Here is a 57671-nt window from a genome sequence, read left to right on the forward strand (position 1 = left end):
TCGGCCACCGTTACGGTGCCCGCATCCGCTGATGTATCGACCGTTGCGCTGTCGCTGCCTTCTACTGACGTGTTGCCATACTGATCGCTTAACGTCGCCGTCACCTCGATTTCATTGCCTTCGCCTGGGCTTGGGAACGTCGTCGTCACATTGCCTGCACTGATATCTTCTGCCTCCAACACGATTAACGTGCTGGTGGTTCCGTTGCTTACGGTGATCGTGTCACCCGCCACCGCGCCCGCTGGTAACGTCACTTTCACATCAATGTCACCACTTAACTCTGCGTTATTGATCACACCATCATCGTTACTATCTCCGATGATTTCAACCACAGGCGCCGCGTTGTTCTCGCCCGCTAACGTATCGACTTCAAAGCTTGATTTATTAGATTGTGGACCCAAATCCCCATTTTGATCTTCAATGTCAGCACTAAGCTCATACTTGCCATCAATTGGTCTCGGTATCGTTATTTCAACTTTTCCGTCCGTGATATCATTTTCTGTAATTAAATGTTTGCCAACGACAGTATTTTTATCATCGCGTAATTCAAGAAAGTCACCCACACTAGTACCGGCAGGAAGCATAATTTCTACTTGAATACCATCAGCAGCATTTGTTTCATTAATTACTCCATTTTCATCAACTTCTCTAATAGAAATACTTGGAGCTATTTTTCTTACGCTATTAAATTCAGGAAACTCAAAACCACCAGTGTCTTTAAAAGTTTTATATTGTTCTAGCAGAGTTAAACTTTGTGTTCTTGATAAACCAATAGCCTCTAATGAAGAGGTATCAAAATCAGTTTCTGCAATCGTACTTTTACCGATACGCTCAATCTCAGTAGAAGCAGTTAAACTTGAACCAGATTCTTCCCCTGCAGCTGGAGCTTCTGAAATCAAACTAGGGTCTTCACCATTAGATATAGCTTCAAGAATTTCATTAATATTGTTTTTTTCAGGCAGATCAGAAAGCTCTACGGAAATGGCACCAGATTCATTTTCTACAATTATTTCACCAGGTAATACCTTTTCACCTTCATTAATCAATTTTAGGTTACCGTTTCTATCGATAATAATTATTTTTTCTGATGCAATTAAAGCCATGACATTGATTCCCAAATCCATTTATAAACAAATATTATTTATTGAAGCCACATTAGACATTATAGTTATTAATTTATCATATACGCAACAAATCAGCCACATAACAAAAGACAAAAATAACGAAAGAAAAGTGTCTATACTTATAACTTATAACTTATAACTTATATAAAAAGTTTATACTGAATCACAAAAAGTAACGATTACCTCTATGATGTTCAGTGTAACAATTTGAATAATTAGGAATAAATCAAATAAACCGAATAAAAAGCCACAAAAATCTTATATCTAAGACCTTTTATCCTATTATTGATACAGAAGTTTAAAAACTTGGCCAAATTAATGATTTATCATTAAATAAACTGCTAACTGCTCAATGTTTCAATAAGTTAAACTTTGCTTTTTAAATTAATATCACGTAGCATTTATTCTATAAATGCCGTACAAAAAAAACACATAATAATGACATTTCACTCATTACTAACTAGATAATATTAATACCATGCTCATTTTATCGCTGAAGGTACGATGATTTAGGAGAAACACTTTGAAATGGATGAAACTTGCAACTTACAGCAGCTTGCTAGTTTTGAGCGTATCAACTCAAGCTCAAACATTAGAGCAAGCAATATCACAAACACTAACAACAAACCCAGAAGTAAAAAAAGCATATAACTCATACTTGAGTTTTGTTGCTGATAGCGATAGCATTTCAGGGAATTATCTACCATCAATAGATTTAGATGCAGGTATTGGCTATGAACAAATCAATCCTGTCAGTGGTAACGATACGGATTTAACACGTAAAGATGCAACTCTATCTTTAACCCAGTTAATTTGGGATGGTTCAAATACAATTAATGATATGGATAGAACGGATGCAGAAGCCGAATCCGCTCGATTACAATTAATATCTTTATCAGAAAATAAAGCACTAGATGTGTCACAAGTTTACTTAGATGCAGTCAAAGCAACTGAAGTTCTTGCACTTTCAGAAAGTAATCTTGCGATACACAAGAAAATTTATAAAGACATAAAAAGAAGGGCTGACTCAGGTGTCGGTTCAACTGCTGACGTATCTCAAATAGAAGCACGTATCGCTAGAGCTCATGGTAATTTACTTGCGGCTCAAAACAACTTATTTGATACACATACAGTGTTTACACAAATTGTAGGTTCTCCTCCTCAAGCTCTCATTTATCCTCGCGCTGATGCCAATACTCTTCCTTTAAGTTTACAAGAAGGTATCGAAAGGGCTTATGAACACCACCCTGTGATTTTAACTGCTCAATCAGACATACAAGCAGCGAAATACCAATATGCACAATCCAAAAGCACAAACTACCCCACTTTTTCTTTTGAAGCAGCACAAACATGGCGAGATGATGCTGGTGGTATAGAAGGAAACAGTGATGAATTTTCTGCAATGGTACGTATGCGTTACAATCTATATAACGGTGGTAGTGATAGTGCACTATCAGACAAAAGTGCGTATCAATTAAATATGGCCAAAGATTTACGCGATAGCGCTTATCGTAACGTTGAAGAAGGATTTCGCCTTTCTTGGAGTGCGCTAGATTTAACATTACAACAAAAAGAGTTTTTAGCTGATCACGTAGATGCAGCTTCAGACACTGTTATTGCGTATGAAAAACAATATCGTATAGGGAAACGTACTTTACTTGATTTATTAAACACTGAAAATGAATTATTTGAAGCCCGTAAATCTTATCTAGACGCTCATTATTCTGAACAATTTGCAAAATACCGAGTACTACATGCTACTGGTACATTAATTCCATCACTACTCATTGATACCCCAAAAGAATGGGATTCAAAAAAATCTAAAGAAGAGGAGAAATAAGTATGAAAAAGTCTATTTACCCCGTTCTTATGATCACTCTTTTTTTAACTGCTTGTGTTTCTGGTGATAGAGACTACATTGAGACACCTAAATCAGATCAAATTGCAAACTTAAAGGATGCTGATTACGATGGTGTTATTAATGCTAGAGATATTTGCCCAGGAACACCACGTGGTGCAGAAATAGATAATGATGGTTGCGCTGAATATGTAGAACATTCAGATAAAAAGGAATTAAAAATTCTTTTTGCTAATGACTCTTCTGAAATCTCTCCTATTTTTAAATCAGAAATCAGAACGATGGCTGAATTTCTTATTGAATATAAAGAAGCATCAATTCAATTACAAGGTTTTGCAAGTCAACAAGGTAACGCTGAATATAATATTCGCTTATCGGAATTACGAGCATCTTCCGTTCGTGTGGCTTTAATCGAATATGGTGTTGAACCAAATAGAATTGAAACGGTAGGATTTGGGGATACATTATTAACTGCAAAGGGAGATTCTGCAGTGAGTCACGCTTTAAACCGTCGAGTTGTTGCGACAGTAGTAGGTTTCAGAGGTGACGTTGTAAACGAGTGGAATATTTTTACACGTAAAAAGAAATAATGACTATCTGAAAATATAAAAATAGGCCGTTAATTAACGGCCTATTTTTTTATCTAAGTAAAGTTAACTAACTGCCCTTACCTTTCCCGTCTTCAACTCATCTAATACTTGACGCTTAGGACCATCTGCTATGATATGCCCTTTTTCCATTACAATAATACGGTCAACAACATCAAGCATAGATGTCTTATGCGTAATAAGGATTAATGTCTCTGATGGTTTTAAATGAGATAACTGATTCTTAAACAACATCTCTGAGCGATTATCCATACTACTGGTAGGTTCATCTAACAATAAAACAGGAGGGCGACCAATCAGAGCTCGAGCAATAGCAACAGATTGACGTTGGCCTCCTGAAAGTAATAAGCCCCCTTCACCGACTTGACGCTCAAGGCCAGCAGGATCCTGCTGTGTAAATGCAGTTACGCCAGCGCGATTAGCTGCGTCCATCATTTCAGCATCATCGGAGAGTTCTCGACCTAAGATAATGTTCTCTCTAATTGAACCATAAAACAGCGTAATATCTTGTGGGACACAGCCTATATTACGTCGTACGTCAACATGATGAAGCTGGGATATGTCAGTATCATCTATTCTAACAGAGCCCTCTGTCGCTTGATAAAGCCCCATAATTAGGCGTTCTAATGTCGTTTTACCCGAACCAATTCGACCAATAATTGCTACTTTTTCTCCAGGATTAATCGTAAGACTAATATCTCGAACTGCGGAAACTTGGGATTCAGGATAATTAAAATTAACTTTATCTAATTCAATTTTTCCTTGAAGAATAGGCCTGTGAATATAACGTTTACCTTCTTCTTGTTCATCAGGCATCTCCATTAATTTTTCAATGATCGTCATTGACGATTTGGCCTGATTGTAACGTGTCGACAATAGCGATATTTGAACTAATGGGCCAATGGCTTTACCGCTTAACATAGTAGATGCAATTAAGGCTCCCATCGTTAAATCACCATTTGCTATTAAATAAACACCAACAATGATCATTCCAATATTAACGGCCTGTTGTACAAACCCAGCCATATTCTGAATTGAGTCAGTAATGCGCCGACTTTTAATACTCCAATTCGAAATATGGGTAACGGCTTCTTCCCATTTATATTGAAATTGGCTCTGGGCATTAAAGATCTTTAATGTTTCTAACCCAACTAAGCTTTCAATCAAATTCGCATATTTCTGTGAAGCCAGACGAGAACCTTCTTCTATCGTTTTCTTTAAAGGCCCTTGAATAATAGCGGCATGTATCAATAACAAGATGATCCCTACGATAGGAACAAGAACAATTGGCCCTCCAATAAGATAAATTACAAATAAGAAAAGCAAAGCAAATGGCAAATCAATTAGTGCAGCAATCGTTGCTGAAGTAAAAAACTCTCTAATTGATTCAAATTCTTGAAGATGTCGAGCAAAAGCACCAACCGAAGGGGGTTTGGCTTCCATTCTAATCCCTAAGACTTTCTGAAATAACTTAGATGAAATTAATACATCTGACTTTTTACCTGCAACATCAATAAAATACCCTCGAATATATTTCAAAATAAAGTCGAAAATAAAGACAACAAAAATACCAGAGGCTAATACCCATAAAGATTCAAAGGCTAAATTTGGTACTACTTTATCGTACACTAATCGAGTAAACATAGGTGTAGCAATGGCAAAAATATTAATTAAAATAGAAGCAATCAAAACATCTCGATAAATATGTTTTGATTCAAATAAAGTACTCCAAAACCAATGACCTTCACGTTTCTTCAATATCTCAGGAGAGCGGTCATCATATCTAAATTGTTTTTTTAATAAAAAATATCGTCCTGTATATTGTGAAGATAGTTCATCTATAGAGATCGATATTGGCATCATCCCTGAACTAGCAGTAATAATTTCTGCGTGTTCATTATCAGCGTCAAATCCAATTAATACGCACGACTCCCCGCCTTTTAGTAAAAGAACGGCAGGTAATACTAATTGAGGTATTGTTAATAACTCCCCTTGGTTTTCTTTGGCTACTAATCCACCTCTCTCTGCGGCTCGAGAAAAGAGAAAAGGCGTTAACTTACCATCCTGTAAAGGCAGCCCATTAATAAGTGCCTCAGGCGAATTCACTTGTCCGTAATAACGCCCTACATAACATAGTGAATGTAATAATGAATCTTTCATTTTATTCACCTTTTATTTTTTCATTTATAAAAAAACCTTGGAACACATCAATATTATGTTCTGATAATAATTCAAGTTGTTCTTTATTTTCTACTCGTGATGCGATGGTAATAATCCCTAAGTTTTTCGCCGTTCTTGAAATAGACGCTAAAATGTAGCGTTGTTTTTCATCATCTAATTGATGAGTAAACAGATAGTCTAATTTTACATATTTAGGCCTAAAGGTTTCTATATATTCTAATGATTCAAAATTTCGACCAAAATTATCTACACCAAATTCAGCACCAAATGCACGGATTACATTACATAATAAGGCAGCATGATCTTCATTTTCAATAAATGACGTTTCTTGGATCTCAAAATGCAGGAATGACGTTATCGATTTATTTTTCTTTAATACTTTAGTTAGCCAGCGTACAAAACTTGGATCTTCTATGCTTCCGTTCGCTAAGTTAATCGCCACTGGTTGAAGTATCTCTTTTGAAAGAATACGTTCAATCATGGTATTAATAACAAATCGATCAAACGATGAGGTTTCATTCAATTGCTCAAGAGCAAATAAATATTGATTTGCAGAATAACGTTGATTATCTTTCTCTATCGCAGAAAAGACTTCTTGATGAAAAACAGCCCCCGAGTTTGTTGTGGCTAGTTGTAATGTAAAGTCAAATAAGTGTTCATTTATTGCCTCATCAACAAACTGCTTCCACTCCTGCTTACCCATCAGTTCATGTTCACTTTCATCTGCAATATAACCAAACAATAATTCTGGGCTTGCATGAGCTTGTGTTAATGCATTATCTGCTAAAGATAATATCTCTGTCGTTGTTTTTCTTGATTCATTAAATACAACACCAAGATTCACATCAATAGGCGCCGTTGCTGTAGGATCCCCCTTGATATCTTGGGTATAGGCTATAATATTTTCAGCCGCTAATTTAAGTTCATTTTCTTCAAAATTTGGAAAGATAAAACCAAATTCATACGAATTTAATCGAGTTAAAATTACATTTGTTGATGGCAATGTAATTTTCAGTAAATCAGCAAGCTCTTTAACTTTTGCATCACCAGCGTCATACCCTTCTTCTTCATATACTTTATTTATAAAATTAACTTTAAATAGAGCAACCCCACCTTTACCTGATTCAGATAACCATGTATTTAATTGAGCCATAAAAAAAGCACGGTTGCCAAGCCCAGAAATAGGGTCAAGGTAAACCTTATCTCTTAACTTCTCAGCTTCTTTAGCTTGTGACTTAAAACTTTGTGCTATTTGTGATGACATAGAGTTTATCCCGATGATCACAGCTTCTAAATCTTTTGTCTTAGGCTTTGCTAATTCACGACTAAAATTATTCTCTGACACTTCCTTCATTTTCACAATAATTAACTGTAACGGAGATAATGCACGTCGAACAACAAAAGCGATAATTATAATGCCCAGTACTATAACAATGAAAAAAGTGGTCAATAGTTGCGTTAATGCATTCCATAACTGCAGATAAGCATATCCAGGATGGGTAACAATCTCGACTTCCGCTAGTTGTAACCAACCACTAGTAATAATTCGACTCTCTGAAATAGTCCTAAATAGATTCAGATCAGAAAACCACTTTGGTACTGCTTCTATTTTCAATGGATAAACACGAACAATTTCATCATTAGTACTAAACAACGTTAATCGTACGGCTGAATAATAACTGCCATCAAATAACGCGTTAATGACAGATTCTGCTGCCACTTTATCTTCATTTTCAAGATATGGGGCGAGAGCTAAACCAACCGTATTTATACTATTGTTTACTTCTGAGTGTTGTTGGTTCTCTAAAAATTTTTGAGTGTTCAAGAACTCAATGGAGAAGACAGAGATCATTAATATTAAAAAGACGGCTGTCATCCATGATACTAGCTGTTTATATAATGTCATTTCACTACTCATCATAATTTATAATTGGGTGATTCAATCTCAGGTCTTTATTTCTTGCTCGTAAATCATTCCATAAGCTTAACCTGGAAGATTGACCTGCCTGTTGTCCGTTTCCGTTACCTTTCATTAACCATAGATGTTGACCATTAAAACTATAAATAGGCAATAAATCGGTTCGCTCTGTAGCGGGTTTTATTTCTTTATCTATATTGTCCAAAATCAGTGGAACTGAAGATGGGGTTGGATAATATGCTAATACCATGTGGAACTGATTCAGCTCCAATGCTTTTAGATAAATTAATCTTAATTTTTTATCTGGCACACCAAGCTCTAATAAAGAAAAATACTTTGCAATTGTAAAATCCTCACAATCACCAGCATTACTTCCTAAGAATTCTAATGGTGTAGCCCAATAATCTTTTTTACCCCAAAGTTTAATATCATCAACAAAGTACAACTGGTTAAAAAATTGGTTAATGTTATCTAGTTTTTCTCTTTCTGTTTTATTGTTTAATTCAACAATTAACTCACGCCAAGTATTAACTCTTCTTGCCGCTCTTTCCCCGTACTCTTCTTTTACCGCTTTAATCAAAAAACTGTCTTGCTGAGTCAAAGCTGCCGTTGTTAAAGAGAGTATTATCAAGGGAATAATGAATAACCACTTAGTTCTCATTACTGATTCTCCTTATTTATACTCACTCCTTAAGCGCAGAGCCTTTAACTTGCATAATAGGTTTCAGTAAATAATCTAAAATACTTCTTTTCCCTGTAATTATATCTACTGATGTTGTCATACCTGGAATAATATAAAATTGTGTTTTCTCGATTAAATCATCTTGTGAAGTTCTAACTCTAACTAAATAAAAGCTATTCCCTTCTTCATCCTGAATAGTATCAGCACTGATATGCTCTAAAGTCCCTTGCAAACCACCATAACGTGTAAAATCATAAGCACTAAATTTAATAATTGCAGGAAGGCCCGGTCTTAAAAAAGCAATGTCTTGTGGCGCAATTTTAGCTTCAATCAATAACGTATCTTCTGTTGGAACAATCTCTATTAAATCCATACCAGGCTGAATAACACCACCGACGGTATTAATATAAATTTTCTTGATTGTTCCGGTTACTGGTGAAAGAACAATGGTTCGATTTACTTTATCTTTCAAGCCAACTTGTGACTCTGTTAATGCTGATAATTTATCTTGTATGCTGTTCAATTTTTCTTGTTGTTCAGATCGGAATTTAAGTGCTGCATCGATACGATTTAATATAGCTTCTTGAATGGTGGAAGTAAGTACTGGAATTTTCAATTCTGTGGAGGTTAACTCCCGCTTCGTATCATTAACTTGACGTTGTAATTTAAGTAATTCAATTCTAGGAACAACGCCTTCATCAGCTAAGGGCTTTGTTATATCAAATTCTTTTTTGGCTAATCTATAACTTGATTTTAAACTTCTCACCCGAGATTTTATTTCAATTAGATCTTGTTGCTTTTGTTTTACCTGTTGGTCAAATACATTAATTCGGTTTTTTAGATTATTCATATCCGCTTTGTATTCTGCCATTTGTCTTCTAACAACAACTGGATTTTCTTTAATAAAGTCTTCTTCAAATTTTAATTTATCTGTAGATAAGATTACCGACTCTTTCCAACGTTTCTTATTATTAATATCTTGAATTAAAATACTGTCCATTGATGCGGAGAGTTGCATTCCACTGGCAGTTAGATTAACCAACTGTTTTTTTCGTTCTCTAAAATCTGAACGGAAACGAGTATCATCAATCAATAATAATTGTTGCCCTTTAATTACTTGGTCACCTTCTTTAACTAGCATCTCTTTTACTAATCCTCCCTCAAGGTTTTGAACAACCTGTAATTGAGAGGAAGGAATAACCTTTCCTTGTCCAACGGTTACTTTATCTATTTCAGCCCAAGATGCCCAAGCAATAGCGATACAAAAGAAAAGAACTATAATCCATAAAAGGATTTTAGCGTTAGTTGGTGTATTAAGAAGTAAGGCTGCGGTTCGGTCATCAACAAAATCCAACTCTTCTTTTTTTAGATTATTAAACCCATTTTCATTCATTTCAATATCCCTAAACAACAGTCCAAATGAATAACATTCCTATTACATTAATATATAGCATTTTTGAATAACTCACTAGATTAATTGTTTTTTTTTAGGACCTTGATAACAATATGAGAAAAGGGGTTACGATTGGATTTACAGTGTAAATTGACTTAGGGGAGATCGATTTACACTGTAAATTGAGAGGGGTATTTTAGATACGATACATTACGATTTACACTGTAAATTGTGCATCAACACTTTGATTGATTCTCGAAGTTTCTTTTCCGCATTTTTACGACCTACTAAATTACATTTAGATATGACTTCCTGCCAACTTCGCACTTGAATAACCTTTGTAACAATTACACTCTTCTGCTCAAGAGATAACAATTTAACCGCAACAATGTTAGCTAATACAAACTTTCGTAGCTCGTATTGAATTAACTCAAAACCTAAACCACCGTGAATAAAAATAGTAAGACGTTTCAGCATCAGTGCGTTAATAGGCTCAATATTAGAAATGCCACCTAATAAACTTAATACTTCATTCACGTTCAAATCAGAGAAGGTTGACATTAATTGCTCAGGAAAAGATGCGCTGAAATAATCAGTGGCTACAGGTAACCAATTCTCGCTTATCTTTTTCAATGGTTTGATTGCTAACAATGAGTGGGTTCCACTTGCTTTATCTTTGCTTATTCCCAAGCGTACAAATGTGAAACCTAATGAATTCCAAAAATTATTTAGTTCAGTGACGGAGCCAAAGCTAGTACTAAGGTAGTCTACTGATGTTTTTAAATAACGGCTCTCAATAAATTTCATAAATTGAGTTCCAATACCATAATGCTGATAACCAACAGCAACAGCAATTCTCATTATTCGAATACTGCATTGAGCAGCAGGTTCATCAATGCATAATGTTTGAGTTAACGACACTGGAGCTAAATGCCCTTTAGGTCTTCTTTTTCCATATTGAATATCATGTATCAAACTGAAATCTAACCCGCCCTCTTTTGATACTAAAGAACAACAAAGTAAACGCTTTGAGTTTTTATCAATGCCTATCCAACAAGAAAGAGTCGGATCTGATAATAATGAAAACCAATCATTTGGCGATGTTTGATAATGAGCCGACACTAATAAGGAGAATAATGATTGAGCAAGAAGCGCATCACCCAATAACTCAATAATAGATAACTGACGATAATCTATTGATAATGACGGAGCCATGTCTATGTCTAATGCGCTATCAGAGACATCATTGGTATGATTTAATAAAAATACAGAAGATAACCACGATTCAAGTGGATCATTTATATTCCATCGGATCGGTTGTTTCATTTCAATAGAACGGTAATTAGGTCGTAATAACTGAAGTTGTTTCTTAAATTTAATTTCAAAACCACGCCCTGTACCTTCATAACCATTAATCGTTGTAGAAAAAAGTATCCGTGTGTATTTTTCAGATAAGGCCATTAACATTGAAGCTGGTATTGCAGCGGCCTCATCGACACACAATAAATCAAAAGAATGATCTCCTTTTAGTAGTTCATCTGGTGCTATATAAATAATATTAGAATCGTTCATTGTTAAGCTATTTTTATGACTATTCACGTGAATCTTATTCAGTATCGCAGTAGACGCCGCTCGTGAAAATATTTCATCTACACTAGCTCGTTGCGGAGCAGTTATACCAATAGTCAATGTTCTCGATTTCGTTAATTCAGCGATAGCAATTCCGATCGCTGATGATTTACCTCTTCCACGATCGGCCGTCATTACCAGTGGCCTTTTCGTATGACCAGTGACTACTTTCTTTATCGCTTGTACTGCTAACTCTTGATCTTGTGAGCGATAAATTAATGAATCAACCGTTGAATTAGCAGATTTAAGTTCTGGTTTATCAGGTAAAGCATATAGATACTCATCTTCGCTGATACACACCATTTTCTTTTTAAAAAGTGATAACCACTCATAAACATGAGAAGGAAGTGTTGAATTTGATGATTGAATAAAAAAGACGATCCCTCCTCCCACTAACGTTCCACAAATTGCATTGATGGCATTAGCATTAAATTCATTAGATATATCGATAATTAAACAATCTGTTTCTTGCCCTAATTTTTTTAATGCTGATTTAATAGGATATGCTGATAATCCTTCAATATTCAAATCACCATACAACTCAATACGCTTTAACTCTGAAAATGGGTTTTGAAGATAAGACTCAATGAATTTTTCACACCACGATATTGAACCTTCAACAAGTACAGGATAACGGACATAACCATTAACAGCATAAGAAGAGATAGTGTTTAATACTGACAGCGCAGAATGCATTGCAAGATGTCCATTAAAAATAATAAAGATGAGAGGTAAATTGTAGCATGAGATAGATATTTACTGTCTATTCAGAAAGAAAGTATGACGCAACAAATAGGGAAAAGGTATAATAGCTATTACATTTAAGATTTCATCATTTAGGAAAAAAAATGCATTTAAGTCAACTAACACAACCTATCTACGAAAAGTTATATAAAGATATATCTCAATTTAGAACCACATTTGACTTAGCAGTTGAAGCTCCTGAATCACTAGATGAAAAAAATGACCTACTGCATACTTCTTTAGCGATTGAAGAATTAACAGAGTTAGCGGAAGCTGACAGTAAGATAGAGCAGGCTGATGCTATCATCGATACCGTTTATGTATTAATGGGACGTGCTGTCCATCTAGGCACTGTGAATTTAGAAGATAATTTAAGTATCTCTTACTTAGTAGATTTACTATTAAACGTTGCTAAAAATCTAAATATCGATTTTTTACCATGCTGGGATGAAGTACATTCAAGTAACATGAGTAAAGTATGTAAAACAATAGAAGAATATCAAGCAACTTACGACTTCTATGCAGAGCAAGGCATTGAATTAATGTCTACAGAAAAAGGCGGATTCATTATCGCTAAATGTGCTAAGAACGTAGAATTAGAAAATAAAGTAATTAAACAAGGCAAAGTATTAAAGTCTGTAAACTATCGCCCAGCGGATCTTGCACCATTAGTTTAATATTCATTAATTAAACTGCATTACGAATACATAAAAAAAGAGCCTGATTTAGTTTATTAAATCAGGCTCTTTTTTATTAAAGAATAAAAGTATTAAGACACTCTTTGACTTATATACGCCAAAATATCTTCCATTAACGCGTCATCTACTTTCTTTAAGCTGACTGTTAATGCTGAACCTTTACGTTTATAAGATGCTCGACCTTTCACTAGTTCCGTACTTAACGGTTTTGTTGGTTCTGCTTTTGGTAATAAATCTTCAATCCAAACTTCAATAAGTTCAGTTACTTCTTTTGTCATTCGGCTAACGCCAAGTGCAGTAGAACGCATCCAAAGAGCACCTTGATCTCCAGCACACTGATTAAGCAATACGGTTTGTTCCTCTTTAGATAACGTATTATAGAGCTTATGAAGCTTAACGACGGTAGGACGGCCTATTTCACTCACACTTGGGTAAGCTTGAAGTAATTCTAAAGGCAACGTTGCGGCTTTTAGAGCCCCGCTCACTAAAGCTTCACTACACTGACATACTTTTGCTAATTCTTTTTGGTCAGCCACATCACCACGAGCCAACATTGCATGCATTTCTTTACCACGTTCATATAAAGAAAGCGGCTTATGTGCGTTAGCGACATCAGAAAGAAACTTAGCGTGTTTCGTATTAATGCCTTCAGCTACATAAATTAAGAAATCTTGCTCAGCTAAAATACACGACATACGACGGCGACTACCGTCGAGAACTTCAATCTTTCCACCTTCAACAATACGACCAACCGCAGGGTATTGCTGACCACGATCACGCAGTGTTGAAAGAATATCAGATAAGGCATGTTCAGTTAAAAAAGACTGTTCGCGTGCATTTTCAGCAAAAACAACGGTAGCGTTACTTACCTCTTTTGCCGGAATTTTACGTAATTCAAACGTCACCATGTCTTCACCAGCAACCGCTAGTTCAATAACTTGAGCTTGAGATTTTGCTGCTTTTTGAGCTTCAACAGGGGTTGTAGCTCTGCGCTTATTCGTTTTACCAAACAATTTTGCATTTAAGTCTGATGTTTTAATTGCCATCGGTTAGTACTCCCCTTTATTTAACGAATTCCAGTGGCTATGTAAAACACGTTCAAACTCTAAAGCGCACTTTTTCACTGCATCTTGAGCTACTGCCAATGTTTTTTTACCACCTTCAAAATCAGCTGCCGTTAAATCAAAAACAGTACTGTAGGTATCAGCACAAATTTCAAATGCTCGACTTCTTGGGATCGTAGCCATCATCACTTGGTCAGCCAATAAATAATTCATTTCAGTAAGTACTGACACTTGTTTTTTATTGTCATCTTCAAACATAGTTGGCATAAGACGAACAAATTCTAAACCATGCCAATCTTCAGGGAACATTTCATACACGGTTGGTAAATGTTGGAAAAAGTTTACAGTTGATGCCCAATCTAAACGCTTAGCTGCACATGGAATTAATAATGAGTTAGACGCATACATGGCATTCCATACCAATGGATCAACGTGCGGACCCGTATCGATCATGATCACATCAAATTGATCAGCAATTGGGTCTATAACCTTTTCTTTCAATAGCTTAACAATATCTAAAGAACCATTTGTTGATAAATCCTGCCATGCTTCTGCGTTAAACATTGCATCTTCAGGGAAAGCTGAAATAGTTTTCAAATTCGGATATTGCGTGTTCAACAACACATTTTTAGCCATAAACTGACCATCAATAACTTCATTTTCTGGCACGTTATCAAGCATGATATCAACAGCAGAATAGATAGTATCTTGCTCTGAAACACTGATTTGAGGGTTTAAAAATAAACGAAGAGACCCTTGTGGATCTAAATCGATTAAGCAAATACGGTAACGTTTTTCTAAATTTAGAGCCAGACAAGCAGCAAGGTGAACAGCACTCATTGACTTACCTGTTCCCCCTTTTTGGTTCTGAACATTTACAACCCAAGGCTTATTATTTACATTTTTTTTCTGTTCATGAAAAGAAAGCATACCCGCCGCTTCCATTAACATATGAGCTTCTGTTAATGAAATAGAATAATGGTTAGCGTTATTTTTTGTAAATTGATGACCTTCAGATTCTAAACGAGTAATTGCTTCATCTAACTTTCTTCTCGTTAAACCAGAACGAGTTTCCATCATTGCTTTAGACATTGGAGGAAAATGCTCATCATTTCTTTCTTCAAGAACCAATTCAATACGATCAGATTGAACTTGTTGGGTCTGCTCTGCCAATGCAGCTAAATTAGCAATGGTTTTTTCTCTATTCATAATATCCGCCAGTAATGTAACTATGAAAAGAATTGTACAGCAATAATAGTTAATTTCAACTAATTGCTGAACGTCAAATATAATTCTGTGATGTACATTAAAATTTAAAAAAACTAACAAAGCTGTAATTTAGCTAAATAAAGAACATTATTTAGCTTGATAATACGAGGTAAAACTCACAAAAGTAAAAGTGTTACACTGTCACTAATTGGGATTTACAGTGTAAATTTTACCGGAAGCGTGTAATTAGGTCTATATTTTACGGCTATTGTATTTTCAATAAAAAAATCAAAAAATAATAATTAATAACGCGTAATTAGACCCTATCATAGTTGGGGCTCAAAGCTATTGAACGAAGCATGATCAAGGGGAAAATTATCTAAAATTAAGACGATATACACTGTAAATTGAATGAGTATTAAAGGAAGCATGATCAAGTAGATATACTTCACGGAAGCATGATGTCCATCTCATAAATTACAGAGAATGTATATTCCAAAAGGCTTTCTAGAAGATCTAGCATCAAACAACTAGATTCGAAAATTTAGAATACCACTTGATCATTCTTTCTAGATCTACATAAAGTCTGAAAATAAGATCTCAAGGGATATATAAAAACAAAAACGAACGTATTTGCAGAAATAATCACATAAGCATACAGCAGTGACTTCTAAAATATAATTCACAGATGGAAAAGCACTAAAAACCACATAATAATGATCCTTTCTGTGGATAACTTGTGTTTAAACCATGATCATTCTTCAGTTAGATACCTGATCATCGGTTCTTATTGATGATGATCATGCTTTTGAATATTAGTGATCATAGATCCGGCTTGTTATTGATCATGCTTTCTAGGAACTCTTGATCATGCTTTCATTGCGCAAAAAAATAAGATGTTTATATACAATGACTTACAAGTAAAAAACCAACCAGATCATAGATCAATATAATCATATAGATCAGTATTAATCATAAAGATCAGTTTAAAAGAATAATAATTTTTTTCTTTATTTAAAGATCCAATTCCATTAACCTATACGAAAGAATGATTAAAATACAATGAATGTCAGTTGAAAATGAATCATATAAAAACAGCAGATAACGAAAAGATCTACATTCCTTTCCCAAGAGATCACAAGGGAGGACACTTATTTGAAATACCAACAAATTTAGTTGATTGGATTACTCAATATCAACATTTTAAAGGTGTGACAAAAAGTATTTTAGAATTAATGAATTTAATTTCATTAAAAGGATTTTCATCAACTGATGGCTTAGTTTCAACAACTGAGATTATAGAAACAACAGATGGACATCTTACTAGAGCAGCTATTCAGCAACGTTTACGTACTGCTGTGAGTATCGGTTTATTCGAGCAATATCCAGTTCGATTCGAACATGGATTAGCAGGTAAAACCATGCTGCATAAATTTATTAATCCATCTCAATTGATTTCAACGTTAGGTATTACAAGTTTAAAATCAGAGCAAAGTCATGAACAAGAAAAACAAAAACGTTCTAAAGCACTCGCTCAAACTCAAGTAAACCGCCAATTTTTAACTGAACATGGTTTAAGCATTCCTCCAAGTATGCGAGATGAAGCAGATCAATTCGTTGTATCTCCAACAAATTGGGCTGGTATTATAGATCAAGCATTAGCACCACCACGTACACGTAAAAATTATCAAAAAGCCATGGTTGCGATCTCTGGAACTAAAGCGATCATAGAAACAAGATCATCAAAAAACATCATGACTGTTGATGATCTTATGACTCTTTTTGCTCTGTTTACGTTAACTGTTCAATATCATGATCACAATCAAGATGATTACCATATTCAAACCAAAACAATGGGAAACAAAACACCCATTTATATCACTGATATTTTAACTTTACGTGGAAAAAAAGACTCTGGACCAGCTCGAGATTCAATTCGTGAAAGTATTGATCGTATTGAATTTACTGATTTTCAATTACATGAACTTACAGGTCGCTGGTTAAGTGAAAATATGCCAAAAGGCTTTAAAAGTGATCGTTTCCGTTTTTTAGCTCGAACGATTACCGCATCAGATGAAGCACCAAAGGAAGGCAAAGACGGTGAAATAAAAATTAAGCCTAATTTGTATATCTTAGTATGGGAGCCTTCCTTTTATGATGAATTGTTAACCAAAGATTACTTCTTTTTGTTTCCACCAGAGATCTTAAAGCAACATACGTTGGTATTTCAGCTCTATAGCTTCTTCAGAAGCCGCCTAGCACGTCGAATGACAGATAACCTACTCCTGAGTGAGATAAATCAAAAACTCGCTCGTAACGTTGATTGGAGACGATTTTCTTTAGATCTCATTCGAGAATTAAAAAAATTAGCAAAAGATAAAGTGACCGATGAATTATTTATTGTAAATCTTTGGGGCTATCATCTAACGATCTCAATGATTGATAAGAATGATAAATTACCAGATTATCAAGTTGATATTCGTTGTGATCCAGAAGAAGTGATCCGCTATTCTCGAGCTAGAACCACGAATGCAGGGAAGCGTAACATGGCACCAACAATGCCAAACCCATTACGTAATGAGATCATGCCTAAGCAGCAACTTGATCAGCTTTCCACGATCATTGATGGTGAATTTGAACCGATTAAACGAAATACCATCAATAAATCAGGTCGTTTAGGTCGTCGTGTAAAACTTCGCAAACATTCAGCTGAAATTAATGCTGATGAATTGACGATAACATTAACCAAATATACCTCAGAGCAAGCGTTAGAACGAAGTATAATGGCGTTGTCAGCGATGACAGGGCACAGTTCATCATCTATCTCTGAAGAGTGTAAAGAACTGCAAGAAAAATTAGATTATTTAAAAGTCGGTGGAGAGATCTTACCTTACGAAACACTAAGTAAAACGATTGAATTTTATAATAGTCAAGATCATGGTAAACACTTGTCGATTGAGAATTTGATCGCAGGTCTTGCGGTACGAAGAAAGATCAGTAAATTGGTTTTTCTCCAGAACTATGATCAAGACGTTTTACGCGCTTTGGATGAAATGGCGGGTTAGTGACATCGTTGACATATTTATGGCTGTACTCTGACATGTTGATGACAAAAGAATAAGGTTGAAAGCTATCATTACAAATGAATAGACAACCTTTGTCCTTTACCAATCGAAAGATTGGCTCATATTGTTACACATCTTACGCTTATTAATTTAATAATCGTATTGGCGAGCCTAGTGCTCGCCGTTTTTTTATCTATCTATAAATCCCTCTTGCACTCCCCGTATCCTATGACTCCATGATCATTCTTCCATTATGAAATAAGGCTTTAACGCGAAGAGTCCTCGTATTTCCTTTCATTTTTTATTACTCTAGCACTCTAAATTACACCTTAATATTTTAGAAGTAGGTAAGCATGATTGAACGTCAAGAAACAAAGCAGCGTATGAGCCGTATCGTTAAACATAACGGAACGATTTATCTATGTGGTCAAGTTTGTGCAGATGCAACCAAAGATATAGCAGAACAGACGCAAACCATGCTTGATAAAGTTGATCTACTGTTAGATCAAGCAGGCAGCTCTCGTGAGCATATGTTATCAGCCACGATCTACATTAAAGATATGAAAGATTTTGCTGAAATGAATGCGGTTTGGGATGCATGGGTGCCAGAAGGTCACGCTCCAGCGCGTGCATGTGTTGAAGCGAGCATGGCTCGTGAAGCGCTTCTTGTTGAAATATCAGTAGTAGCTGCTGAAAAATAATAAAAAATAGATAACTAAAATAATAACTTACTTAGTTTATCTTTGGGTAGCTAAGTAAGCTTGATATAAGGAAATGTCATGCTCAATCATTCAGAACCCGCGTTTTATCTTGATGGTGTAAAGTATCAATCTCATCATTTTTCTTTGCCTCTTAATTATGATGATTACACCGCTACCCCTGATCATGTTTCCGTTTATGCTCGTGAATTAGTAAAAACAGAAAATAGCGATCTTGATCTTCCGTATTTAGTTTATTTTCAAGGTGGGCCTGGTTTTCCTGCTGCTCGCCCACTCAGTAATTCTGGTTGGTTAAAGCGTGCCTTAGAACAATATCGAGTGATCTTATTGGATCAGCGTGGTACGGGATTAAGTTCTCCTATCACCACTCAAACGATCCAACACTTAGACCCAATAAAACAAGCAGAATATTTAAGCCACTTTCGAGCTGATAATATCGTTCGTGATGCTGAATCAATTAGAAAGCATTTTAACGTTGATAAATGGGCCATCATTGGCCAGAGTTTTGGTGGGTTCTGCTCACTAACTTACTTATCATTATTTCCTGATAGTTTACTGGCTTCGTATATTACTGGTGGGATCCCTTCTATTACACGTGATATTGATGATGTTTATCATGCGACATATAAACGAACGTTAGATAAAAATAGTGAATTCTTTGCTCGCTTCCCACGAGCGCAAGAGATGTGTGATCGCATTGCAAACAGCTTACTCGATCAGTCGGTTACTTTGCCCAATGGCCAGATCTTCACCGTTGAGCAATTTCAACAAATGGGTATCTGTTTTGGTATGGCGGGAGGAGCAGAAGAGCTCTATTTCCAATTAGAAACAGCTTTTGTCGATGTAAATGGCCAACAAGAATTAGGTTATGGCTTTTTAAATTATGTACTTTCACAGCAAGCGCATTTAACTAATCCACTGTATGCGATTTTACATGAGTCGATTTATTGTCAACATAATGCTTCAAAGTGGTCAGCACATCGAGTGAGAGAGAGTTATCCTCAATTTAACCACCAGAAAGGCGCTCCACTGCGTTTTACCGGCGAAATGGTCTATCCATGGTTCTTTAACCAGCTTGAAACCTTAAAGCCATTAAAAGAAGCTGCAGAGCTTTTGGCGGCAAAGTCTGATTGGCCAAATTTATACAATGTTGAGCAATTAGCAAAGAATACGGTTCCCATGGCTGCGGCAACGTATGTCAATGATATGTTTGTTGAGTTTGATTTCTCTCGTGAAACGTTAAAGTCTATTCCTAACTCTAGAGCATGGATGACCAGTGAGTATGAGCATAATGGCTTGCGAGTCGATGGGGAGAAGATCTTATCAACTCTAATATCAATGGCTGAAGATATTAAAGCCATTCAATAAGCTTTTTTATTGATCCAGAAGCATGATCAAGTAGGATTCAATCCCTTGATCATGCTTCTTATATTTAGTTTGTTTGCTTAAAATAATGATCCCAACTTTGACTTAATGAATCAAATTGAAACTCACAAAACTCTTTCCTATCCTTCAAATAATCGTTTTCGACTTCATCCAATAAATGACTTTGCTTTTTTGGATCACTACCATAAACAAGGCATAAGGTAGAGAAATAGCGCTGTAAATCAAAGCTATGTTCATCTATGTACTCTCCGAAATCGTAGTAATCAGGTCTATCCTCAGACTCAAATGCAAACATATCTGCTGCACTTATCGCAATATCATCACCATTATCTACATAGTTTAATAATAAGATGGTTGCAAAGTTATCGACGGCATCTTCTTCTTTTCCTAAAACCGGAATGTTCTGATCAGCGATAAAAGCATGGCCTGCCTCATGTAATAAAGTATGAAGTAGAGTATCAAGGGCACCTAACTGTGGCGATTTATTAAAGCGTTCTTGGTATTTATTTTTTGAAAAGTAATCGAGTGATTCTTGATAAAACGAATAAGGGATCTGTATCGTATGAAAGTTAGGGTCATAGAGTGGCCCTTCCGTGCTTCCATATTGAATGGTGACTGTTTTATTAAATGGGAAATAGTCGTTAGAAAGTTCTGTCAATGTGTCATTAATGCCACTTTCTTTTATCGTTTGCTGAATTGTAATTTCTTGCTGATTTAAAGGTTTTGAATATTGTATTGATATATTAGGGTTTTCAGCAAAGCTACATAAACTGATGCCCATTAAGGCAATGAATAGAGGGGAGCGGATATCTGTTTTCATAGTTAGTCCATTAATCATACCTTGAGTTAGTTGTAGCATAGTATAAGTAAATTAAGGATCCAGAAGAATACACCCTTGATCATGCTTCTGATTTGAGCTCAATCTTCTTTATTAGAAGTAAGAATAAAGGAAGATCTGACAGAGGATTTACATGTTTTATCTTTTACTTTGTAAACTTTAGTTAGTTTATCTGTTTGGTTTATTTATGCATTTCTTAAAAGTATTCCCTTTCTTGTTGTCGTTATTTTTGATGGGCTGTGGTTCTGATGACTCTTCGCCGACAGATCCCATCAATTATTGTGATACTACAATGGGTAGTACAGTAACTGAAAAAGGAGATTTAGTTACAACGAAGCCAAAAATTAGCTGCCAAGTATTGGTTAATCCTGATATTGGTTTTAGTGATTTTCACTCAATTTCTATTCATGATTATGAATACGGTGCTATTCCATCTTATCCAGAGACGAGCACAGTCTATTTTCGGTGGTATTGGTCTGAATTAGAAAAAAGTGACGGTGTTTATAATTTTGCTTTGATAGATAAGCAACTAAATGATGCTAAAGAGGCTGGAAAAAAATTGATGTTTCGAGTCATGGCCATGGGTGAGACTGATACAGGTGACAATTCAATACCTTTATGGTTTTCTGCTAAAGGAAAAAACGTAGTTGTGAATGAAGGGAAAACTGTATTTGTACCTGATTACACATCAAGTGATTTTCGTACTCAAATTCAAGATTTACTTGCCGCATTAAGCACTAAATATAATAATCCAGACGATATTACGAGTGTAGATATTGGCGTTATAGGTTCTTGGGCTGAATGGCATTTAGAGGAGGCTTATCCTAATGAGCCAGCTTTAGGAGCGCATTTAAACGATAATACTCTTTTTGAATCCCCATTAGTTTTTACTGAATATGTCACGATGCATCAATCTAGCTTTACTCGTGTTCCAACGGTGATGTTAATTGGCTCTGAAGATAAGAGAGAGACATTTTTAGCTAGTGCTGTAGCAAATGGTTCAGGGTGGAGGGCTGATTGTTTAGGAGATAAAGAAGGCTATTATGGTCCAGGTTGGAATCACATGGAAGATGGCTATCCTCATGCTCTTGATAACGCCAATGCTCACGATGCATGGAAACAAGCTCCCGTTCAATTTGAAACTTGTAACGATATGACATTGTGGAAGACAGATCATCATTTTACTGAAAAAGATGTTACTGAGGTATTTGATTATGCACTTAACCACCACGCGTCGTTAATTAATGCGAAATCAAAACCTATTCCTGATGAGTTTCAGCCTGCAGTTCAAGACGTTCTTAAAAAGCTAGGCTATCGTTTTGAGCTAACCTCTTTAACGCATTCTAAAGAGGTTAATTCATCAAGTACGATGACTATCACCTCTGAATGGAAAAACAGTGGTGTAGCACCTTCTTACTACCCATATCGACTTGCTTATCGCTTTGTTGATGCATCAGGGAAAGTAGAGATAACTCAAGAGACGTCAGGGAATGTTTTAGATTGGTTACCGGCAGAGACTAGAGTAGGAGATGCTCCAGTGATTACTATTGATGATCAAATAACCGTCCCTGCTTTAGCTGGTGAGTATGATTTACAAATTGCTTTAGTTAATGATCTTGGAGAGGCGAAAATCAAGCTCGCGATAGATATGCCACAGAAAGAAAATTGGTACACAATCTCTAATATTCAGGTGAATTAATAAAAGTAGGCCCGTATACAGATTGAATACGGGCTTATTTTATTTTTCAGACATAACATGATCTAACATTTCCATGCTTTGTTCAAAGTAAGGGTTATAAGTTAAGCGAGCAAAAATCTTACCTTCTTCTTTTACGCCATAAGCAGAAAACCATACTTCTGCTCCTTCTTCACAAGCCAATTCTTGCTCTTTTGTCTGCCCATTACTGCAAATTCTCACGGATCCGTTTTCGCCATATTCAGGATTAATAGGTGAAAATAATAGCCCCATGTGAGATCCATCGACTATTTTTAGATCTGGACGGTTCATGCTAAATGTAGTGGCATTATTTGCAGGAAATGTATTTTCCCCTTGCCACACTAAGTGATTTTTAACATTAGTGAATTGGGTTTTAAAAACAGAGGTTGCAAATGTCGTATCGATGACATGATCTCCCTCACTGGCTATCATAAATACGGGTTTGGTGTATTTTTTACCCTTAAGATCCTGCTGGACAACTTTCACCGTATCATAATAAACCGCTGCACCATGCATAGGGAGTGAGTTATAACGAATAGGGTTCGTTTCAGGATCTTGATCTGCCCACGTTACAAAATAACTTGCGATTTTTGCAAACTTAACGGTGGATGATCCCGGCTTAAACGCCGGAGAAAACAAAAGTAATCCTGCGATATTATCGTCTTTAAGTGCTTCAGAGGTAACAAGGTTCGCCCCTGTCGAATAACCACCAAGCCACACTTCATCTGTTTGAGCTTTAAGTAATTGGGTATGATGATGAACGACATTTTGCCAGTCTTCTAAACTAGGCAGCATGAGATCTGCCACTTTACTGCCATGCCCTGGAAGTAATATTGAGCGAACTAAATAACCTTGATCAGCTAGGTGCTGAGCAATATCGATAAAAGAAAAAGGGGAGTCACCCAAACCATGAACTAAAAGCACGCCTTTTCCGTTTGGCTTATTTGGCTTTATTTCAAAAGGTAAATTTACAGAAAGTTCTTTTTCTAGATCGTTACTTTTAAATACTCGATGTTCAGTTAACCACTGTTTGGTTTCATCCATGTACTGTTGAAAGCTGTTTTGTGAGTCGTTAGGCAGAGTATCGGATGGTACATAATTAGCGTCTGTGGTGGATTGGCTGCATGCGCCTAATATTGCCAGAGATCCAATGACTGCAAAGCGCGAAAATAATGATGAAATCACGTAAATGGCCTATTGAACGGTAATAAGATGAGATTAGTATAATCTAATAAGCATGAACAGAGTGTGAATACTTATAGGCATAATAGGTCTGCATACATGCTTTCTAGGCACATAAAAATAGCCAGATGTTAAGTCTGGCTATTTTTATGTGAAGAGCTTTCTAGAAGAGGGAAGTGTTATCCTACGATACCAATAAAATAAGGAATAATAAGCGCGTTAGCGAGATCGATAAAAAAGGCACAAACCAAAGGCACGATAATAAAGGCTTGATGTGAATTACCATACTTCTGCGCTACTGCTGACATGTTTGCCATCGCTGTTGGGGTAGACCCTAGTGATATCCCTCCAAATCCGGCACAAACCACTGCTGCATCGTACGTTTTTCCCATAAGAGGGAAGACAACAAAGATGGCAATACATATCGCAATAAAGAATTGAGCTGCCAAAATAATAAAGATAGGCCCCGCTAAGTCGACTAAAGCCCATAATTGCATACTCATTAAAGACATCGATAAAAATGCCCCTAAGGCCATATCAGCAATCAGAGCAACCGCAGGTTTACGAGCAGGCCAACGAGTACCAGTTAAGCGGGGGTAAGACGCTGGTATTAAGTTAGAAATTAAAATACCGGCAAACAAGCAACTCACGAACAAAGGAAGATCTAATCCAAGCCCAGAGACCACTTCATTTAAGATCGCCCCTAATATAATACAGATGTGAATGGCGAGCATCGCGTCTAAAAAATCATAAGAGGTAATGCGAGTTTGCTTGGAATCTTGTTGAGTTCCAACGTCAACCTTTTCGCCTTCAGTCGCTTTTAAATTGTGTTTATTAATTAAATATTTTGCTATTGGACCACCCATTAAACTGGCAAGAATTAACCCAAAGGTGGCACTTGCAATGCCTATCTCCATAGCGGTATTTAAATCGAATTGCTCACCAATCTTTGGTGCCCATGCGATAGCGGTTCCATGACCGCCAATTAAAGAAACAGATCCACTTAACAAACCAAAAACAGCTGGCTGATCAAGCAGCAAAGCGAACCCTATGCCGGTGAGGTTTTGAATAAACATATACCCGATGGTGATGGTTAATAAAATGATGAGAGGCTTACCACCTTTAAAGAGATCTTTAAGGCTGGCGTTAATACCAATAGTCGTGAAGAAGTAAACCAGTAGAAGATCACGAGTAGCTAAATCAAAAGAGACATCAACCTGTGTTACATAATGAAGAACAGCGAAAAGAACAGAAACAAGAATGCCACCAGAGACGGGTTCTGGAATACTAAATTCTTTTAGCCAATAGCTCATCTGTGTTAGCCGACGACCTAAGAAAAGAACAATTATCCCGAGTGTAATTGCTAAAAATGATTCGATGTGTAGCACACCGTCAACGAAGTTCATAAATAATCCTTTAATATGAAAATATTGGAAAGATTCATCATAACTGGGTTTGATAACGGCTTTTATTCTGTAAGGTTATTTCGTGAACTGCTTCTAATTTTTATTTGTTAATTAATTGCTGTTTCATTGCATAGATCTGAAAATGAAAAGCCAATAAAAAATGGTTTAATTACAATAATTAAAGAGATCTTCTTTTCAGAGAGTTGAGAAGAATAAATGAAATAGGGCAATGGCACTAACAGCCATCGGTTATTGAGCCTGAATAAACAGAATTAGTGGAAGCATTATTAATGTAAAAGCTATAGCAACCATCGGTTTCTAATAAGTAACCTTTTGGCCAAATATAGGCAACTCTATTTTCGCCAACAAAGCTCCCCGTTAAATCATAACCGGGAACGGGCACATAATTTGATTTTCCAGGATACATATTGCCTAAAATACAAAATTCAGGTTCTGCACAAGGCACTGTTTTCCAAAGTCTTGTCCAAGAGGTTGGGACTTCAATATCTAAAAGGGCACGCAATGTCCCCGCACTTGCTGTTGGTTGTCTTGCGGTTAATTGAATCGTGTTACCTAAGTAATCAATACTTGAATCAGCATTGTCTATTTGAATTCGAGCGTTTGCTAAATCTAGCCCTGTTTTGATAGCACCTCCAACACCTTGTATGAGTGATTGGCTAGCATCGCTTTTATAATTGATTAATTTAGGTAATGCAATAACAGCAATAATCGCCAAAATCACGAGGGTGGTGATTAATTCTAGTAATGTAAATCCTTTATTTTTCAAATGTCATTCCTTAACATTCATTGATGAGAGATGTTTCACTCATTAAATCAATATAGGATGTTAGAGGCCATTTGTTAATACCTTCGTCATGATTATTTTTTATTTGTGAAACCAGCTTGTTGTTTCAACAAATTATGATCGGAAAATAAAATCACCAGCATCATTTATAAAAAAGAGCCACCCGAATGAAGGTGGCTCTTTTGTTTACTTTAAATTACAGCGAAAAATATTAACGAGTTAAATATGCCGTTAAGAAACGAGTAATATCAACCATATCAGAGACTTTAATAAACTCTTCTGTAGTGTGTACTTTAGACATACCCGTAGAAAGGTTTACGGTTGTTAAGCCTTTTTCATTAAATACGTTTGCATCAGAGCCACCACCAGTAGATTTAGTGAATGGACTAATGTTAATGCTCTCAAATGATTCTTTAATGCTAGCAACGTGTGCATTATCGTCTGAAATTTTGTAAGCGTTATAAGCACGCGTTGAGATAATCTCGATTTGAGCGCCGTGTTTATCTGCTGCTGCTTTGAACGTTGATTCCATGTGTTCAACTTGTTTTGCCAGCTTCACATCATCCAGAGAGCGCGCTTCACCTTCAATGTACAGTTCTGGCATAACGATGTTTGTCGCTTGACCACCACGAACCACACCAATGTTGGCTGTTGTTTCTTCGTCAATACGTGCAAGTGTCATGTTCATGATTGCATCAGCGGCAACCGTTAGGGCATTAATGCCTTCTTCTGGCGCTAAACCTGCGTGTGCTGGACGGCCTGTGATGGTTACTTTAAGGTTTTGCTGACCAGGAGCAGAAGTAATAATAGTGCCAATAGGGCCGCCTGAATCTAGCACAATCGCGTGGTTAGATTGAATGTAGCTCATATCGTAGTTTTTAGAGCCGTGTAAGCCGCCTTCTTCATAGACAGTAAACGCTAACTCAATCGTTTTGTGTGCGTGGTTATTTTCTTTAATAACACGTACCGCTTCCATTACCGCAGAGATACCTGATTTATCATCACCGCCAAGTACAGTGTTGCCTTTAGAGCGGATCACGCCATCTTCAATGATAGGTTCAATACCATTACCTGGAGTTACCGTGTCCATGTGAGAGCTAAATACAATGCTGCCCTCTAACTCGCCTTCCAATCTTGCGTAAATATTAAAGCCGTTTGATACGTCCTCTGGCACAGGTAATTTAGTAACGGTAAAGCCCAGTTCACCTAGTTGTTCTGCAAGAGCTTCTGCAATCGCTTTTTCATTTTTTGATTCACTATCGATTTGAACAATATCTAGAAAGTGATTAATTAAACGCTCTTGATTCACTTGAGTCATGATTTATCTTCTATATTGAAAGGGAACAGAAAACCACTCTAACCAAAGAAATTGCTTAGAAAGATGCACTGAATCAATAAATCGTCCGACAGCACTATCATATTTATGAGCTATATCTTAATAACGAAAAGCAATAACAAAGAATTAATGTTTAATAACAAATTGCAACTTTTTCGAAGCACATCACTCTGATAACTATATTAATAAGAAACCATAAAGAGGTTGATATGAGATCCCGATTAAAAATTACAACAGTTGCTCTACTGTTTGCTTCATTTTTTGCTGCTATGACGAGTTTTTTTTCAACGGCTGAGGATATGCCCACACCAATAAAAGGTAACTATGAAGTCGCCACTCTTGCTGGGGGGTGTTTCTGGTGTACTGAATCTGATTTGGAAAAATTAGATGGGGTGGTGGATGTGGTTTCAGGTTATGCCGGAGGAAAGCTTGAAAACCCAACTTACAAACAAGTGTCATCAGGAAAGTCAGGTCACATTGAAGTGATTCAAGTGACGTTCGATCCAAAGATCGTTAGTTATGAGCAAGTGCTTGATCAGCTGTTTAGACATATGGACCCAACGGATAACAAAGGCTCATTTGTTGATAGAGGTCCACAGTATCGTCCAGCTATCTTTTTCCATGATGAAGATCAGCAAGTGATCGCTCAAGAGTTCATGAATGCGATTGATGCAGCAAAGGTGTTTCCAAAGCCATTAGCGACAGAACTTATTCCATTTACTAAATTTTGGGTCGCTGAAGACTATCACCAAGATTATTACAAGCGTAACCCTGTGCGTTATAAATATTACCGCCACGGTTCAGGACGCGATAAATACCTAGACTTAGTATTTGGTGAAGACAGGGAAGACAATCCCAAAACATTACGTAAGTACATTGATGAGCAAAAAATGGCTCAAAACGTTAAGTCGTATGCCAAACCATCAGAGTCAGAAATTAAGAAGATGCTGACGGATAAACAATATTACGTAACGCAAAAAGAAGGGACAGAACGTCCATTCGATAATGCGTATTGGGATAATAAAGCTGAAGGTATTTATGTGGATATCGTGAGTGGTGAGCCGTTGTTTTCATCAACCGATAAATACAAATCTGGTACAGGTTGGCCAAGTTTTACTAAACCAATCAATAAAGCGTACATAACCGAAGAAGACGATTTTGCATTATTCAGTAAACGCACCGAGATCCGCAGTAAATTTGCTGACTCTCACCTAGGACATGTTTTTAGTGATGGCCCTAAACCTACAGGGTTACGTTACTGCATGAACTCAGCCGCAATGCGTTTTGTTGCTAAAGCGGATTTAGAGAAAGAAGGCTATGGAGAGTATTTGTATCTGTTTAATTAAATAGTTTTTAGCTGTATTTAAATTTCTTTATATAAAAAGGGGTTATAAATTTTTATTTGTAGCCCTTTTATAGTTAATACTTAAATATAAGTGCCTTTTTTACTCAAGGAGTTAGTTTATTACCATGAATAAGTTCTTTATCTAAAGAAGATAAAGATGCATATCAATATTTATTTTTCAGTATGTTACAGAGACTAAGCCTGGCGTTTCAGTTATGCTAACCAATGCGTGTGAGATACTTTATATGGAAAATATTCTTCTAGAAGAAAAGGATGTTAATTATAATCAATGCTTACTTGATAACCTTCAAAGCTCTAAAAATAAAATAGCATCATTGAAAGTTAAACAGGCATGTGATCAGAAATACCGTAGTTTTTTTAATTAATAGATTGGTTCTATTGATGCTGAAAAATATTTTTTTGAATTAAGTATGTAGTTAAGGAGTTAATCATATCTAGCATTTTAATAAATTATTCAGTGATTATCCTTCTTTAAAAAGCGCCATGAGCATAATGTCCATGGCGCTTTTTTATCGGTAGTTATTAACAGTTATGATTAATTTTTAAATTTCAACATCATTTTTTGTATACCAACAAAGAATAAAGGAACAAAGAATATAACTAGTAGAGTCGCTGATATCATTCCGCCCATTACCGATGTACCGATCGCATGTTGTGCATTAGAGCCTGCTCCGGAACTGATAACTAGTGGAAGAACCCCTAAAATAAAGGCTAGTGAGGTCATTAATATAGGACGAAATCTCATCTTACAGGCTTCAATTGCTGCTTCAGTCAGTCCCATGCCTTTTTCATATAACTCTTTAGCAAACTCAATAATTAAAATGGCGTTTTTAGCTGAGAGGCCGATGGTTGTTAACAATCCAACTTGGAAGTAAACGTCATTTTCTAAGCCTCTAAAATACGTTGCAGCTAATGCACCAAGTACACCTAATGGCACTACGAGCATAACAGCAATAGGAACAGTCCAGCTTTCATACAGAGCGGCTAAACATAAGAACACCATTAATAATGATAGGGCATATAAAAAAGGTGCTTGATTACCTGCTTCTAATTCTTGATAAGACATTCCAGTCCAGCTTATACCTATCCCATCAGGTAATTGTGCTTGTATGCTTTCAATGGCTTGCATTGCATCACCAGTACTGTATCCAGATGCTGCCTCACCAATAATTTCAATGGCTGAATTACCGTTATACCTTACCAGTTGAGGTGAACCTTTTCCCCAATGTGATTGAGTAAATGTATTCAATGGCACCATTTTTCCTTGGTCATTTCTAACAAACCAAGCGTTGATGTCTTCTGGTGTCATTCGGTATTCGGCATCAGATTGAATATAAACTTTCTTTGAGCGGCCTCTATCAATAAAGTCATTTACATACGCAGAACCCCAAGCAATCGATAATGTGCTATTTACATCTTGGATATTCACCCCAAGGGCTTTTGCTTTTTCATAATCAATATCAAGGTAGAATTGGGCATTATCTTCCAATCCATTGGTACGTACTTTTTGTAGTATTGGATTTTTATTGGCAAGTTCAAGTAACTGATCTCGTGCTTCTACTAATTTATCATGTCCAAGACTGGCGTTATCCTCAAGGTAAAAATCAAAACCCGTTGCTTGTCCTAATTCCCTAATCGCTGGTGGATTTACCGCAAAAATAGATGCTCCTTTGTAGTTTTGAAATTTTTTCATGACCCTTTGAATGATAGAATTAACATCCTGCCCCTCTTCAGTTCTTTCTGACCAATCTTTTAGGCCGATAAAACTCATACCTGCATTTTGCCCTGTCCCAGCTTGGTTAAAACCTGCAGTGTTAAATACTGCTCTTACTGTGTCTTTTTCTTCTTCTTGGAAGTAAGTGTTAATGTCTTCCATTACTTTTTTGGTTTGAGCGACCGTAGAACCATTCGGCAACTGCGTCATTATCATGAAGTTACCTTGGTCTTCATCTGGTAAAAATGAACTCGGTAAGATTTGATATAGTCCTGCGGTCCCTGCCAATAATGTAGCATAGAGCAAAATTAAACGAGCAGGGCGGTTTAATACGCTAATAACCGATTGTTGATAACGGTTAGAGCACGCATCGAAAAGTCGATTAAATCCTGAGAAAAATACATTTGGTTCTTTTTTAGTTTTTGGCTTTAATAGCGTAGCACACAGTACTGGCGTTAAAATTAAGGCAACCATTACCGATAGTACCATCGCAGATACAATCGTAAGTGAAAATTGGCGGTAGATGGCTCCTGTAGAGCCAGACATAAATGCCATTGGAATAAATACAACCGCCAATACCATGGTAATACCAATCAACGCGCCCGTAATTTGTCCCATGGATTTTTCGGTAGCTTCAAGAGCTGAAATCCCTTCTTCATGCATAATACGTTCAACGTTTTCTACAACAACAATAGCATCATCTACTAATAGGCCAATCGCAAGTACTAAACCAAACATGGTTAAGGTATTGATGGAAAAGCCCATCATGGCGACAACCCCAAAAGTACCCAATAAAACGACAGGAACAGCAATGGTTGGAATGAGTGTAGCTCTAACGTTTTGTAGAAATAACAGCATGACAAAGAAGACAAGTACAATCGCTTCAAATAAGGTTTGAACTACTTGTTCAATAGAGAGCTTAATGAATGGGTTAGTGTCCATCGCTTTATCTATAACAAGTCCGGTAGGAAAACTTTTCGATAGTTCAGCTAATTTGGCATCAATCGCTTCTTGTGTTTCTAATGAGTTAGAACCTGATGCGAGAGTGATCCCCATCCCTGAGGTTTCTTGACCATTGTAAGCGGGTATAACGCTGAGGTCTTCGCTGGCTAATTCAACTCGAGCAACATTATTTAAACGAACTTGAGACCCATCTTCATTCACTTTTAAGAGAATATTTTGAAACTCGTCAACTGTTGAGAGTAGGGTCTGAGCTGTAATTGTCGCATTGATTAATTGCTCTTTTGTCGAAGGAGTTCCGCCTAGTTGTCCGACTGTAACTTGAGAGTTTTGGTTTTCTACCGCGCTGTAAATATCAGAAGGGGTTAAATTATAGCTGTTGAGTTTTGCTGGGTCTAGCCAGATACGCATGGCGTAAGATGAACCAAATACATGCACATCACCCACGCCATTAATTCGGCTTATTGGGTCCTTTATGTAGGAATTTACATAATCTTGTATATCAGGACCACTCATGCTCCCATCTGGAGAGTAAATCGTGATCATTGACATAAAACCAGAACTGCTTTTACGTACAGATATCCCTTCACTTTGTACGGAGGCAGGTAAACCGCTAGTGGCTTGCTGTAAATTATTCTGAACTTGAACTTGAGCAATATCGGGGTCAGTATCAGAGCTGAAGGTTAATGTAATAGTTGCACTACCAGAAGAATCACTGATGGATGACATATACAATAAATTATCTAACCCTGTCATACTTTGTTCGATAATTTGAGTGACACTGTCTTCAACTGTTTTTGCTGATGCACCTTGGTAGGTAGCACTGATTTGAATTGCGGGTGGTGCAATGGTTGGATATTGGGCGATAGGCAACGCTTTGATGGATAACACACCGAGCAACATGGTTACGATAGCAAGTACCCAAGCAAAAATAGGCCTTTTTAAGAAGAATGTAGACATGATAATTCCTTAATCAAGGTTATTCAGAGGCAACAGATTGATTATCTGATGAGCTATCAACAGGAGGTGTGGCATTATCGATAACAATAGGGGCACCTTCTTTAATTTTTTGTAAATTATTGATAATAACGTGTTCACCTTCCTTGAGGCCATCAAGTACAATCCAATTATTTTCCATCTCATTACCTAATGAAATAGCTCTTTTTTCTACAATATTTTTATCATTTGCAATATAAACAAACGGTTCTCCGGTTTGACTGCGAATAACGATTGATTGTGGAATCATAATGTAATCTTTTTCTGACGGGCTATAGATGGTTGCTCGAACAAAAATACCCGGTAGAAGTTCATTATTTGGGTTAGAAACAATTGCTCTCAATGTCATGCTACCTGTTGATTCATCAACCAAAATATCAGATGCTTCTAAATACCCTTGAATAGGGTAGTCAGTTCCATCTTCCATTTTTATATCAACTGGAATTTTTCTTTCTTGTTCGTGATCTTTATTTCTTGGGAATTCTCGTTTGAGCTTTAATAAGGAAAGGGAAGATTGACTTATATCAACATAAACGTTATTAATTTGCTGAATAGTGGTTAAGTAGCTACTTTGCTCTGCTGTTACTAATGCGCCTTCTGATACTTGTGATATACCAATTCGACCAGAAATAGGAGCGGTAATTTGTGTGTATGAGAGTAGAATATTAGAATAGTCAAGAGCCGCTTGGGACACTGCAACTTCAGCAGTTGCTTGCTCATAAGCCGCTTGTGCATCATCGAAATCTTGCTGGCTGCTTAATTTCTTTTTCGCTAATTCAGCAATTCGATTTAGAGTTTTCTTGGCTACATTTTGATCGGCTAATGTTCTATTAAGTGTTGCTTTTGCACTGTTGACATTCGCTTGATAGGTTGCAGGTTCTATTTGATAAAGAACATCTCCCTGTTTCACCTCTTTGCCTTCTTTGAATAATCGTTCTGTAATAATGCCTGATACTTGAGGTCTAACTTCCGCTTCTTTGATTGCTGATATTCGGCCTGGTAACTCACTGGATAGACGAGCACTTTTATATTGAAGAGTCAGTGTATCAACGTGGAGAGGCGGGATTTTCTGCTGTTGGGGAGAGTTGTCCTTACAACCTGAAATAATAAATAAACTGACAGTAAGTAGTAAGATTTTATACATAAGAATGTACTCAAATAAAATAGTTCTGAAAAGTATAGTAGATACTTTGATATTTTATGTAAGTGAAGGTAAAACTATGTAAATATAAATCATATTAACTTGTTGTTATTTAATATTTTTATGTTGTATTTTTAATTATTCATGATTGTGATTAATATGTTTGAATTGAAAACTTCGCCATACCCTTTTTTATTCTTTCAACATCTTGTTTATATTAATAGGAAGAATAACAATAACTAGGCTTCATGACTTACTTCTAATTTTTGATAGGTTTTATAAATCACAGCTATAAGTACAAGCGATTATCTCTTATTCTCTAAAGTGTTTATTCTATCCCCACAGTATTTTAGGGGTTAAAGAGAGAGTATGGTGAAGAGTGCATTAGTCGTAGAAGGTGGAGCAATGCGTGGCATTTTTGCTAGCGGTGTTTTGGACACTTTTATGAAGACAGAATTTATGCCTTATGATTTTGCCATTGGAGTCTCTGCCGGAGCATCGAATCTAATAGGGTATCTTTCTTATGCTCCTCAACGTAGCTTTGATGTCATTACGAAACTTGCAACCCACAAACGCTTTTTTAATCCAGCACGATTTGCTCGCGGTGGTGATCTTGTTGATGTTAAATGGTTAATTGAGGAGTCGAACAGAAGACATCCATTAGATTCTGAACGTTTATTTTCTTCTATTCCTATGTATGCGGCAGTAACTAATATTGATAGTGGTAACGCCGATTATTATCAAGTAAAAGAAAGTAATTTAAATAATGTTCTTGAAGCAACAACCGCTTTACCTATCGCTTATAAATCAACACCTTGCTTTTCTGGTGGTTGCTATACCGATGGTGGAGTAGCCGATTCTATTCCAGTAAAAGAGGCTTATCGTCGAGGTGCGAGAGATATTACGGTGATCTTATCTCACCCTTTAAGTTATGAGATGAAACCTGCACGTTCACCTTGGCTAATGACCAAGTTATTAGCTCGATACCCTCAAATAGCACAAGCAATGTTAGTGAGAGCCGAAAATTATAATCAATCACTGGAATTTATTCGTAATCCTCCTGAAGGAACGACAATTCGAGTGATCGCTCCACCTGAAGATTTTGCCGTTAAGCGTCTTTCTATGAAATCTCCTACACTGATTGCAGGATATGAAATGGGTGTTTCTTCAGGGTTAAATCATTTATCAAGTCGTGACGGTACTTTCGGGTTAGATATTGAAAATTGTCATTTCTGTGTTTAATACGACTTTTAGAAAACCATTTTTCCGTGCACTTTATAATAATATTAAGGAATGAGTAATGAGTAAAAAATTAACGACAGCAGCAGGTTGCCCTGTTGCACATAACCAAAATGTTCAAACTGCGGGTAAACGTGGTCCTCAACTTCTGCAAGATGTTTGGTTTTTAGAAAAACTGGCGCATTTTGATCGTGAAGTTATCCCAGAGCGTCGTATGCACGCAAAAGGGTCTGGTGCTTACGGTACATTTACGGTAACTCATGACATTACTAAATATACAAAAGCAAAACTGTTTTCTGAAATTGGCAAACAAACAGACATGTTTGCACGTTTCACAACGGTTGCTGGTGAGCGTGGCGCAGCAGATGCAGAGCGTGATATCCGTGGTTTTGCGCTAAAATTCTATACAGAAGAAGGTAACTGGGATTTAGTGGGTAATAACACGCCTGTATTCTTCCTACGTGATCCTCTTAAATTCCCTGATTTAAACCACGCAGTTAAACGCGATCCTCGCACAAATATGCGAAGCGCGAAAAACAACTGGGATTTCTGGACATCATTACCAGAAGCACTTCACCAAGTAACTATCGTGATGAGTGATCGTGGTATTCCTGCGACTTACCGTCATATGCATGGTTTTGGTAGCCACACGTTTAGCTTTATCAACAGTGATAACGAGCGCTACTGGGTGAAATTCCACTTTGTATCTCAGCAAGGCATTAAAAACCTATCAGATGCTGAAGCGGGTGCAGTGATTGGTAATGATCGTGAAAGTCATCAACGTGATTTGCTAGAAAGCATTGATAACCAAGATTTCCCTAAATGGACATTGAAAGTTCAGATCATGCCAGAGGCAGAAGCGGCGACGGTTTCTTATAACCCATTCGATTTAACCAAAGTATGGCCACATAAAGATTACCCATTAATTGAAGTGGGTGAATTTGAGCTAAACCGTAACCCACAAAACTTCTTCGCAGAAGTAGAGCAATCGGCATTTAACCCTGCAAACGTGGTTCCTGGTATCAGCTTCTCTCCAGATAAAATGCTACAAGGTCGTTTATTTGCGTATGGTGATGCACAGCGTTACCGTTTAGGTGTAAACCACCAACACATTCCAGTGAACGCACCTCGTTGTCCTGTTCATAGTTACCACCGTGATGGCGCAATGCGTGTTGATGGTAACTTTGGTAGCACATTAGGTTATGAACCAAATAATGAAGGCCAATGGGCAGAGCAGCCAGATTTTTCTGAACCACCACTAAACTTAGATGGCGCAGCAGCACATTGGGATCACCGTGAAGATGAAGATTACTTCTCACAACCGGGCGATCTATTCCGTCTAATGACCGCTGAAAAACAAGACATCTTGTTTGATAACACAGCGCGTAACTTAAACGGTGTGCCAAAAGAAATCCAACTTCGCCACTTAAGACATTGTTATAAAGCCGACCCAGCGTATGGTGAAGGTATTGGTAAATTACTTGATATTGATGTGAGTGAATTTAACTCGTAATTTATCCTATTAAGTAACTATAAATCAAAGCGTTGAGTCTTATATTCAGCGCTTTTTTTATGTCTGTTTACATTGTAAATTTTAGCTATCTTGCTATTTGAAAGGTGGTTGTTTTATTAATTTGATTAGAAAAACCACAAAAACTGTCGGTATTTGTGTCGATAGACCTCCGTTATACTCCCCGCACTATTATAAGCCGCTAAGGCAAATACTCATTGCTCTGGACTTACGATCCAGCCTCGCAAAAAAGGAAAGTTATCCATGTCTCAATATATCGTTTGTGCGTTATACAAATTTGTTTCATTAGAAAATTACACCGACATTCGTCAACCATTAACTCAAGTATTAGAAGATAATAATATTCGCGGCACATTGCTGCTAGCAAGTGAAGGGATTAATGGCACGGTTGCTGGCTCTCGTGAAGCGATTAATACGCTACTCGCTTGGTTTAAAGAAGATCCTCGTTTAGCGGATGTGGTTTATAAAGAATCAATCAACGACGTTCAACCTTTCAATCGTACCAAAGTGAAATTGAAAAAAGAAATCGTCACCATGGGCGTAGAAGGTATTGATCCTCTTCATGTGGTGGGTACGTACGTTAAACCTGCTGATTGGAATGCCCTTATTTCTGATCCCGACGTGCTATTGGTTGATACTCGAAATGATTATGAAGTAGATATAGGCACATTCAAACATGCTGTTAACCCAAAGACAGAAACGTTCCGCGATTTTCCTCAATACGTTGCTGATAATTTAGATCCTGAAAAACATAAAAAAGTAGCGATGTTCTGTACTGGTGGTATTCGTTGTGAAAAATCGACAGCGTATATGAAAGAGCAAGGATTTGATGAGGTCTATCATCTTGAAGGCGGCATCTTAAAGTACCTTGAAGAAGTACCAGAAGAAAACAGCTTATGGGAAGGCGATTGTTATGTATTTGATGGCCGAGTTGCCGTTAATCACCAATTAGAGAAAAGCCATTACGATGTGTGTAATGCGTGCCGTTTGCCAATCACAGATGAAGACAAACAATCTGATGCGTTTGAAAAAGGCGTAAGTTGCCCTAAATGTATTGATCAACACAGTGATGAGCAAAAATCTCGTTTCCGTGAGCGTGAAAAACAAGTGCAATTGGCGGATGAAAGAGGCGAAACTCATGTTGGTGGTGACGCGGCAAAATTGATTGAGCAACGTAAACAAGAAAAGAAAGAGAAAAAACAGCAACAGAGATCGTCTAGGTAAAAATGTTAAGACGACTTTATAGTGGTTGTTGTTAGATAATGAGTTGAGTTGAGTCGAAAGAATATAATAGGCTTTCATTTGACTCATTATTAGATGGAAAGCAGATAACAAATGCGTCATTAAAGCTTTTCTTTATTTCCGTTTTAGTCGCTAATTTATCAATTCTTGCTAATTTTATAAACGAAAGCAGAGCACTCGTCGCTCTGCTTTTATTGTTTATAAACAAGGATGAAATATGACTAATAAAATAAAAATTAGCTCGCTTACCATTGCCTTTGTTGGCGCATTATCATCAATGGGAGCACAAGCACATGGCTGGGTTGAATTTCCAAGTGCAAGGCAGAATACGTGTTATCTTGATGGTGGTTTCTGGGATAACACAATTCCAAATAAGGCGTGTCAGGCCGCGTATGATGAGTCCGGTGCGTTTCCTTTTGTCCAACGTAATGAAGTCGCTGCCAATGTACCAAACTATAAAGACATGGCCCATGTTCAAGCCATTGTTCGTGACGGCAATTTATGTTCAGCAGGTGATAGCTCAAAATCCGGCTTAAATGTAGGTTCCTCCCATTGGCAAAAAACGGCGGTTACCTTAGATGAGAATAACCAGATTGAACTTATCTTTAATGCGACCGCACCGCACAACCCTTCTTACTGGCAATTCTACTTATCTAATACTAATTACGATCCGACCGCTCCATTAACGTGGGGTGATCTAGAGCTAATTGATACTGCGGGTAACGTCCCTGTAGGAGATGATAAAAAGTACCGTATTAACATTACCCTTCCAGCGGATAGATCCGATTCAGCGGTACTTTATACTCGTTGGCAGCGTGAAGATGCCGCAGGCGAAGGCTTTTATAACTGTAGTGATATTTCGTTTGATAATACTGGCACGATACCCCCAGGACCAACAGATCCAGTAGACCCACCAGTATCATATTCTGATTTAGGTTATTACATTAGCCAAGGCTTTGGCCCAGTAGAATCTGGTGATACGGTTCGCTTCAGAACATTTGATGCTACAGGTGCTGAAACCACCGATATAAGTTTAGCGATAACGGTAAATAATACCATTACATGGTCAGCTGAATTAGCGGGACAATTTAACCAGTTGAAAAATAAAGAATGGTTTATTGGTATTTGGCACCAAGAGATGAATCATTATATGTACGACGCCAATAATATTTACGCGAACCGAGTATTTGCGCCAAGTGCAGATCTTAGTTATCAACTTTCTTTAATTAAAGCCGATATCACACCACCGGTAGAGCCGCCAGTAGAACCAACAAATGCGTGGCAAGTAGATTCAACATATAACGCAGGAGATATCGTTATTCACCAAGGAGGAGCTTGGGTTGCTCAGTGGTGGACAAAAGGTGAAGAACCTGGAACTACAGGTGAATGGGGTGTGTGGCGATAATATTTTTTCAGATCCATTCTCGTTTACTGTCGGTTATAAATTTTAATTTTTAATCACATAAACGCTATTCGTACCTTTTTAAAGCTCTAGATTTTTCTAGGGCTTTTTTATTGAATATAAAAACACCGTATTTTCTCGACATTGTGATCAAGATCTCTGTATAATCCGCGGCTAGATTTTCTCATTTATCATACTTTCGTCCTTCATCTTGTGGCTTTCTATAGCTCAATCATGACTTGTCAGTAAACCCTAGGAATTATTTCGTTGATACAATCAAACAACATCACAATGCAATTTGGCGCAGAGCCTTTATTTGAAAACATTTCAGCAAAATTTGGCAACGGTAACCGTTATGGTTTGATCGGTGCGAACGGTTGCGGAAAATCAACGTTCATGAAGATTCTAAGTGGTGCATTGACTCCTAGTTCAGGCAACGTATCAATGACGCCGGGACAAAAATTAGGCGTGTTGAGCCAAGATCAGTTTGCGTTTGAAAAATACAGCGTAATTGATGTTGTGATCATGGGCGACAAGAAATTATGGGAAATAAAACAAGAGCGTGAACGCATCTATTCGCTACCAGAAATGAGTGAAGAAGATGGCATGAAAGTGGCTGAGCTTGAAAGTGAGTTTGCAGAAATGGACGGTTACAGCGCAGAAAGCCGTGCTGGTGACATTCTATTACAAGCCGGTATTGATGAAGAACTTCATTATGGCTTAATGCAACAAGTTGCTCCTGGTTGGAAACTGCGAGTGTTATTAGCACAAGCATTGTTCGCAAACCCAGATATCTTGCTACTTGATGAACCAACAAACAACTTGGACATTAATACGATTAACTGGCTAGCTGGTGAGCTTAATCAACGTAAATGTACAATGATCATCATCTCGCACGATAGACACTTCCTGAACTCTGTATGTACTCACATGGCAGACATTGATTATGGCGAGCTTCGTGTTTACCCTGGTAACTACGAATACTTCCTTGAAGCGTCTAGTTTGATCCGTGAGCAACTACTTTCTGGTAACGCGAAGAAAGCAGCAGAAATCAGTGAACTACAAGATTTCGTAAACCGTTTTGGTGCGAATGCATCTAAAGCGAAGCAAGCAAGTTCTCGTGCAAAGAAAATGGATAAAATCTCATTAGATGAAGTGAAATCATCAAGCCGCATGAGCCCATCAATTAACTTTGGTGAAGGTAAGAAATTACACCGTCAAGCACTTGAGTTGAAAGACTTGGGTCATGGATTTGAAGAAGAAGTATTGTTTGCTGGCGGTAACTTACTGCTTGAAGCGGGTACTCGTCTTGCAATCATTGGCGAAAATGGTGTTGGTAAAACAACGCTATTACGTTGTTTAGTTAATGATCTAGAACAAAACGAAGGTATTGTTAAATGGTCAGAAAACGCAACATTCGGTTACTGCCCACAAGACAGTACCGCTGATTTTGATAACGATTTAAGCATCTTTGATTGGATCTCGCAGTGGCGTACAGTTAAGCATGATGACTTGATGGTTCGTGGTATTTTGGGTCGTCTACTATTTACTGCAGATGATACAAACAAACAAGCAAGAAACTGTTCTGGTGGTGAGAAAAACCGTCTGTTATTTGGCAAGTTAATGATGCAAGACATCAACGTACTTGTTATGGACGAACCAACCAACCACATGGATATGGAAGCGATTGAAGCATTGAACGAAGCGTTAAAAGTGTACACTGGTACATTAATCTTCGTAAGCCATGACCGTGAGTTTGTTTCTTCTCTAGCGACTCAAATCATTGATGTTACAGATAAGAAATTAGTTAACTTCCAAGGTACTTACGATGAGTACCTAGATCATAAAAACAGAATGCATGTAGCTTAATTTTAATTAACGTTACTTAGCAAAAAAAACGCGAGACTGATGATATCAGCTCGCGTTTTTTTATTGCTTGATTAAATACTTCTACCAAACCCGAAATAGATAAAGGTATCGCTATCGCTGATATGAGTAAAATCACCGGTAATGGTTAATCGCCAGATTTATGCGGTTAATTCAAACTCTTTTTTATCCAATTCTCGCCCATTAAGAATGAGAGATAACTCGTGTATACCGACGTAAAACTTACGCGTGGTAATGAGTTTAAAGCTTTGCTTACGATCCACAGTGTATTTTTCTTTGGCTTCAATATCACGCTCGCTTATCTTAAAAACCTTACGTGCTAATGTGCCGTTGTTTTTTAGGTAATACAGGCCATATTCTAGACGCAGTTTTTTTCTTTTTTCGGTTGTGTTGTGAACCGTAAACGTGAACTCAAGGTTAGAGCCAATAGTGACTTTGGGTGTGGTAATGTCAAAATTAGATGTCTCAATGCCTTTACTTTCAAAACCGAACAATTCAAGCACCTCAGGATTGGCTTGTTTTAATAAAGTGCGGCAAGCATGCTTAATGAGTTTGTTGGTGTGTTCTGATTTATTAATGTGCGTTTTAGCAAATGAAATCACATAGTCAGGGTTGTCTTTAGCAATATCATTTAAGCTGTTAGCGACGCTACGTCTTACGGCCTCACAGCTGTCGTTGGTTAGTTCAAGAAGGATAGGTGTTAATGGACTAGGATCTTTCTTTAACTCACGTAATGCCATCCCCCAAGGTAATCGTGGTCTTGAACCTTCACTGGCTAAACGACGAACTCGGCGATGATCATGCGTTGCCCATAACATCATGTCATTAAGCATTTTCTGTTGATACTTAGCAATAAAAGGGCGAACGGCAAATTCACAAGTAACAAAAGGCGTTACGATAACAAAGGCCTTAATGGCATTGTCGTAATCTTCTAAGCCATAACGTTCAATGTACTCAGGTATAAATAAGTATTCTAAACTGTCGGGTTTTATCTCAAGGCTTTCAAAATAGGCGATAAGTTGAATGAGAATATCAGAAGCATGACTGAATTCTTTGGGCATAAATTGGTGTAGAACTTGAGTGGTGTGGCTTATGCGTTGTTTCATCTCAAAATCAAAGAACTCATCACAATAGATTTGAGTAATGAAGGCCTGTTTATCAAGCTCAGGAAGTACGTGTTTTAATGCGTTTGAGAGGAAATCATAGAAATCTTCAGAGAAAAGATCCTTAAATAGCGTGCTCATTAATTTTCCTTATATGAAAGTCATGTTCTTATCATTTTATATATAAACAGAAGAAGTGGTATTATTGCCGGCTAATTATATGACTTGGAAATATTTCGTGCCTTTACGCCTTGCCAAACCCCTTGCTGCTCTTGCTAATACCGTTGTTGTTCTCGATTTCGAAACCACTGGTTTATCCCCAAACCAAGGCGATCGTGCCATAGAAATTGGTGCGGTTAAGCTAGAAAATGGTGTTATTGTTGATCGCTTTCAAAAACTGATGAACCCTGGTTTTAGAGTTAGCTCGTTTATTGCTAATTACACAGGTATTACTAATGAAATGCTAGTGGACGCAGACGATTGTGGAACGGTAATGCATGAATTTGCAGATTTCATTCAAGGTTGCAATCTCGTTGCTCATAATGCTTCGTTTGATCAGCGTTTTTTGGATGCAGAGCTTGATGCAATTCAGCGAGATTATGATGGCACGTTCGCGTGTTCATTATTGGTATCAAGACGATTAACTCAAGATGCGCCATCGCATAAATTGGGCGAGTTAGTGGCGTATCATCAAATTGATAATGACGGTGTGTTTCACAGAGCATTAGCCGACGCAGAAGTGACCGCGTCATTATGGCAAGTTCTGCTCGATACCCTAAAAAGTGACTACGCGATTACCCGTCCTGATTTTTCATTAATGCAAAAAATAGCTAAGACTCCAAAAGGGTCAATCGATCAATTTCTTAAGAAACAGGGCTAGTTTTAACCGTCTTTTTTCTAACAAACGTTTATGTGTGATTTCAGCATAAGCGTTTTTTATTTCCAGCCAGAAAGCCAATCGTCTTGGTTTTTTAATTCTTGCCAATCCAATGCTTGTGTTCGTTTTGTCATGACGGCTTCTATTAAACAATGCGTCACTTCATTTTCTTCAAATTCAACCTCTGTAATTAAAAAGTGTTTCTCTTTTTTTATTGGATTTACGGCAGTCCATTTACTATTTAATAGTTTCTTAGGGTTGATTTGATTCATCATTATTCCTTAATTATTTTTTTAAGTCATTGTAATGTCGCTTATAAAGCATAGACCAAAGTAGGTTAGGTTGGTGGTCTAGATGCGTTGTTTTTAAGCAAACCCTGTATTTCATAATATAAGCTGATATAATTGAACAAGTGTTCAAGTTTTTTAAGAGTAATTTATTATGGCAAAAACAGCCAAATTTAACAGAGACGATGTGATTGAAAAAGCGACCAATCTTTATTGGGAAAAAGGTTTTCACGCCACATCCATGCGTAATCTTCAAGATGTAATTGATATGCGCCCTGGCAGTATTTATGCGACATTTGGTAGTAAAGAAGGTTTGTTTAAAGAAGTGCTACATAAGTACACGGAGATGGGTGTTGCTCAAATTGCCGAGTGTAGAGCCAATACTTCATCTCCTCTTAATGCTCTGAAAAACTTTATTACTTTGATTGTGCTTGAAAGCCAAACCTCTGCCCCAAGCGGTATGTGTATGTTGGCAAAAACGATTGCAGAATTAACTGAAGAAAACGCAGAATTGCTTACTGAAGCCAAGAAAATGCTCGTTATCATGGAAGGTCAATTTATGACCTTATTAGAAGAAGCACAGCAGCAAGGTGAGTTAAGTAAAGACAAAGATGTATCTCAATTGGCGCGTTTTGTTCAAGTACAAATTATGGGGTTAAGAGTCTATGCTTGTGCAAGTAATGGAGACGCACCTTTAGATCAAATGATTGATGATATGTTCATGACATTAAAAATCGGTGCGTAAGAATTAAAATAACCGAATGATAGATAATAAAAAGCCAATCCGATGAGATTGGCTTTTTAGTTTTCGTCGATGTTATAACCAGAAGAATTACGTTATGTTGCTGTTATAGATTATTTATCCCAAGCAAACTGTTTAAATGCGCTGTCTACTGGTGTGTGAGCAAGATGGTTGGTGTAATTACTCATTACTTTTTGAGCCATACCCAAAACAATTTCTAGCAGTTGTTGATGAGTAAATCCGGCATCGAAGAAAGTCTGTATTTCTGCTTGAGAAAGCTCCCCACGATTGCGAACCATTAATAATGTTGTTTCGTGCAACACTTGCAGTTTTTCTGTTGGCATAATTTCTCGGTTACGCAATGCTTCAGTGATTGTTGCATCGACTTTCATCATATGTGCAATCCCAGTATGAGCAGGAACGCAATAAGTACAATTGTGTTCTACGTTAATGGTTTGCCATACTACCGTTAGCTCTTCTGCATTGAATGATGATTCAGTAAACAATTTATGTAGCACTTGGTAGCCTTCAAGCAATCCGGGAGCTTCTGCCATTACAGCGTGAAGATTAGGAAGCATACCATTCGTTTTTAATGATTTTTCTAGAATTGGTTGGCTTTTAGTTGGCGCTGATTCAAGTGTATGAATAGTAAATGTAGTCATCATTTTTCCCTTAATAATTCATTGTTTTTTGGTTTAACGTTGTGTTGATGAAATTCACTATAATTAATTTTGAACGATTGTTCAATTATTATTTTGAGCGATCGTTCAAAATGGTTTGTTTTTTAGTGAAAATGAAATTTAGATGTTTGATTTCCATGATTAAATAAATTTAATTTTATGCTGAATGTTTAAATCATAAATGTTGTGAAAGAGTTACGCTTACTATTGGAAAGGATTTCTTTGCCCGCCGATCGTAAATTTTTTCTAAAAAAATCGTTAATGTATTTAAGTTTAATCAATTATTTTTATCGTAATAAGAAGACAAACTTGTTTTACATGAATAAAAGTGAGGCCTATTTTATATGCTTTAGTTTTCATAAATCGTTGGAGTCTTAATTACGACAGAGAGGAAACAAAATAATTGCTACCAAGATCTTAAAACGATAAAAAGAAGCACAAACTGGAAAAGTATTGTTGCTATTTACTCAATAGAAAGTGCTAGTATTCTCGCACTTTAGTTAGAAACTAAAATGCAATAAATTCAGTTATGTAAAGAGTGTTTACCATTGATGTGTAGTGGCACGTAAGTGACGTCATTGAATAATATGACCTCATCAATGGTAAACAATCTACCATATGTATGGAGCAACAAATGAGTGAGCAAATTCTCACACTATCACAATTAGGCTGGCGTCCTTATTTTCAACAACAACTGACTCTAGATGATTTAACCGAGTTTCAAACGGGTCGAATTATTGAACAACACCGAAGCAGTATCATTGTTTTGAGTGAGCAAGGTCAGGTGAGTTTATTACCACCATCAGGTGATGATCGTGTTTGTGTGGGTGATTGGGTATTGTTTGATGAAAATCTACGAATTCAACGTGTACTGGATAGACAATCTTTGTTTGATCGTAAAGCTCCAGGATCAAAAATCGCAACGCAATTGATTGCCGCGAATATTGATAATGTCATGATTGTCTGTTCATTAAATAACGATTTTAACCTAAGCCGTATTGAGCGTTATCTTGCTATCGCTAAAGAAGCAGAAGTTGAGCCAGTTATTGTGCTGACTAAAGCCGATTTATGTGCTGATGTTGATGACAAACAAGACCAAGTTCAAAAACTGAATCGTTTTATGAGTGTATACAGTGTAAATGCACTAGATGTGAATGATCTTGTTGCATTGCATAGTTACTGTAAGAATGGTCAAACATTGGCATTCTTAGGTTCATCTGGTGTGGGTAAATCAACGCTTGTGAATGGCTTACTTGGTTTTGAAGCACAGCAAACAGCCGACATCCGTGAAGATGACAGCAAAGGTCGACATACAACAACGCATCGCGCACTAAAATTGATGCCACAAGGTGGTCTATTAATGGACACTCCTGGAATGCGTGAGCTTCAATTAAGTGATTGCGAGCAAGGCGTAAATGCAACGTTCAGTGAAATTACTGATCTTGCAGAAAAATGCCGCTTTGGTGATTGTACTCATGTTGCTGAACCGGGTTGTGCAGTATTAAAAGCGGTGGAGTCAGGTGTTCTTGAAGAACGTCGTTTGGTGAGTTTCCAGAAATTAATGCGTGAACAAGCAATTAATGGTGCGAGTCTTGCTGAACAACGAGCAAAAGATAAAGCGTTTGGCAAAATGGTGCATGGCGCGATAGCTGATGCCCGTAGCCGTAAAAAAGGGTATGAGACAAGCGCTTATTAATACCTAAAATCAATTCAAATAAAAACCGCCAATATTCCATTGGCGGTTTTTTTGTGCGTGAAGTTTTTAAAATTGTCACTCATGCCTTGAGCGGTAATAGATATTGATAACAACGATAGATTATTTTTCAAATGGAATGTTGTCGCTTTTTTTAATCATTATTTATCACGAACAACTATGATCTCATTATCAAAGGTCGTCTAGGTTGTCGTTGTTTGAGTATGAAAAATGTCAGTTATTGAATCCAGATGACATCTTGCACAAAGAAGGCAGTGGTGCTCAGCGAATTTTACCTGAATAATAACAAAATAGATTTTAATGAAGTGGTTGTGAGTGATATGAATAATAAACACGTAGGCAAATTAGTATTAAGTACTGAGAAGATTAAAGCAGGCGTTGCTCTTGTCGCGGATAAATTAAATCAACAGTTTTCAGGTGAAGAGGTCGTCATTATTTCAATGGTTCCGGGTGGGATTCTTTTTACCGCGGATCTTGTTAGAGATCTGACGTTAGATATTAAAATGGATTATGTTTCATGTCCTCATACCCCTGGAGACAGCAATAACAACTCAAATATAGAGTATCACCAAAATATACCGGTTAAAGGTAAGCACGTTGTGCTTGTTGATGACGCGATTGAATCGGGTGGCACAATGAAGCGTGTTGCTAAATACATAGCAGAAGAGTTCGGGGTTAAATCTCTCTCAATTGCGACATTATTTGTGAAGCCGGGTCGGGTTGATATTCCATACCCTCAATATTTCGCTTACGAAATGGAAAACGATGACATGCTGATAGGTTATGGATTACCTTGGCAAGACAAACATCGTAACATTCCATTTGTGTCTAAATTAATAAGTTAATTAACGGTAGAATCTTTTTATTGTAGATAGATTCAAGTTCCAATTTTGGATGAATCTCGTTAAAGTATCGCCCATTGAAATGGCATAGTCCAAATTGTTTAATTCAGTAAGAGAATACAAGTATGACGCAAGAATTAGAGATGATCACTAACCTAGAAGATCTAGAAACGTTTATCGTAGCTGCTGAAAATGGGGGTTTTGGGTTAACGAATGTTGCTGGTATTGCAATGGCAACCAACAATAAAGACGGTCGTCGTTTTGTTGCGGTATTAGATGATAAGCACCAACTATTGTTGTCTCGTTGGGTAACAGAAGAAGTATTCCAAACAGGACAAGATTTAGTACGTAATGGTTCAAACCGTACTACGCACTAAATTGAGTGATTACAGTAAAGCCCTATACGAAGAGTGTAGGGCTTTTTTATCGTGTGGATAGCGTGTTTTATTTCCACTGAAGAGTATAACTATACATTGTGGGATAATTTTTATGCCTTTACTACTCTATTACGTGGTGACTACTGAGGTATCTATCTAGAAAATAAGGAGGTATAACAAATACTATAAGATAAAAAGATTGGTCTAAGAATGTAGATGCAATTTTATCCTCGTTGTTTACGTAAGCAAATAAAGCAAATATATTTAGCAGAACATAAAGCGCAACTAAAGCAGTTAAAACAATTAAGAGTAAACCAAGAAGGTCTCTTTGAAATACTTTTGATATCGTCATATTTATTCCCTCAAAAATGTAACGTCCATTTTTAATTTACGCCTAATCAACTGGTGTCTTTTTGAGCTATATCAATATTTGGTTTATAAATAAGAAATGAAAGAAGCATTTTAAATGGAAGGTTTTATATTGAAAAGTAAAATTTATTATAAAAATCAACGTTATTTATATTAACGCTTGTAACATTTAAATGTTATTTTTTGCCTGTTAATTTATTAAATGTTGAGAGTTTAAGCATAATAATCCAACGGATGTTATAAAAAATCTATTACTAATAATATAAGTTTTCTATGCTAATACCTTACCCATAATCATTTCCTATGGCATAGGTATAATGGCTAATAAACGGTAATACCGTAGTAGATTCATTGGATTATATAAAGATGAATGGTAATGATATTTAACACTGTTTATAAAAAAGGGTTAAGACTCTTTTAAAAAGAAATATCTTAACCCTGTTGGTATGCGTCTAATAAGAAGTGATAACTTACTTCTTTAGCGTATTAATTAATGATTGTGATCAGCATTATCACAGTTTTTAGGCTCATAGCGTTCAGCCAGAACTCTTGGCGTGTTATGTGTTGGAATTGATACTGCACGCATCGCTTCATTGCCCCCTTGTACTGTATATACAGGCTCAAGTTTTGGACTGCTAATCGCTATTGAATTCAGTACGTTGTTATCACAGATAACAGAGGCTGATACTGGATTTTCAGAACGTGCCACGTTTACATGGAACTTATTCATGTTATCCGCGTTACGACGGTTATTCTTCAGTGCAAACTTTTGAACATCGCCATTTTTCATGCTTACTTCTAACGCACATTCACTTACTGTTAAGCTTGCTGAATTGTCAGGGTAAACATAACCATAAGAACCATGCAGAGCAGGGAAGATATAGCTATCCAGCTTGTTTTTAGGATCGTAGTAACCCACTAATGTTGTTACAGGAACGCCAAATGAGGTTGGACGAATCACTTTGTTTTGTTCATATTCGCCATTTTGTACCCACGTTTGACCATCAGATACAAACAGTAAGCGGCTACCGTTGTAAACAAGGATTTCTTCGTCATTGATGGTTAAGATAGAGTTGTAACCTGCATCTGAATTAAAGGTAAATACTTTACCTTTGTTTATTGCTGACGCAGCAGGAACAGACATGTCTTGTGCCCAATGACCATTCCAAGTTGCAAGGTCTATTTTATCGAAATCCGTTAATAGTGTCGCGATATGGCTTGCATTAGCGTCCCATGGGTTGACTGATGTCGCTTCTAAATCATCGATTGAATGCGTGTACTCAACCATGCTCTCTGTTGCTTCATCCCACTTTTTAAAGCCCGTTGATGAGGTTTCATCAAATACAATTTTGCTTTCTAAATTTTGCTGAATAAAGTGCATTGAATACGGCGTATACAGCGTAAATCGTTGTGCCCCATACATTGCGCTACCGCCAGCCATTGAATCATAACCAAAGCTAAACATGCCGCTAAATGGTTCAACACATTGACCATCAAGACAGCTTTGAGCACCGTTGTTAGATGGTGAGAAGTTTGGAATAAACACATCGCGTGAAGAGTCCCAACCCCATGTCGAGTTACTCATGTTGGCAGGTTTATGGATAGACCCTTCAAACCCACCAGGGTAGTGGCCTAAACCGTAGTTATGCCCTACTTCATGGCTAAACTCATTACCAATAGAGCTATCAAGTGTCACCATACCAGCACCACCAGAACCGCCGTGAGTTTGTACGCCATTGTTGTAGTTACCACGGCTGTTATGAGCGGTTAATTGAGCGGCTACATAAGGGTTTTCACTTTCACCAACACCTACGCTTGAGTTAATACCGTAGTTGGCGTTGTTGATACCGATAGAGATTAACTCTTTACCAATACTTTGACGCATAGTGCCTGAATGCCAGCCACCCTTACTTGGGTCAAGATCAGTTAATAAAGTGCCATCTGGTAGCATTACTTCAGCAAAGTGCACTGGTTCATATTCACTCACCACCATTTTACTTACAGGGGCTGTTTCAAAGTATTCGCGCTGTGCTGCTTTGTCGGTTTGGAAGTGGAAAGCATCACGAGGCTCAACAAGCATGCCAACGTCAATGGTATGAAGCAGTAACTCAGTTGGAGCACCTACTTTAATTTGCGCTAATGTGCCTTTTTTACCTTGGTTTTCAAATGATAATTTCAGACCAGCATTAAGCCATTCTTTTGGTAGTTCAGCAGACCAAAAACCATCCGCATAACCGATCTTATTGAAAATTAAATCATCTTCTAGCACCCATGCACCATTAACGTTTTTAAACACAGTGGTTGTGCCGCTAACAATCGTTTTAGAGCGCTCTGGGTAGTAATTTACGTTTGAGTTGTAACCTGCACTTGAGGTAAATACGAATATTTTACCATCGAGTTCTGGATTATTTTGCTCAAGTACAATGTCTCGGATCCAATGACCGTTCCATGTGTTCAGTTTTACTACGTTGTGTTCAGCTAGCGCGGCAGAAATTGCTTGGCTTGATACTTCACGAACGTTGAATGCAGCAGCTTCATCGTAGCTAAAATCAATATTCGGATTAGTGATTTCAGGCATAGCCATCACATTTTGAGCCAACAAATCAGGACGTTTCATTTCTAACGTACCTAATATTTTACCATTACGATCCATTGCTGTTAGAGCAACTGATGCGTATGAAGCAAAGGTTTCTGTTGGTTTAAACATGACTTTTGTCGCACGTTGACCAACTAGGTGCATGCGTTTTTCTTGTTCAGTCGCTTTTGCTGAAATAATGTGGGCTTGAGCAAATAATACGCCACCAGAAAGATCGCCAACTAATGAATTGTCTAATTGATTAGTGTTGAAGAATATCGCTGGTTTTTCAATAACAGGAGTACACTCTGAGGTATCGATGTTGGTCGACATCGTGTTTTCCCAAATGTAATTGCCTTCGTTGTCTTTAGACCCTCTTGCTGCTGCATAAAGACCAAGTGTACATTTCTCAGCGATATCAAAGGTTTCAGGATAGATATCAAATCCACCGTCGTACCAATATTTTTCCCAGCTAGTTGGAAGAAAATCGAATACGGTTTCAAACTCTGAGTCGAAGTCCATCAGGCCAAACTTCACATTGCCATCAAAGTTAATTCTTAATTTTTTCCCTTTGTATTCAAGGTATTTTTGTTCACCTTCTTGCGTGATGTTTGCAGGATCACTAGCAAGTACCGCTAATTCAGCCATTTTATTTGTAATTTGAACATTAGCGTCATTGAGCGGATGGTTTGCTGCATAAACGTTAGTCGCTAATGTAGCGGCAATAAACATACCTAAGACTGTCTTTTTCATAGAACCTCAATTTTTATTATTATTTAAATAACTAACGCTTTTTAATTGCGCTGTATTATTCGTGAGGCTTATAGCTCAAAAGTGAGAATAAGATATTTAAATAGATTGAAAATAAGAGGTTTATTCCAGAACTTAATACAGAAAAAGCAAAGTTAGGCAGTAATGTCACTATTTATTTCCTTTAATCCTCGCAACAATGAAATCAACGGCAGCTTTAACTTTAGGGGTAGCATACGCCAGTTTCTGATACAGCATATAGACGGCAAGAGTTTGATTTTGAGTGATATTTAATGGCTCGTTAAAGGTTAATTCCACCAATTCTCCTTGTTGTAAATGAGGTTCTAGTACCCACCTCGGCATCATTATAATTCCAGCCCCTTTTATGGCTTTATCTGTCAGCCATTTACCGTTATTTGTTGTTAAAATGCTTGGCGCAGATACTTCTTGCCATTCTCCATTTATCTCGCTTAACCAAGGGGTAGGGCCATTGGGCGTTTTGAAATAAAGACCTTTATGATTAGGCAGCTCTTTCGTGCTTGTCGGGTGGCCATATTTTTTAAGATAGGAAGGAGAAGCGGCAGGAATAAAACGATTATCCATAAGGTAGATAGCAACCACGCGCTCATCTGGCGCATAACCGCCACGGATCGCAATATCCACATCGTCTCGGTCTAATTTAGAGAGCTCATCGCTTAGTACTACATCCAACAAAATATCTGGGTAGCGTAAGATAAATTCGTCCAAAATAGGTGCAAGAATACGTTCACCAAAACCAACCATGGTACTGATTTTAAGGGTTCCAGTTGGTGTGGTTTGATAGTTTTTTACTGCCTGATCGCATTGTTCAAGTTGCTGAACAAGTGCCGTGACTTGGGTATAATATTGTTGACCTACTTCTGTTAAAGAGACGGTTCTCGTCGTTCGTTTTAACAGCTGCGCCCCAAGGGAAGCTTCAAGATCTGCGATTCGACGTGAGATAGAAGAAGCGGGAACATCAAATTTTTTAGCTGCTGCTGAAAAGTTTCCTGCCTCTACCGTTGCTGTAAAATATTTTAATGCTCGCAATTGGTCCATAATTTTATTATTGCCTTTTTAACAATAGAACTACGTATATTATCTGCTATATCTAATTAAAAATAGAGGCAGTTAAAAAGGTGAAATTTGGCATCATGTCTTTATCTGTATAATGTTCGTATAGATATTGTTCTGTATGGAATAAGAGATAATACAAGCAAGGAACAATGCGCTAACAATTTTTGGTGGCTATTTTTACACCACAATTACAAAAACAAAAAACCTTATAATTCATAAGGTAAAAATCTGGTTTCATAAAATGAAAGTGGTAGCATGATCAGATATGTTATTAAAGGGATAGAAAAATGGTTACAACCACTCCAACGCATTTTAAAGTTAAGGTGAATACAAGCAAAGGAAGCTCTTACTGGACACTCAGTGGTTCTACAACCATTATTGAAGACGCAGCTGTCTTCACTATGGATTCCATGCCTGACTTCTTTAGACAATCTTTAAAGCAAGACTTTATTGAACTGTTAGCAATTGAATAAAGTCACACGGTTTGATATTTATATCAGCAATAACCTTGTTCGTTTTTGCTGATTAATTAAGGGCATTTAGCATCTCAGAACATTGCTTTGGCATAACGGGTGCAGATGCTCTTTTTTTCTGTGGTGTTGGGTTCAATCGCCAGCTTTTCGCTTCGTGTCCACAACCATCCCCTTCTGGTGGCTCAGCTTGGTTAATGCAGTTTTTATCCTCTTTAGGACAATTAAGGCGCACATGCATATGAGCACTGTGTCCCCACCAAGGACGTACCTTGCGTAACCATTCTGTATTCTTACTTTCTTCTTCACACAGTTTTTCTTTGATTGCAGAGTTAACAAATATACGAGCTACTCTTTCATCTTTTGCTGCCATTTTAATTAATTCAAAGTGTTCTGGTTGCCAGTATTGCTCTTTAATGGTTGTCGTTGGTTTATCTACTAGGCTAATCGAATAGGGCTTTTTCAGATCTTTTTTGGTTAGTGGTGTAGTTAATAAGCGTAGCCAAATATCAACATCAAGTCCTGTCTGATGGCTGGAGTGGCCGTGAGAAAATCGCCCTCCTTGTGGTAAAGACATATCAGCAATTAACAATTGTTTATTGAGATCCTTTTCTGAAGAGATAGCGAGATCTTGAATAAAATGGATGGTATCTGAATGAGCGAAATAACGCTTACGTTCACTGCGAACCACTTGATAACCCTTTCCGGTTAAAGGCAAAGCGTTTGCACCTTCAAGACAGCCATTGGCGTAACTACCAATAGATTCAATTGCTTGATTAGTTGGAGATAGCATTGATTCCCAAGGTGTCGCATTTACCGAAAAGCTATAGCAGATAAAATATAAAGTAATGAGGTAGTAACGCATTGGTTTATCCCTAAACTACATTGTAATTTACAATATATTAACCTAAATAAAGCGAGCACACTCATGGTAATTTCCTCCTTAATTATTCTTTGAATACTCAGAAATAGAAATTACTAAATAAATAACTGATTAAAGCGGATAAGACTGACATTTTAGATTAAGTAGAAATATAGACCTATAATTAACACTAATATCAGTTAATTTAGGTTTAGGTCGCATTCTGAAAAAGAGAACTTCGTAACTCAGCGGTTTGGGACTTGTGTATCACATCGAGGAATAACTAGATGATATAAAGGCAAAAAATACACTTACAAAAAGTAAGTGTTAATGATGTCATTATGATTCTGGAGTAGTAGTATGCAAGACAATAATGCACGATTTCCCACGATAGCCAAGGTTCTAATTTTTAGACAATTTTTATGGGGTGCCGCCTTCTATGGCGCTTTTGTTCTTTTAACCAAATTCTTCCTCAATGATCTTAATTACAGCGAAGCTGATACCATTATGATGATGGGTGCCTTTGGTGCGGTTGGCCCTGTATTCTCTGCTGTCGGTGGTTTTCTAGCGGATAAATTTATAGGTGCGTTCCGTGCCGTTTATATTGGTTATGCGGTTTATTTAGTGGGGTTCTTATTACTCGGTATTGGAGCAAGTCAACTTAACATTCCAATGAGTATTTTATCTATCGCATTAATTGGTTTTGCTCGTGGTTTATCTGCGACGTGTCCAACCGTGTTATTTGGTAACTCATATTCTGAGACGAACCGTGAAGCTTTCCAGCAAGGTCTTACGGTTAACTATTCAATTAATAACCTTGGTTCTTTTTCTGCTAAATACCTTTTTCCTTTTTTAATCACTTATCTGGCATACCAAGGTGTTTTCTTCATCTCTGCTATCTTAATGGCACTGAACTTACTGATGTTTTATAAGTATCGTAAAGAGTTGGCAAGTGTGGGTAATGATTTAGATAAAGCGCCATTATCATTAAAAACGTGGACTCTATTTTTTGCAGGCTCTGCAGCAATGCTTGCTTTAATATTTTGGATATTCTCAAACCTTGATACAGGTAAATACATTCTGTATGCATTAGGTTTTGGGGCTATTGGTTACTTCATTTATGAAATTACAAAAGCGACGCGTGCATTCCAATATAAAATGGTAGCAGTGCTGATCACCGTTTGTATCCTTATCGTGTTCTATTTCTTCTATGGTCAAATGTTCACTTCAATGAACATGTATGCGATTAATTTAATGGATGATACTTTACTTGGCTTCATTCCAATTCACCCTGAATCAAATATGGCGTTCAACCCGCTGTGGTGTTTTGTGCTTGGTGGGCCAATGATCCAACTTTACGCATGGTTAGATCGCAAAGGCTACTCACCAACTATTCCAACTAAAATTGCAGGGGCATTTATGCTAACTACCATTGCATTTGCTTTGTTGGGATTTTCTGCTGGCACAATGGGAGAAAATGGAAAAATCTCAGCAGACTGGATTTTATTTGTTCACTTTTTCCAATCAGGTGCAGAGCTTATCGTTGGAGCACTAGGTGCTGGATTTATTTTTGAAATGGTGCCACGTTACCTTGCGGCATTCTCGATTGGTTTACGTGCTGTGGCTATCTCATTAAGTGGTATTTTAGCTGCGGTAATAGCAACAAAAATCGCTTTGCCTAAAGACATCGTATTTACACCAGAAGTGGTGGAGACGGTATATACCAGTTACTTTTATATGCTAGCGCAAGTGGCTGCATTTATGGCTGTATTGACGTTAGGGCTATCTAAGGTGATTCAAAGATTAATCGCTCGTGGTGAAGAATTGGAAGCCGAAGAAAAAGTAGAGGCGACAATGAAGCCAGAAGTTCAGAGTTAGAATTTAGTTAATAACTCAGCTTAAAATAGCAACAATAAAAAGGGCGAGTGTCGCCCTTTTTTATGTTTAATAGATAATTAGATAAGCTCTGTTTGGTAAGGTTGGGTAATTATTCTGTGTAATTACAGCTTAATTTACCCGAACTAACTTATTAATCTCATATTCTAAATTATCAAAATATGGGTTCCACGTGAGTCGAGCATAAGCCTTCCCTTCTTCTTGATAACCCCATGCCGAGAACCACACATTCTCTCCTTGTTTACAGGACTGAGTTTGTTCTTCATCTAAACTGTTGGTACAGATTAGTTTTTCTGCTTTTTTCCCATAATAACTATTGCTAGGCGAAAATAATGGGCTCATGTGCGATGCCGTACTGATATGTAAAGAATCTAACTTCATAGGGTAGGCTTGAGTTCGTTTCTTTATTAGCAAATTTTGTTGATCGCCGTACCAAATCAAGTGGTTGTTAGGGTTTACAAATTTATCTGCGAAAAATTCCGTGGTCGCTTGTGAATTTATAATGCTGTCGGCTTCACTAATCACAATTAAAGTGGGCACTGTAATTTTTTTATTAATGATTGTTTTTCTAAATGCGACGGCACTGTCGGAGTATTGCGCCATACCGTGCATGGATATTGAGCTGTATCGTGCAAAATTATTTTCTTTTTTTGATATTCCATCCCAAAATACAGAAACGACTGAACTTAGTTTTTCTAATGTAGGATTTAGTGATTCAAAACCGGGTGAAACAAAAACAAGGCCATCAATACCTTCATTATTTAATGTATGAATCGCTGTTAAATTAGCGCCAGTTGAAAATCCACTTAGCCACACTTCTTGATAGTCTTTTTTCAGAAGATTAGCGTAGTGGTCAACAATGTTTTGCCAATCTTGATAGGTAGTTAAATGCATATCTTCTGGTTTACTTCCATGCCCCGGAAGTAAAAGGACTTGCACATAAAATCCTTGCTCTGAGAATGTCGTAGCAAGATCACTAAAGCTGTATGGAGAATCGCCTAATCCATGTACCAGTAGGATTGCTTTTTTCGAGTTTTTATTGCCACGCTCAAAGGGCATGTTCATTGTTAACTCTTTTTCATGATCATCAGAGATAAAAGCACGATGCTCAGAGAGCCAAGCTTTGGTTTCCAATAAGTACTGATCAAATGAAGGCTGTAGATAATTGTAATACTGCTCAGATAAATGCAAAGGTTTAGGATTATTAGAGAAAGCAGAGCACCCGATAACAAGCAGTGGTAAGCAGATCGCAGTTAAATACATAATAAATTTACGCACGACGATTCCTTAAATGATAAAAAGTGACGATTAAGCATATTCTGCGCTCGATAATTTAATGTCTTTATTAGTTTCGATTTATTTGAGGCGATTAGCTATTAAGGTTGCTCGCCATTTTCTCTGCAACACGCTTAAATTCTGCAATTTCTGCTTCTGAAAGATCCATCGACATTTTTTCAAACATTGTTTTATCAATGACTGAGATCTTTTTCATTATCTCTTTTCCGCTTTCAGTGATACGAAGGCATTGGCTGCGTTTATCTTCAGGGTTTGGCTCCTTTATGATGAGCTCTTGCGTGAGTAAACTGCTTAAAAGGCGTGTGACTTGAGCCTTATCTCGGTTTAAATAGTTAGCAATATCAACGGCTGTGCAGTGCGGTTTGTGGTTAATGATCTTGATAACTCGCACATGCATAGGGGTGATCCCAAGATGTAATTCTTCAATTTTATCATGCAAATTACGTTTTAACGTATGTACTAAGGTGAACAAACTATCTAACGATTTTCTTTGTGACATTAAAATCTCGCCATTGAAAGTAGTTGACATTATCAACTAAAAATATATAGTTGATATTATCAACTTAATTGAGCGATCTTTCAAGAAGAAGTTCAAATCGGTTTGTTATTATTTACGACACAATTAAGATTATTAGAAGGCAGAACTATGATCCCTAAAATTAGAAAAGATAAGTGTTATCGAGTGACCATTGAAGA

General features: G+C 37.1%; 44 protein-coding genes and 1 pseudogene (1 of these 45 running past the window's edge). 22 read left to right on the forward strand and 23 right to left on the reverse strand.

The annotated features are described in order from the left end of the window. Positions 1–1103 (reverse strand): hypothetical protein (locus tag A6E03_RS06715; protein ID WP_141677235.1); only part of this gene is annotated, 1103 nt, incomplete at its 3' end. Between the two features lie 544 nt (positions 1104–1647). On the opposite strand from A6E03_RS06715, the gene A6E03_RS06720 reads away from it, so the two are divergent. Beyond that, positions 1648–2964, forward strand: coding sequence for a TolC family outer membrane protein (locus A6E03_RS06720; RefSeq protein WP_065592276.1), 1317 nt, complete (start codon positions 1648–1650; stop codon positions 2962–2964). A 2-nt stretch (positions 2965–2966) separates the two neighbouring features. Continuing rightward, entirely contained in the window at positions 2967–3572 is a 606-nt protein-coding gene (locus A6E03_RS06725; RefSeq protein WP_065592277.1) for an OmpA family protein, read from the forward strand. 63 nt (positions 3573–3635) lie between these two features. On the opposite strand, the gene A6E03_RS06730 is transcribed toward A6E03_RS06725, so the two are convergent. The 5 genes from A6E03_RS06730 to A6E03_RS06750 all read right to left on the reverse strand — a co-directional run bounded on the left by A6E03_RS06730 (position 3636) and on the right by A6E03_RS06750 (position 12089). Further along, on the reverse strand, positions 3636–5750 hold the full coding sequence (locus A6E03_RS06730) for a type I secretion system permease/ATPase (protein ID WP_065592278.1): 2115 nt from the start codon (positions 5748–5750) through the stop codon (positions 3636–3638). Between the two features lies 1 nt (position 5751). Then, a complete protein-coding gene (locus tag A6E03_RS06735) occupies positions 5752–7677 on the reverse strand; it encodes an EAL domain-containing protein (protein WP_065600477.1) in 1926 nt (641 codons plus the stop codon). A 4-nt stretch (positions 7678–7681) separates the two neighbouring features. After that, entirely contained in the window at positions 7682–8350 is a 669-nt protein-coding gene (locus A6E03_RS06740; protein WP_065600478.1) for a transglutaminase-like cysteine peptidase, read from the reverse strand. A 22-nt stretch (positions 8351–8372) separates the two neighbouring features. Then, positions 8373–9764, reverse strand: coding sequence for an HlyD family type I secretion periplasmic adaptor subunit (locus A6E03_RS06745; RefSeq protein ID WP_065600479.1), 1392 nt, complete (start codon positions 9762–9764; stop codon positions 8373–8375). Between the two features lie 210 nt (positions 9765–9974). After that, on the reverse strand, positions 9975–12089 hold the full coding sequence (locus A6E03_RS06750; protein WP_065600480.1) for a GNAT family N-acetyltransferase: 2115 nt from the start codon (positions 12087–12089) through the stop codon (positions 9975–9977). 152 nt (positions 12090–12241) lie between these two features. Between A6E03_RS06750 and A6E03_RS06755 the strand changes: the two genes are divergently transcribed. Next, positions 12242–12814, forward strand: a complete 573-nt coding sequence (locus tag A6E03_RS06755; protein ID WP_065592283.1) for a nucleoside triphosphate pyrophosphohydrolase family protein — start codon at positions 12242–12244, stop codon at positions 12812–12814. 92 nt (positions 12815–12906) lie between these two features. Here the strand turns inward: A6E03_RS06755 and A6E03_RS06760 are convergent, their stop codons facing one another. Together A6E03_RS06760 and A6E03_RS06765 are read right to left on the reverse strand one after the other, a co-directional pair. Then, the gene (locus A6E03_RS06760; protein WP_065592284.1) at positions 12907–13881 is read right to left on the reverse strand and encodes a ParB/RepB/Spo0J family partition protein; all 975 of its coding nucleotides are present in this window, start codon (positions 13879–13881) and stop codon (positions 12907–12909) included. Positions 13882–13884: 3 nt separating this feature from the next. Beyond that, the gene (locus A6E03_RS06765; protein ID WP_065592285.1) at positions 13885–15108 is read right to left on the reverse strand and encodes a ParA family protein; all 1224 of its coding nucleotides are present in this window, start codon (positions 15106–15108) and stop codon (positions 13885–13887) included. Positions 15109–16187: 1079 nt separating this feature from the next. On the opposite strand from A6E03_RS06765, the gene A6E03_RS06770 reads away from it, so the two are divergent. The 3 genes from A6E03_RS06770 (at position 16188) to A6E03_RS06780 (ending at position 20260) form a co-directional block, all read left to right on the forward strand. Continuing rightward, complete coding sequence (locus A6E03_RS06770) at positions 16188–18173, forward strand: replication initiator protein RctB domain-containing protein (RefSeq protein ID WP_065592286.1); 1986 nt, start codon at positions 16188–16190, stop codon at positions 18171–18173. Positions 18174–18526: 353 nt separating this feature from the next. Beyond that, positions 18527–18874: a RidA family protein gene (locus A6E03_RS06775; protein WP_065592287.1), complete on the forward strand. Its 348-nt coding sequence runs from the start codon at positions 18527–18529 to the stop codon at positions 18872–18874. Positions 18875–18952: 78 nt separating this feature from the next. Then, positions 18953–20260: an alpha/beta fold hydrolase gene (locus tag A6E03_RS06780; RefSeq protein WP_065600481.1), complete on the forward strand. Its 1308-nt coding sequence runs from the start codon at positions 18953–18955 to the stop codon at positions 20258–20260. A 64-nt stretch (positions 20261–20324) separates the two neighbouring features. On the opposite strand, the gene A6E03_RS06785 is transcribed toward A6E03_RS06780, so the two are convergent. Continuing rightward, complete coding sequence (locus A6E03_RS06785) at positions 20325–21098, reverse strand: DUF4344 domain-containing metallopeptidase (protein WP_065600519.1); 774 nt, start codon at positions 21096–21098, stop codon at positions 20325–20327. Between the two features lie 205 nt (positions 21099–21303). On the opposite strand from A6E03_RS06785, the gene A6E03_RS06790 reads away from it, so the two are divergent. Continuing rightward, positions 21304–22815 (forward strand): DUF4832 domain-containing protein, encoded by a 1512-nt coding sequence (locus A6E03_RS06790; protein WP_065600482.1) that lies wholly within the window; start codon positions 21304–21306, stop codon positions 22813–22815. 39 nt (positions 22816–22854) lie between these two features. Here the strand turns inward: A6E03_RS06790 and A6E03_RS06795 are convergent, their stop codons facing one another. The 4 genes from A6E03_RS06795 to A6E03_RS06810 all read right to left on the reverse strand — a co-directional run bounded on the left by A6E03_RS06795 (position 22855) and on the right by A6E03_RS06810 (position 27544). Further along, on the reverse strand, positions 22855–23970 hold the full coding sequence (locus tag A6E03_RS06795; RefSeq protein WP_255310605.1) for a carboxylesterase: 1116 nt from the start codon (positions 23968–23970) through the stop codon (positions 22855–22857). Positions 23971–24194: 224 nt separating this feature from the next. Next, a complete protein-coding gene (gene gltS, locus A6E03_RS06800; protein WP_065600484.1) occupies positions 24195–25421 on the reverse strand; it encodes a sodium/glutamate symporter in 1227 nt (408 codons plus the stop codon). A gap of 235 nt (positions 25422–25656) precedes the next feature. Further along, on the reverse strand, positions 25657–26208 hold the full coding sequence (locus tag A6E03_RS06805; protein ID WP_065600485.1) for a type II secretion system protein: 552 nt from the start codon (positions 26206–26208) through the stop codon (positions 25657–25659). 229 nt (positions 26209–26437) lie between these two features. Then, positions 26438–27544, reverse strand: a complete 1107-nt coding sequence (locus tag A6E03_RS06810; protein ID WP_065600486.1) for a M20/M25/M40 family metallo-hydrolase — start codon at positions 27542–27544, stop codon at positions 26438–26440. 227 nt (positions 27545–27771) lie between these two features. Between A6E03_RS06810 and msrB the strand changes: the two genes are divergently transcribed. Beyond that, positions 27772–28908 (forward strand): peptide-methionine (R)-S-oxide reductase MsrB, encoded by a 1137-nt coding sequence (gene msrB, locus A6E03_RS06815; protein WP_065600487.1) that lies wholly within the window; start codon positions 27772–27774, stop codon positions 28906–28908. 555 nt (positions 28909–29463) lie between these two features. On the opposite strand, the gene A6E03_RS06825 is transcribed toward msrB, so the two are convergent. Together A6E03_RS06825 and A6E03_RS06830 are read right to left on the reverse strand one after the other, a co-directional pair. Beyond that, positions 29464–32568, reverse strand: coding sequence for an efflux RND transporter permease subunit (locus A6E03_RS06825; RefSeq protein WP_065600488.1), 3105 nt, complete (start codon positions 32566–32568; stop codon positions 29464–29466). A 13-nt stretch (positions 32569–32581) separates the two neighbouring features. Then, the gene (locus tag A6E03_RS06830) at positions 32582–33742 is read right to left on the reverse strand and encodes an efflux RND transporter periplasmic adaptor subunit (RefSeq protein WP_065592295.1); all 1161 of its coding nucleotides are present in this window, start codon (positions 33740–33742) and stop codon (positions 32582–32584) included. Between the two features lie 366 nt (positions 33743–34108). On the opposite strand from A6E03_RS06830, the gene A6E03_RS06835 reads away from it, so the two are divergent. The 5 genes from A6E03_RS06835 (at position 34109) to A6E03_RS06855 (ending at position 41022) form a co-directional block, all read left to right on the forward strand. Further along, a complete protein-coding gene (locus A6E03_RS06835) occupies positions 34109–34981 on the forward strand; it encodes a patatin family protein (protein ID WP_065592296.1) in 873 nt (290 codons plus the stop codon). A 58-nt stretch (positions 34982–35039) separates the two neighbouring features. After that, positions 35040–36491 carry a catalase gene (locus A6E03_RS06840; protein ID WP_065592297.1) on the forward strand — a complete coding sequence of 484 codons (1452 nt, stop codon included), beginning with the start codon at positions 35040–35042 and terminating at the stop codon, positions 36489–36491. Between the two features lie 261 nt (positions 36492–36752). After that, positions 36753–37733, forward strand: coding sequence for a rhodanese-related sulfurtransferase (locus A6E03_RS06845; protein ID WP_065592298.1), 981 nt, complete (start codon positions 36753–36755; stop codon positions 37731–37733). 235 nt (positions 37734–37968) lie between these two features. Next, on the forward strand, positions 37969–39156 hold the full coding sequence (locus A6E03_RS06850; protein ID WP_065592299.1) for a lytic polysaccharide monooxygenase: 1188 nt from the start codon (positions 37969–37971) through the stop codon (positions 39154–39156). Between the two features lie 264 nt (positions 39157–39420). Then, entirely contained in the window at positions 39421–41022 is a 1602-nt protein-coding gene (locus A6E03_RS06855; protein WP_083190314.1) for an ABC-F family ATPase, read from the forward strand. A gap of 158 nt (positions 41023–41180) precedes the next feature. On the opposite strand, the gene A6E03_RS06860 is transcribed toward A6E03_RS06855, so the two are convergent. Continuing rightward, the gene (locus A6E03_RS06860) at positions 41181–42284 is read right to left on the reverse strand and encodes a DNA alkylation repair protein (RefSeq protein ID WP_065600489.1); all 1104 of its coding nucleotides are present in this window, start codon (positions 42282–42284) and stop codon (positions 41181–41183) included. A 79-nt stretch (positions 42285–42363) separates the two neighbouring features. Here A6E03_RS06860 and A6E03_RS06865 point away from each other — a divergent pair, with 79 nt between their 5' ends. After that, entirely contained in the window at positions 42364–43023 is a 660-nt protein-coding gene (locus A6E03_RS06865) for a PolC-type DNA polymerase III (RefSeq protein ID WP_065592302.1), read from the forward strand. Positions 43024–43079: 56 nt separating this feature from the next. On the opposite strand, the gene A6E03_RS06870 is transcribed toward A6E03_RS06865, so the two are convergent. Further along, positions 43080–43292 (reverse strand): TIGR02450 family Trp-rich protein, encoded by a 213-nt coding sequence (locus A6E03_RS06870; protein WP_065592303.1) that lies wholly within the window; start codon positions 43290–43292, stop codon positions 43080–43082. Between the two features lie 169 nt (positions 43293–43461). Between A6E03_RS06870 and A6E03_RS06875 the strand changes: the two genes are divergently transcribed. After that, positions 43462–44052, forward strand: coding sequence for a TetR/AcrR family transcriptional regulator (locus A6E03_RS06875; RefSeq protein WP_065592304.1), 591 nt, complete (start codon positions 43462–43464; stop codon positions 44050–44052). Between the two features lie 110 nt (positions 44053–44162). Here A6E03_RS06875 and A6E03_RS06880 read toward each other — a convergent pair whose 3' ends face one another. Further along, positions 44163–44711: a carboxymuconolactone decarboxylase family protein gene (locus tag A6E03_RS06880; RefSeq protein ID WP_065592305.1), complete on the reverse strand. Its 549-nt coding sequence runs from the start codon at positions 44709–44711 to the stop codon at positions 44163–44165. A 652-nt stretch (positions 44712–45363) separates the two neighbouring features. Between A6E03_RS06880 and rsgA the strand changes: the two genes are divergently transcribed. The 4 genes and pseudogenes from rsgA to A6E03_RS06895 all read left to right on the forward strand — a co-directional run bounded on the left by rsgA (position 45364) and on the right by A6E03_RS06895 (position 47662). Then, positions 45364–46425, forward strand: a complete 1062-nt coding sequence (gene rsgA / locus A6E03_RS06885) for a ribosome small subunit-dependent GTPase A (RefSeq protein WP_065592306.1) — start codon at positions 45364–45366, stop codon at positions 46423–46425. Positions 46426–46613: 188 nt separating this feature from the next. Then, positions 46614–46726: pseudogene (locus tag A6E03_RS20430) on the forward strand (redox-sensitive transcriptional activator SoxR); the annotation flags it as partial. Between the two features lie 37 nt (positions 46727–46763). Continuing rightward, positions 46764–47288: a phosphoribosyltransferase gene (locus A6E03_RS06890; RefSeq protein WP_065592442.1), complete on the forward strand. Its 525-nt coding sequence runs from the start codon at positions 46764–46766 to the stop codon at positions 47286–47288. A gap of 122 nt (positions 47289–47410) precedes the next feature. Then, positions 47411–47662, forward strand: coding sequence for a hypothetical protein (locus A6E03_RS06895; protein WP_065592307.1), 252 nt, complete (start codon positions 47411–47413; stop codon positions 47660–47662). Between the two features lie 859 nt (positions 47663–48521). Here the strand turns inward: A6E03_RS06895 and A6E03_RS06905 are convergent. Continuing rightward, positions 48522–51359 carry a M66 family metalloprotease gene (locus tag A6E03_RS06905; protein ID WP_065600491.1) on the reverse strand — a complete coding sequence of 946 codons (2838 nt, stop codon included), beginning with the start codon at positions 51357–51359 and terminating at the stop codon, positions 48522–48524. A 168-nt stretch (positions 51360–51527) separates the two neighbouring features. After that, a complete protein-coding gene (locus A6E03_RS06910) occupies positions 51528–52433 on the reverse strand; it encodes a LysR family transcriptional regulator (protein ID WP_065600492.1) in 906 nt (301 codons plus the stop codon). A gap of 305 nt (positions 52434–52738) precedes the next feature. Between A6E03_RS06910 and A6E03_RS06915 the strand changes: the two genes are divergently transcribed. After that, positions 52739–52924: a hypothetical protein gene (locus A6E03_RS06915; RefSeq protein ID WP_065592311.1), complete on the forward strand. Its 186-nt coding sequence runs from the start codon at positions 52739–52741 to the stop codon at positions 52922–52924. Between the two features lie 52 nt (positions 52925–52976). On the opposite strand, the gene mepA is transcribed toward A6E03_RS06915, so the two are convergent. Then, entirely contained in the window at positions 52977–53786 is an 810-nt protein-coding gene (mepA, locus tag A6E03_RS06920; protein WP_065600493.1) for a penicillin-insensitive murein endopeptidase, read from the reverse strand. 357 nt (positions 53787–54143) lie between these two features. Here mepA and A6E03_RS06925 point away from each other — a divergent pair, with 357 nt between their 5' ends. Then, entirely contained in the window at positions 54144–55661 is a 1518-nt protein-coding gene (locus tag A6E03_RS06925) for a peptide MFS transporter (RefSeq protein ID WP_065600494.1), read from the forward strand. A 129-nt stretch (positions 55662–55790) separates the two neighbouring features. Here A6E03_RS06925 and A6E03_RS06930 read toward each other — a convergent pair whose 3' ends face one another. Together A6E03_RS06930 and A6E03_RS06935 are read right to left on the reverse strand one after the other, a co-directional pair. Then, complete coding sequence (locus A6E03_RS06930; protein ID WP_065600495.1) at positions 55791–56957, reverse strand: carboxylesterase; 1167 nt, start codon at positions 56955–56957, stop codon at positions 55791–55793. Between the two features lie 91 nt (positions 56958–57048). Further along, positions 57049–57474, reverse strand: coding sequence for a MarR family winged helix-turn-helix transcriptional regulator (locus tag A6E03_RS06935; protein WP_065600496.1), 426 nt, complete (start codon positions 57472–57474; stop codon positions 57049–57051). 147 nt (positions 57475–57621) lie between these two features. Here A6E03_RS06935 and A6E03_RS06940 point away from each other — a divergent pair, with 147 nt between their 5' ends. Beyond that, a protein-coding gene (locus tag A6E03_RS06940; protein WP_065600497.1) for a DUF3861 domain-containing protein crosses the window boundary here: on the forward strand, positions 57622–57671 show its 5' end (the start). It continues 262 nt past the right edge of the window; the window shows 50 of its 312 coding nt (coding positions 1–50); it begins with the start codon at positions 57622–57624; its stop codon lies beyond the right edge, outside the window.

The sequence above is a fragment of the Aliivibrio sp. 1S128 genome (assembly GCF_001691065.1).
Taxonomy (GTDB): domain Bacteria; phylum Pseudomonadota; class Gammaproteobacteria; order Enterobacterales; family Vibrionaceae; genus Aliivibrio.

What these genes read in the sequence shown, in the direction of transcription:
- A6E03_RS06725 (WP_065592277.1), top strand. Translation starts at nt 2,967, where the DNA reads ATGAAAAAGTCTATTTACCCCGTTCTTATGATCACTCTTTTTTTAACT.
- A6E03_RS06730 (WP_065592278.1), bottom strand. Translation starts at nt 5,750, where the DNA reads ATGAAAGATTCATTATTACATTCACTATGTTATGTAGGGCGTTATTAC.
- A6E03_RS06735 (WP_065600477.1), bottom strand. Translation starts at nt 7,677, where the DNA reads ATGACATTATATAAACAGCTAGTATCATGGATGACAGCCGTCTTTTTA.
- A6E03_RS06740 (WP_065600478.1), bottom strand. Translation starts at nt 8,350, where the DNA reads ATGAGAACTAAGTGGTTATTCATTATTCCCTTGATAATACTCTCTTTA.
- A6E03_RS06745 (WP_065600479.1), bottom strand. Translation starts at nt 9,764, where the DNA reads ATGAATGAAAATGGGTTTAATAATCTAAAAAAAGAAGAGTTGGATTTT.
- A6E03_RS06750 (WP_065600480.1), bottom strand. Translation starts at nt 12,089, where the DNA reads ATGCATTCTGCGCTGTCAGTATTAAACACTATCTCTTCTTATGCTGTT.
- A6E03_RS06755 (WP_065592283.1), top strand. Translation starts at nt 12,242, where the DNA reads ATGCATTTAAGTCAACTAACACAACCTATCTACGAAAAGTTATATAAA.
- A6E03_RS06760 (WP_065592284.1), bottom strand. Translation starts at nt 13,881, where the DNA reads ATGGCAATTAAAACATCAGACTTAAATGCAAAATTGTTTGGTAAAACG.
- A6E03_RS06765 (WP_065592285.1), bottom strand. Translation starts at nt 15,108, where the DNA reads ATGAATAGAGAAAAAACCATTGCTAATTTAGCTGCATTGGCAGAGCAG.
- A6E03_RS06770 (WP_065592286.1), top strand. Translation starts at nt 16,188, where the DNA reads ATGAATCATATAAAAACAGCAGATAACGAAAAGATCTACATTCCTTTC.
- A6E03_RS06775 (WP_065592287.1), top strand. Translation starts at nt 18,527, where the DNA reads ATGATTGAACGTCAAGAAACAAAGCAGCGTATGAGCCGTATCGTTAAA.
- A6E03_RS06780 (WP_065600481.1), top strand. Translation starts at nt 18,953, where the DNA reads ATGCTCAATCATTCAGAACCCGCGTTTTATCTTGATGGTGTAAAGTAT.
- A6E03_RS06785 (WP_065600519.1), bottom strand. Translation starts at nt 21,098, where the DNA reads ATGAAAACAGATATCCGCTCCCCTCTATTCATTGCCTTAATGGGCATC.
- A6E03_RS06790 (WP_065600482.1), top strand. Translation starts at nt 21,304, where the DNA reads ATGCATTTCTTAAAAGTATTCCCTTTCTTGTTGTCGTTATTTTTGATG.
- gltS (WP_065600484.1), bottom strand. Translation starts at nt 25,421, where the DNA reads ATGAACTTCGTTGACGGTGTGCTACACATCGAATCATTTTTAGCAATT.
- A6E03_RS06810 (WP_065600486.1), bottom strand. Translation starts at nt 27,544, where the DNA reads ATGACTCAAGTGAATCAAGAGCGTTTAATTAATCACTTTCTAGATATT.
- msrB (WP_065600487.1), top strand. Translation starts at nt 27,772, where the DNA reads ATGAGATCCCGATTAAAAATTACAACAGTTGCTCTACTGTTTGCTTCA.
- A6E03_RS06830 (WP_065592295.1), bottom strand. Translation starts at nt 33,742, where the DNA reads ATGTATAAAATCTTACTACTTACTGTCAGTTTATTTATTATTTCAGGT.
- A6E03_RS06835 (WP_065592296.1), top strand. Translation starts at nt 34,109, where the DNA reads ATGGTGAAGAGTGCATTAGTCGTAGAAGGTGGAGCAATGCGTGGCATT.
- A6E03_RS06840 (WP_065592297.1), top strand. Translation starts at nt 35,040, where the DNA reads ATGAGTAAAAAATTAACGACAGCAGCAGGTTGCCCTGTTGCACATAAC.
- A6E03_RS06845 (WP_065592298.1), top strand. Translation starts at nt 36,753, where the DNA reads ATGTCTCAATATATCGTTTGTGCGTTATACAAATTTGTTTCATTAGAA.
- A6E03_RS06850 (WP_065592299.1), top strand. Translation starts at nt 37,969, where the DNA reads ATGACTAATAAAATAAAAATTAGCTCGCTTACCATTGCCTTTGTTGGC.
- A6E03_RS06860 (WP_065600489.1), bottom strand. Translation starts at nt 42,284, where the DNA reads ATGAGCACGCTATTTAAGGATCTTTTCTCTGAAGATTTCTATGATTTC.
- A6E03_RS06865 (WP_065592302.1), top strand. Translation starts at nt 42,364, where the DNA reads ATGACTTGGAAATATTTCGTGCCTTTACGCCTTGCCAAACCCCTTGCT.
- A6E03_RS06870 (WP_065592303.1), bottom strand. Translation starts at nt 43,292, where the DNA reads ATGAATCAAATCAACCCTAAGAAACTATTAAATAGTAAATGGACTGCC.
- A6E03_RS06875 (WP_065592304.1), top strand. Translation starts at nt 43,462, where the DNA reads ATGGCAAAAACAGCCAAATTTAACAGAGACGATGTGATTGAAAAAGCG.
- A6E03_RS06880 (WP_065592305.1), bottom strand. Translation starts at nt 44,711, where the DNA reads ATGACTACATTTACTATTCATACACTTGAATCAGCGCCAACTAAAAGC.
- rsgA (WP_065592306.1), top strand. Translation starts at nt 45,364, where the DNA reads ATGAGTGAGCAAATTCTCACACTATCACAATTAGGCTGGCGTCCTTAT.
- A6E03_RS06890 (WP_065592442.1), top strand. Translation starts at nt 46,764, where the DNA reads ATGAATAATAAACACGTAGGCAAATTAGTATTAAGTACTGAGAAGATT.
- A6E03_RS06895 (WP_065592307.1), top strand. Translation starts at nt 47,411, where the DNA reads ATGACGCAAGAATTAGAGATGATCACTAACCTAGAAGATCTAGAAACG.
- A6E03_RS06905 (WP_065600491.1), bottom strand. Translation starts at nt 51,359, where the DNA reads ATGAAAAAGACAGTCTTAGGTATGTTTATTGCCGCTACATTAGCGACT.
- A6E03_RS06910 (WP_065600492.1), bottom strand. Translation starts at nt 52,433, where the DNA reads ATGGACCAATTGCGAGCATTAAAATATTTTACAGCAACGGTAGAGGCA.
- A6E03_RS06915 (WP_065592311.1), top strand. Translation starts at nt 52,739, where the DNA reads ATGGTTACAACCACTCCAACGCATTTTAAAGTTAAGGTGAATACAAGC.
- mepA (WP_065600493.1), bottom strand. Translation starts at nt 53,786, where the DNA reads ATGCGTTACTACCTCATTACTTTATATTTTATCTGCTATAGCTTTTCG.
- A6E03_RS06925 (WP_065600494.1), top strand. Translation starts at nt 54,144, where the DNA reads ATGCAAGACAATAATGCACGATTTCCCACGATAGCCAAGGTTCTAATT.
- A6E03_RS06935 (WP_065600496.1), bottom strand. Translation starts at nt 57,474, where the DNA reads ATGTCACAAAGAAAATCGTTAGATAGTTTGTTCACCTTAGTACATACG.